Origin of the sequence: Streptomyces sp. CRCS-T-1, assembly GCF_024442335.1 — a bacterium.
Lineage (GTDB): Bacteria > Actinomycetota > Actinomycetes > Streptomycetales > Streptomycetaceae > Streptomyces > Streptomyces koelreuteriae.
This window is the reverse complement of record NZ_CP101651.1, coordinates 5,008,211-5,065,881: the sequence shown is the minus strand read 5'-3', so window position 1 is coordinate 5,065,881 and position 57,671 is coordinate 5,008,211. Positions and strand designations below refer to the sequence as shown.

Sequence of the window (57,671 nt, the reverse complement as noted above, 5' to 3'; positions counted from 1 at the left end):
TCCTTACAGGGGCCCCGTCATGAGCCGTATGTGTACAAAACCAGGCCTGGAAGTTTGACGTTCTGCACATTTAGCTGCGGGCATGCGTGCCGCTAAGGGCGGCACGGGTGGGCGCAGGGGCACCCCGCTCCGCCGGGCCGCGGACCCACCCGGCCCCAGCAGAAACGCCCCGGGCACCCCGAAGCCCACCAGTTCCGGTCAGGCCGCCGCGAGCCGCTCAGCCTCCGCGACGGCCTCCTCCAACGTGTCCACCACGGGCACACCCACCGCCTCAAGACTCACCCGGCTGTGCGACCCCCCGGTGTACAACACGGCCCGAGCCCCCACATGCAGCGCGGCCACCGCGTCATCCGCAGCGTCCCCGATCACCACGGTCCGTCCCGCCTCCACCCCCGCCAGCGACGCGAGATGCCGCACCATGTGCTCGGCCTTGCTGCCCCCGGACGGCCCGGTCCGCCCGTCCACCCGTATGAAGTGCGGCTCGATCCCGAACCCCCGCACCAACGGAACGAGCTCCTCGTGCCCGTACATGCTCAGAATCGACTGACTGCGCCCCGCCGACCGCCACCCCGACAGCAGCTCCACGGCCCCCACCGTCAGCCCGCACGTCACCCGATGCTCGGCGTAGTACCGATGGAAGATCTCATCCATGAGCTCCCACTCGGCCTCGGTCGGCAGCCGCCCCATCAGCCGCTCATAGAACTTCGGCACCGGCACGCAGTACAGCTCCCGGTACTTCTCCAGCGTCAGCGGCTCCAGCCCCAGCTCGGCGAAGGCCGCGTTCGTCGCCCCGATGATCGCGTCGATGTCATGGAACAGCGTCCCGTTCCAGTCCCAGACAATGTGCGCGCCCGTCTTCATCCCCATGCCTGAAAACGTACCCGCCCCCACTGACAATCAAGAGAACGGCGCCTCAACGCGCCCCCGAGCCCCCGGGCGCCCGGGCCGCTCAGTCCCCCTGCCCCACCAGGTTCGGGATCTCCTGCGTGGCGAACCACAGCAGCTCGTGATCCTCCGCCCCGTCCACGACGAACTGCGCGTCGTCGTCCCCGGCGTCCGCCGCCCCCAGCGCCGCGGCGGCCGCCGTCACATCGGCCTCCGCGTCATCCGCGTCGACGTGCACGGCCGCCGCCCTGGCCAGGGCCACGGCACCCGAGACCCGTACCTCCCCGAGCGCCGCCTGATCGAGCCCCCGGTCGGGATCGGGGCTCGCGATCCGGTCGGGCACGTCCACGGCCACCACGACCCGGCGCCTCGGCACGCCCGGCTCGATCGCCAGCAGCCGCAGGGAGGCCAGCGCGGCCCGGTTCAGCGCCGCGTACTCCAGTTCCTCGATGTCGTCGGAGACGTACCACTCCCGCAGCGCGGGCGTCACGGCGTACGCCACGAACGGCCCGGATCCCAGCTCACCCGTCTTGTACGCCTCGGCGAGGCCGGGGAGGGTCAGGGGCACGTACACACGCATGGCTGGCCGCTTTCGTGGTCGGTTCATGGCCGGAGGGCGCAGAAGGCCCCGGAGGGCCTCCAGGATACGTGCGGGGGTCCCCTTTCGAGTTCCGCCCCGTGACGCCGGAGTCGTCAGCCCCGGGCCAGAAATTCACCCACCACACCCTCACCCCTGCCCGGCTCCCGAACCCCCGGACCACCCGGATAAGTGAACCTTCCGGCACCCGCAGCCCGAGGCGGTCTCCCTTGCCCCCACCCCCGCCCACCCCGTACAAGATCACCAACCCGAAGTTACTCACCGGTACCCACCGGCCCACGAAACGGGGACCCCCATGAACAAGGTCATGACCAGGGCACAACACCGCCCACCGACCCACCGCGCCCCTGGCAGCACCACCGCACGCACCCCTGACGGCACGGCTCCACGCACTCCGAGCGACACCACCCCACGCACCCCCGACGGCACCGCCCCACGCGCTCTCAGCAGCACGGCCTCTCACACCCCCGGCAGCACCGCTTCGCACACCCCGGGCCGCACCGCCCCACGGACCCCTGTCGGCGCAGCCCCTCCGCGCACCCCCAGCGGAGGCCCCGCCCGCACCACAGCCGCCGGTGACCGTCCCCCGGCCCCCGGCCGCACCAAGACCACCCGTACCCGCCCCGCGGACACCCGCCCACCGACCACCCCCTCCCGCACCCGCACCCGCACCCGCACTCGCCCCAGCCCCGGCACCGCGCCCCAGCCGACACCCGGCACCCCCACAACCCCCCGCCCGACACATGGGGGTCCCGGCACCCCCACCGACACCACACCCCGCGTCCCGGCCCAAAGCCCCCACCGACCGCTCCCCCGGCCGATCCCCCAGCCAGTCCTCCCCACCGACCTCTTCGCCGAGCTCCTGCTCGGCGTCCTCAGCGGCCGCCGCCCCGTCCACTCGATGCTCCGCCACACCCGGGGCCGCGCCTACGACGAACTGGCCTGGCTCGCCGAACGCGGCCCCCTGCGCACCCGCGGCGCCCGCCCCGTCGTCCGGGACATCGGCTGGTACGAGCCCCGCGCCGGCGCCATCGAGGCGTTCGCCCGCATCGGCGCCGGCGACCGGCTCCGCGCCATGGCCTTCCGCCTGGAACTCGGCCAGGACCTCCGCTGGCGCTGCACGGCGGTGGAACTGGGCGGCCCCCGCCCACCCCGCCCAGAAGCCTGCTGAAGGGCCGACGGGCTAACCGGCTACCGGCTACCGGCTGAGCCACGAACAGCCACAGGCAAGCCGAAGGGCCGGACACCCTCAGGTGCCCGGCCCTTCAAGCCGCTACGGTGCCGCAGCCGGCGTCACTTCTTACGACGCCCCCGGCCCTTCGCCTGCTTGCGGCGCTCCGCGCGCGTGAGGCCGTCGGACTCGGAACGCGCCGGCTCGCCGTCCTCGGTGAAGTCACCCTCGATGGTGCCGCCCTCACCGTCGACCGTCGGCGCGGAGAAGTGCAGGTTGCGCCGCTGCGGAACGTCGAGCCCCTTGGCACGGATCTCCGGCCGGGAACCCGCCTGCGCCGGCACCGCGTCCTGCTTCTCCAGGTCGGCCACCGGCTTGGTGTCCTCGACCGGGACCTCCTCGACCTGCTGCTCGACCTGGACCTCCAGGTTGAACAGGTAGCCGACGGACTCCTCCTTGATGCCCTCCATCATCGCGGTGAACATGTCGAAGCCCTCGCGCTGGTACTCGACCAGCGGGTCCTTCTGCGCCATGGCGCGCAGGCCGATGCCCTCCTGGAGGTAGTCCATCTCGTAGAGGTGCTCGCGCCACTTGCGGTCCAGGACCGACAGCACGACCCGGCGCTCCAGCTCACGCATGATCTCGGAGCCGAGCTGCGCCTCACGCGCCTCGTACTGCTCGTGGATGTCGTCCTTGATGGAGTCGCCGATGAACTCGGCGGTCAGGCCCGCCCGGTCACCGGCGGCCTCCTCCAGCTCCTCGATCGTGATCTTGGAGGGGTAGAGCTGCTTGAAGGCACCCCACAGCCGGTCGAGGTCCCAGTCCTCCGGGAAGCCCTCGGCCGTCTCCGCCCCGACGTAGGCGTCGATGGTGTCGTCCATGAAGTGCTGCACCTGCTCGTGCAGGTCCTCGCCCTCCAGGACGCGGCGGCGCTCGCCGTAGATGACCTCACGCTGGCGGTTGAGGACCTCGTCGTACTTCAGGACGTTCTTACGGGTCTCGAAGTTCTGCTGCTCGACCTGCGACTGGGCGGAGGCGATCGCGCGCGTGACCATCTTGTTCTCGATCGGCACGTCGTCCGGGACGTTCGCCATCGACATCACGCGCTCGACCATCTGGGCCTTGAACAGCCGCATCAGGTCGTCGCCGAGCGAGAGGTAGAAGCGGGACTCGCCCGGGTCGCCCTGACGGCCGGAACGACCGCGCAGCTGGTTGTCGATCCGCCGCGACTCGTGCCGCTCGGTGCCCAGCACATAGAGCCCGCCGAGCCGCTCGACCTCGTCCTTCTCGGCCTGGACGGCCTTCTCGGCCCGCTGGAGCGCCTCGGGCAGGGCGTGCGCCCACTCCTCGATGTGCTCCTCGGGGTCGAGACCGCGCTGGCGCAGCTCCGCCTCGGCGAGGTCCTCGGGGTTGCCGCCGAGCTTGATGTCCGTACCACGGCCGGCCATGTTCGTGGCGACCGTGACGGAGCCCTTGCGGCCGGCCTGGGCGACGATCGTCGCCTCACGGTCGTGCTGCTTGGCGTTCAGCACCTCGTGCTGGATGCCGCGCTTGCTGAGCTGCTGCGAGAGGTACTCGGACTTCTCGACCGAGGTGGTACCGACGAGGATCGGCTGACCCTTGCGGTGCTTCTCCTCGATGTCGTCGACGACCGCCTCGAACTTGGCGACCTCGGTCCGGTAGATCAGGTCCGACTGGTCCTTGCGGACCATCGGCCGGTTGGTCGGGATCGGCACCACGCCGAGCTTGTAGATCTGGTGGAACTCGGCGGCCTCGGTCATGGCCGTACCGGTCATGCCGCACAGGCCGGGCTGTTCCTTCTCGTTGTGGTCGTGGCGCTTGTAGAGGCGGAAGAAGTTCTGGAGGGTGATCGTGGCGAGCGTCTGGTTCTCGTCCTTGATCGGCACCCCTTCCTTCGCCTCGATCGCCTGGTGCATGCCCTCGTTGTAGCGGCGGCCGGCGAGGATACGTCCGGTGTGCTCGTCGACGATCATGACCTCGTCGTCGATGATGACGTAGTCCTTGTCCTTCTTGAAGAGCTCCTTCGCCTTGATGGCGTTGTTCAGGTAGCCCACCAGCGGCGTGTTCACCGACTCGTAGAGGTTGTCGATGCCCAGCCAGTCCTCGACCTTGCTGACACCGGACTCGTGGATCGCGACCGTGCGCTTCTTCTCGTCGACGTCGTAGTCGCCGGTCTCCTCGATGCCCTTGAGCGGCTGACCGGCCTCGCCGCGCTTGAGTCGCTTCACCAGCTTGGCGAAGTCCCCGTACCACTTGGTGGCCTGGTCGGCCGGGCCGGAGATGATCAGCGGCGTACGGGCCTCGTCGATGAGGATGGAGTCGACCTCGTCGACGATGGCGAAGTTGTGGCCGCGCTGGACGAGCTCGTCCTGGGACCACGCCATGTTGTCGCGCAGGTAGTCGAAGCCGAACTCGTTGTTCGTGCCGTACGTGATGTCGCAAGCGTACTGCTCGCGGCGCTGAGCCGGCGTCATGTTGGCGAGGATGCAGCCGACCTCGAGGCCCAGGAACCGGTGGACGCGGCCCATCATCTCGGAGTCGCGCTCGGCCAGGTAGTCGTTGACCGTGATGATGTGGACGCCCTTGGCGGACAGCGCGTTCAGATACGCCGGCAGCGTGCCGACGAGGGTCTTGCCCTCACCGGTCTTCATCTCGGCCACGTAGCCCATGTGCAGGGCGGCGCCGCCCATCATCTGCACGTCGTAGTGACGCTGGCCGAGGACGCGCTTGGCGGCCTCGCGGACGGTGGCGAACGCCTCGGGAAGCAGGTCGTCCAGGGTCTCGCCGTCGGCATAGCGCTGCTTGTACTCATCGGTGAGGGCGCGCAGCTCGGCGTCGGAGAGGTCGACGAAGTCCTCTTCGATGGAGTTGACCTGGTCCGCGATGCGGTGCAGCTTGCGCAGGATCTTGCCTTCGCCTGCACGCATGATCTTCGAGAGGACGGACACGGGGGTTGGTCTCCTTGCCGGTCGGGCCTGGGACGGTCGGTTACCACTTGACTTACTGAGCAACGGCCATCGTATGCGAGGACCCCACCGCGCCGGGAGGGCCTGCCGTGACGGCGACCGTGCGCTGCTTCAATTCTGATTCGTCTTCTTCTAAGGGGACAACGTCCGGGCGCAGCGGATAGTGCCGCATCCCCCGACCGAATTAAGCGAAGCGTGATATGACGCTCACCCACCGCAAACAGATGACACCTTCGACGACCTCCGAGAGGATCGGCCGATGGACCCCGTCACGCTCACCACGGACCGCCTCCTGCTGCGCACGGTCGACCCCCAGGACACCGACGCGGTGTACGACGCCTGCCAGGATCCCGACATCCAGCGCTGGACCACGATCCCCTCGCCCTACCTCCGCGAGCACGCCGAGGGCTTCACGGAACAGATGGTCCCGGACGGCTGGGCGGACGGCTCCATGTTCACTCTCGGCGTCTTCCTCCACTCCGGAGAACTGGCCGGCATGCTCGGCATCACGATGCGCGCCCTGGGCGTCGGCGAGATCGGCTTCTGGGCCGTGAAGCGGCACCGCTCCAATGGCTACATCACGGAGGCCGTGCTCACCGCCTGCCGCTGGGCCTTCGTCCACGCCGCGCTCGACCGCGTCGAATGGCGCGCCGAGGTCGGCAACCGCGCCTCCCGCGCCGTGGCGGAACGCTCCGGCTTCACGATCGAGGGCACCCTGCGCGCCGCCGTCAACAACAAGGGAACCCGCCGAGACTCCTGGGTAGGCTCCCTCCTCCCCTCAGACCTGAGCCTCCCGTCAACGGCCCCATACCTCCCGGCACCGTCCTAGCTGCTGAGCCGCCCCCGCTGCGGGCATGCGTGCCGCTAGGGGCGGCACGGGCGGGCGGTGGGGGTCCCCCCGCTCGAGCGAAGCCGAGAGTGGGGGAGGCACCCCGCTCCGCCGGGCTGCGGACCCACCCGCCCCCAGCCCCAACGCCGAGCACCGGACACCCAACCCCGCAGGTCACGCCCCTTTGTCAGTCCCACCCCCTATCGTGCGGACCCATGACCACCCCGCGCCCCACCGCAGAACTCTCCGCAGACGAAGCCCGGAGACTGGCGCTCCGCGCCCAGGGCTTCCTCGGCGCCCCGGACCGCCGCTCCGGCGTCCGCGGCATCCTCCGCCACCTGGGCGCGATACAGCTCGACACGATCTCGGTCCTGGCCCGCTCCCACGAGCTCGTCCCGTACGCCCGCCTGGGCGCGGTAGGCAGAAAGACCGTCGAGAACGCCTACTGGAAGGACACGCACGCCTTCGAGTACTGGTCCCACGCGGCCTGCATCCTGCCCATCGAGGAGTGGCCGCACTTCGCCTTCCGCCGCCGCGCCTACCGCAACCGCCCGCACTGGAATCACGACCTCCCGGACGGCGTCTACGACCAGGTCATCAAGCAGCTCCGCTCCGAAGGCCCCCTCACCGCGACGGAGTTGGGCGGCGCGAAGAAGACGAACGACTGGTGGGACTGGTCCGGCACGAAGGTCGCCGTCGAACGCGCCCTGATGTACGGCGAGGTGGTCTGCGTCGAGCGCCGCGGCTGGAAGCGCCTCTACGACCTCGCCGAGCGCGCCGTCCCCCAGCCCCTGCTGCACGACGAACTCGACGACACCGAGTGCGTACGCCGCCTGGTCGGCCTGGCGGGCCGGTCCCTCGGTGTCGGCACCCGCGCGGACATCGCCGACTACCACCGGCTCAAGGGCGAACAGGTCGACGCGGTGATCGCCGACTCGGGTCTGGTCCCGGTCACGGTCGAGGGCTGGGGAAAGCCGGCCTGGGCCGACCCCGCGGCCCTGGAGACACCTCCGCGCGGCCGCCACCGCACCACCCTCCTGTCGCCCTTCGACTCCCTGATCTGGGAGCGGGCGCGCACGGAGCGGATCTTCGGCTTCACCCACCGCCTGGAGGCCTACGTCCCCAAGCCGAAGCGGGTGTACGGCTACTTCGCGATGCCGGTCCTGGCCGGCGGCCGGCTCGTCGGCCGCGTGGACCCGGCCCGCGAGGGCAGCACACTGGTGGCCAAGCAGGTCACGCTCGACGGCCCCAAGGCGGTCCCGGCCGTCGCCCAGGCCCTGGCCGAGGCGGCGACCTGGGTGGACTGCACGGACGTGCGCGTGGAGCGGGTCGACTCACCGGACCTGCGCGAGCCTCTCGTGCGGGAGCTCGCCCGGACGATCGCCTGACCGTCAGCGAATCTCGAGGATCTTCTCCCGCATCGCGTACACCACCGCCTCCATCCTGGAGTGCAATTGCAGCTTCTCCAGGATGTTGCGCACGTGGTTCTTCACGGTGTTCTCGGAGATGAACAACTCCTTGGCGATGTCACGGTTGTTCATCCCCGTCGCGACGAGTTTGAGGACTTCGAGTTCGCGGTCCGTCAGTCGCGGCGCGGGCACCAGTCGGCGTTCGTCCGTGCGCTGGATCATCGACTTGAACTCGGTGAGCAGCTTCGACGCCATGGACGGGCTGATCTGCGACTGTCCGTCGGCCACCGCGCGAATGGCGGTGGCCACCTCGTCCGTCGAGATCTCCTTGAGGAGATAGCCGGTCGCACCCGCCTTGATGGCGTCGTAGAGATCGGCTTCCTCGTCGCTGATCGTCAGCATGATGATCTTGGCGCTGGGTGCGACCTCCTTGATGGAGGTGCATGCCTCGATCCCGCCCCGCTTGGGCATCCGCACGTCCATCAGAACGATGTCGGGCAGCAGGTCGGCGGCCTTCTCCACGGCCTCGGCGCCGTCTCCGGCCTCCCCGATGACCTGGATGTCCTCCTCGGCGGCCAGCACGATCTCCAGGCCACGGCGGAACAGGGCGTGGTCGTCCACCACAAGGACTCTGATCGGTTCCTTGCGTGGAGAGTCCGTGTCCGGGCCCATGCCGACGACGCCGTCGTGGGCATCCTCGTCACGCATCGGTCCGAAGCTGTCCGCCATCGTTCCTCCCCCTGAAGGCTGTGGCCTGAGGTCCTGAGCCATCGCCAACCCAGAGCAACGACCCACCGGTTGGGTCGTGGCCTCCATGATTTCATGCCCGGACGGCGCCGGGGCGACCGAGCGGGGCGCGCAGTGGTCGCACAGGGGTGCCCCTGGGGGCGCACACGCGCTCCAGGGGCACCGCTGCTCCGCTGTCACCCGGCACGGTCAGCCGCCGAGCGCACCGCCCGCGTCGGGGGCGTGCACCTGGGTGACCATCGTGTCCGTGCTGAGGTGGATCACGCCGTAGTCGTAGGCGTGCCGTCGGTAGACGACACTCGGTTCCTTGGTCTCGGAGTCGACGAACAGGTAGAAGTCGTGCCCGACCAGCTCCATCTCGTAGAGAGCCTGGTCGAGGGTCATGGGCGCTGCGACGTGGGTCTTCTCGCGGACGACGATGGGGCCGTCACCCTGTACCTCCAGCGAGCCGATCTTCTTCGTGGGCACGGCTGCCGGCTCTTCCTCCGGAGTCGGCACCAGGCCGTTGCCGTTGAGCGTCGCCACGCCCGGGACGTGATCGGCGACCTCGGCGGCCGGGATCCGGCGCGAGCCACGACGCGAGAACCGCTTGTCGTGTTGCCTGCGCAGCCGGGCTTCCAGCTTCTCCGCCGCCAGGTCGAGCGCCGCGTACGGATCGCTCGCCGCTGCCTCCGCCCGGATCACCGGACCGCGGGAGCGGAGCGTGATCTCCACTCGGTCACAGCGGTCGGCCTGCCGGGGGTTGGGCTCCTTGGACACCTCGACGTCGAGGCTGATCACCTTGCCATCGAGCTTCTGGATCTTCTCCAGCTTCAGCTTCTCGGCCACGTGCTTCCGGAACCGCTCGGGCACCTCGGTCTTGCGGCCCTTGACGACGATGTCCACGCAGAACTCCGTTCCCGGATCACTCCGCTTCGGTGCGGAGCATCTCCCTTTTGCACCAGGTTCCGGTGAGGCCCGGAACCTCGGACACTCGGTGACTTCCACCTCCTCCCCCGTGAGCGAGACCTCCACTCCACCGTCGCGAGTGATGAAGAAAAACCCGCTGCACGGCATTCGGTTTTGAGAGGTGTGGCCTGCGGCTTTCCCTCTCAACCGAACATATCTCGCCCGGACGGATGTCGTCACCCTCTACTGCGGCGTACCTCCGTTCAGGTGAATAGCCCCTCTCGTTACCTGCAACGACGCAAGTTCTCAGTCAGTTCCGGTTTATTTCGAAAGAGTCCGGCGATGCCGCGACCACCGCCGCGCACACCACGTCAACGACTCCGCCGACTCCGCCCGCGCCCGTGATTCCCTGCCGCGCGGGCCATCGGCCCGTCCTCTCTCGCGTTGATCCGACGTTCTGTTCTTCTCTGCTTTCCCTCGTCTCTCCCCTGTACACGGCCCCAGTCCTCGTAGCGTTCGAAACCAGCCCCGCCGCCGCCCGCACGGCACGCGCGGCTTCGGCGAGGGACGCCCCTGTCGTCATCACGTCGTCGACGAGGACGACCGGGCCCTCGGAGAGCAGCCGGGCACCACCGGGCGCCACCGCCAGCGCGCCCGCGAGATTGTCCAGCCGCTGCCGGGAGTTGAGCCCCGACTGATCGGCCACGGCCCGCCGCTGCCGCAGCACACCGAGCGCCCTGGCCGGCACCCCGCTCCGCCGCAGCTCACCCGCCGCCGCGAGCGCGATCCGCCGCGCCGGATCATGCCCCCGGGCCCGCACGGCCCGCCGCCCGGACGGAACGGGCACGAGCAGCACAGGCGCCCCGACGCCCCGCGACCACGCGCCTCCAGCCCCGGGCCAGGACCCCCTGAGCGCACCTGGAAGCCCCGCCCGTACCGCTCCCGCCAGAGCGGCCCCGAGCGGCCCTGCGAGCGCCAGAGCACCCCGTTCCTTGTGGGCCAGCAGCGTCGCCCGGACCTCGTCGGCGTACCGCGCCGCCGCGTGCACCACCGGCAGCCCCGGTGGCTCCGGCACGGGCCGCACCCGATGCGCCACGGCCCCGCCCAGCACCGCACGGCACTTCGCGCACAGCACCGTACGAGGCGCCCCACAGCCCCCGCACTCGCCCGGCAGCACCAGGTCGGTGAGGTCCTGCCACCACCCCCGCATGGCCACCACTGTGCCAACAGCGAGGCCCCCCGGCCACCCCTGTGGATAACTCCCTGTGGACAACGCGTCGCCCCGGCCCGACGACCGGCTTCCACCGGCCCTCAACCAGGACCCACCGGACCCCGGCCAGGCCCATCGGATCCCCGCCAGGCCCGCCAGGGCCCCCACGGATCCCCGCCTGGCCCCGCCTGGCCCCCGGCATCCCCACCGAGACGCCTCACCCCGAACAACCCGGCGCTGGAAACCCAAGACCCGGCGCTCACCCCGGATAAACCGGCGCCGTCCCCTCCGTCACCTTCTGCCACTGCGCACCCGACGGCAGCCGGACGATCCCGTCCACCGAGTACGCCACCAGCGGCAGCCGGTCGTCCTCGGCGGCGGTGACCTCCTTGACGCCGGTCAGGGCCGCGGGCGCCGGCACGTCCGGCGTGGAGCCGTCGACCTGGACGTACCGCATCTGCTCCACGCCCCCGTGCTCGCGCCCGACCACCACGAGCCGGCTGTCCCCGGCCCACGACATGGCCGTGACCTCCTCCAACTCCGGCGTCGCGGAGCGAAGTTCGACCACTCGGACGGCCGGCTTCTCGCCGGGCTTCTCCTCCCGCTCGATCAGCCCGATGAGCAGGGTCTTCTTGCCGCCCTTCTCCACGACGAGCGCGATCCGCACCCCGTCGGCGGCCACCCGCACGGACTGGATCCGCCCGTCCAGATGCGGCGTGCGCACCTCGAGCGGATCGCCCTTGCCCTCCTCGAGCAGCATCAGCCGGGGGTTCTCCGGGTCACGGTCGGCCACCCAGAGGCCGTCGTCCGCGTCCCAGCTGGGCGTGGTCAGCCGGTCCTTCTCGGTCCGGCCCTGGCTGCGCAGCACCGGCTCGCCCAGCGAACCGCCCGAGACCAGCGACCCCACGTACAGCGACCTGCCGTCGAGGCCGACCCCGGCCGCGGTGTGCTCGTCGCGCGACACCGCCACCGACCGCAGCGCCGTGTCGCCCTCGCCCAGCGCCCCCGGCGCCGTGTCCGGCTCGGTGTCGTTGCTGCCGGCCGGCATCCGTACGAGCCGGTCCTTGTCGTCGACGAAGTACAGGTAGTCGGGGTGGCGCGCCGAGGGCCGGAAGGCCGCCGCGTCGGCCGCTTCCTGCGTGAGCGAGCACAGCTCGGCCCCGCCGGCCCGCAGCTCGACCTCGTCCACCGCGGGGCTGAGGTTGCGCAGCGTGAAGAGCATCTGGGCCGCGATCTCCTGGCACCTGTTGGTGCCGATGCCCGCGGCCTTGTCGTTGAGCGGGACGGTCAGCTTGTTCCGCTCGTCGGGCGTCAGCGCCCCGGCGTCCTTCGCCAGCGCCGTACCGGTGGGAACGCTCGACCTGACCACGGGCCCGAGCCACCGCGTGGGCCCGTTGAGCACGGAGCGCACCATCTGCGTCATGGGGTCCACGCGGCGGCGGACGTAGACGGGGTCGGCGACCGCCGTGGGCTGCGTGTTCGCCCCGGCCGCCATGGTGTTGGAGGCGAAGTAGTACTTGTTGACGGACATGTAGTTGCGCTGGAAGTCCGACTGACCCATCAGGACGCCCTGGGGCAGCACGTCGATCCGCCACTGCCGGCTCTTCTTGTCCTGCGTCAGGTGCACGGTCCTGCCGTAGGCCCCGGTCGCCGGCGCGTACGACTGCTGCGCGTCCACGGTGGCCACCTTGGTGCCGGTCAGCGTGTAAGAGATCTCGCCGGTGTCCTCCCGGCCGCCCGCGCCCTCGGCCTTGGCGCCCGGCCCGTCCGTGAGCACCGTGGTGGACAGCTCCGGCCGCCAGGTCTTCGCGGCCTCACCGGTCAGGTACTGGCGCGCGGTCTTGTAGTGCGGATCGTCGCTGGTGAGCGCCTCCAGGAAGCCCTGCACGATCTCCGAGGGCGGCGCGTCCTCCCCCGGCGGCACGGCGAACACCCGCACCTGGCTGTCCTGGCGCGGCGTGGACTCCACGCCCCGCAGATCCCCGCTGTCCGGCATCGAGGCGCACCCCGCCAGCACCAGCACGCCACCGGCGGCGTACGCCATCACGCGCGCGGGCGTACGCCGACCGCGCCCCTCGCGGTCAGCGCCCACGAGATGCCTCCCCTTGCCTGTCCACGTCTCCCGGCTCGGCTTCCCTGCCCGAGCCCGCGGAGCCGTTGTCCTTGTCCCGCGGCCGCCCCACGACCGGCCCCCGCGACTTCCCCGCAGGGCCACTGCCGGCCCCGTCCCGAGCAGCTCCGGCCGAATCGCCCGCGCCCTGGTCCCGAGCCGCTTCGGCCGAATCACCAGCATCCTCGTCACGAGCCGTCCCGGCCGCCGAAGCACCAGCACCCTCGTCCCGGGCGCCCGCCCCCGCCGTACCACTCACACAGCCGCCACCGGCCGTGCCCGCAGGGCCCTGGCCCTCACCGCGGGCCGACTGCTCCCCTGCCACCGGATCGTCCGGCCGCCGCGTCCCCGAGGCGGGCCGCGGCACCACGCGCGCCCCGTTGCCGGGAAGCGCCGTCGGATCGGCCGTGGGGGCCACGGAGGCCGCCCTCGGCGGTATCGGGTTCCGCGCCGACCCCGGCGGCACCGGACCGCCCGCCGGCTGCGCCGGTACGGTCGCCCGCTTCTCGCCGTCCCCGCCGCCGCACGGCAGACCCGCGTCGTCGAGCCCCCGGTTGCGCCGTGAGTCCTTGGGCTCCAGCGGTATCGGTGAGCCCCGCAGCGGCTCGTCAGCGGTCCTGGGCAGCGTCAGCCGGAACTGCGACCCGCCGCCCGGCTCGCCCCACGCCTGCAGCCAGCCGCCGTGCAGCCGCGCGTCCTCCAGGGCGATGGACAGCCCCAGACCCGTACCACCCGTGGTACGCGCGCGTGCCGGGTCGGCCCGCCAGAAGCGGCTGAACACCCGGGTCGCCTCGCCCGGCTTCAGCCCGACCCCGTAGTCCCGCACCGCGACGGCGACCGCGCCGCCCGCCGCGGCGAGCTTGACGACGACGTCCCTGCCCTCACCGTGCTCGACGGCGTTCACGACGAGGTTGCGCAGCACGCGCTCCACGCGCCGGGCGTCGGCCTCAGCGACGACGGGCTGCTGGTCGCCGGAGACCCGGATCCGCGTGCCCTTGCGCTCCGCGAGCGGCTCGGCCCCGCTGACCACCCGCCGCACGACGTCCCTGAGGTCTATCGGCTCCGCCTCCAGCGCAGCGGCACCCGCGTCGAACCGGCTGATCTCCAGCAGGTCCGCGAGCAGCGACTCGAACCGGTCCAGCTGGTCGGCGAGCAACTCCGCCGACCGCGCGGTGATCGGGTCGAAGTCCTCCCGCGCCTCATGGATGACGTCCGCCGCCATCCGTACGGTCGTCAGCGGCGTACGCAGCTCGTGCGACACGTCCGACACGAACCGGCGCTGCATGCGCGACAGGTCCTCCAGCTGGCTGATCTTCAGCTGAAGGTTCTGGGCCATCTTGTTGAAGGCCTCGCCGAGCCGCGCGATGTCGTCCTCGCCGGTGACCTTCATACGTTCCTGAAGCCGGCCGGCCGACAGCCGCTCGGCGATCCCCGCCGCCATCCGCACCGGCGTGACGACCTGGCGCACCACCAGCCAGGCGATGGCCCCGAGCAGCACCACGACGAACAGCCCGGCCGTCGCCAGCGTCCCCTTGACCAGGCTCAGCGACTTCTCCTCCTGGGTGAGCGGGAAGAGGTAGTAGAGCTGGTACGGGTCGCCGTTGGGGTCGTTGACCTGCTTGCCGATGACCAGGGCGGGCTGGGAGTCCTTGGTGTCGTTGTTGTAGATGACGCGGCTGTAGCTCTGCGCGGCCGCCGTACTGCTGCCGATCCGCTCCCGCAGCGCCGCGGGCACACTCTTGCTCCAGTCCACCTCACCGGAGGCACGCGGACCGCGCCCACCGGCCCCGTCGGCGTCGGAAGCCGGAAGCGTGACCACGTCAAAGGCGCCCTGCCCGCCACTGGACAGCGAGGACACCAGATCACTCATCCACTGGATGACGTTCTGCGCGGGACGGCCGTCCGCCGTGGCGACATCGTCGCCGGTCCCGCTCGCCGCCTCGTCGGCCCGCTGCTTGGCCACGGCGAACCCGCCGGTGGCCTGGCTCTGGGACGCCTTCACCTTGGCGTCCAGCAGGCCGTTGCGCACCTGCCCGATGACGACGAAGCCCAGCAGCAGCACCACGCCCAGCGACATCAGCAGCGTCGTGACGACGACCTTGAGCTGGATGTTGCGCCGCCACAGCCGCATGACGGGCAGCAGCGGCCGGCGCACCCACCGCATGAACAGGCGGATGACCGGGCTGCCCTGAACCCCGCCCTGGAGCAGCAGCCCGCTCTCCAGGAACCGTCCCCAGCGGGAACCCGCTTTTTTCCGCCCGACAGGCCGCCCCGGGCGGGCCCCGGACCGTCCGGGCGCCGAAGCGGCACTGTCGCCGGACATGTCAGCTCGGTCCTGCCTTGTATCCGACGCCACGGACGGTCACCACGATCTCCGGCTTCTCCGGGTCCTTCTCGACCTTGGAGCGCAGCCGCTGCACATGCACATTGACCAGCCGCGTGTCCGCCGCGTGCCGGTAGCCCCACACCTGCTCCAGCAGCACCTCGCGCGTGAACACCTGCCACGGCTTGCGCGCGAGCGCGACCAGCAGGTCGAACTCCAGCGGCGTCAGCGCGATCGACTGCCCGTCCCGCTTCACGGAGTGCCCGGCCACGTCGATGACCAGGTCACCGATGGCGAGCTGCTCCGGAGCGGGCTCCTCCGACCTCCGCAGCCGCGCCCGGATCCGGGCGACGAGCTCCTTCGGCTTGAACGGCTTCACGATGTAGTCGTCGGCGCCCGACTCCAGGCCCACCACGACATCGACCGTGTCGCTCTTCGCCGTGAGCATCACGATCGGCACCCCGGACTCCGCCCTGATCAGACGGCACACCTCGATGCCGTCCCGACCGGGCAGCATCAGGTCCAGCAGCACCAGATCGGGCTTGGCCTCACGGAAAGCGGCCAGCGCCTTGTCACCGTCGGCAACGAAAGACGGCTCAAAACCCTCACCACGCAGCACGATGCCGAGCATCTCGGCCAGTGCGGTGTCGTCGTCGACGACAAGGACTCGTCCCTTCATAAACGACATCATCCCATTCTCATAACGGTGGCGAAGGCAGTGGTGAGGTAGGTCACCGGCCAGTGACCATAGTCGCAGCAAGCGCTACTGTCTGCCCTCGCCCACCCGTTATTGATCTCCACGACACCCGCTGACCGGGCGCTCGGCCCACGGGCAAGGGACAGGACCTCCGGAGCCCGCCCTCCCCGCACCCACCCCGAAAGCCGTCCGGCTCAGCCCGCCGTCACCCTGCGCGACCGCGCACACACCTCGGCGAGCGCCTCGGCCGTCACCGGCGACACCACACCCTCCTCCGTCACGATCGCCGTCACCAGCTCGGCCGGGGTCACGTCGAACGCCGGGTTGTACGCCTGCGTCCCCAGCGGCGCCACCGGAATGCCGCCCCCCGCCTCCGCCGCACCGGCCACCGGCACCTGCGGCGCCACCAGCTCGGTCACCTCGTGCCCGGGACGCTGCTCGACCTCGATGGACGCCCCTTCCGCGGTCTCCAGATCCACCGTCGTCACCGGCGCCACCACGATGAACGGCACATGGTGGTACCGCGCCAGCACCGCCAGCGGATAGCTCCCCACCTTGTTCGCCACCGACCCGTCCGCCGTGATGCGGTCCGCCCCGATCAGCACCGCGTCCACCTCGCCGGCGGCGAACAGCGACCCCGCCGCGTTGTCGGTGAGCAGCGTGTACGCCATCCCGGCACGCGCCGCCTCGTACGCCGTCAGGCGAGCGCCCTGCAGCAACGGACGCGTCTCGTCCACCCACAGCCGCCGCAGCCGGCCCGTCCGATGCGCCGCGAGCGCCACCGCGAACGCCGTCCCCTCCCCGCCCGACACCAGCGAACCGGTGTTGCAGTGGGTGAGGACCCGGTGCCCGCCACCGGGCAGCAGCTCGTCCAGCAGCGCCAGCCCCTGCTCGGCCATCCGCGCACTGGCCTCGGCGTCCTCCCGGTGCAACTGCCGCGCCGCGGCCAGCGCCGCCGAGGCCGCCTGCCGGACATCGCCGCCCTTGGCGAGCGCAGCCTCATGGGCCGAGTGCGCCCGGCGCACACCGAGCGCCAGATTCACCGCGGTCGGCCGGGCACTCGCCAGCGAGGCCGCCGCCTCGTCCACGTCGAAGCCCCGCACGGCCGCGAGCGCGACACCGTACGCCCCCGCGATACCGAGCAGCGGCGCCCCGCGCACGGCGAGCGAGCGGATCGCCTCCACCAGCGCGGACGCGTCCGTACAGACCAGTTCGACCTCCTCGGCCGGCAGCCTCGTCTGGTCGAGAAGGACCAGAACGGGTCCTTCCGGTGGCTCCTCCCAACGGATCGCGGGGATCTCGGTCGGCCGCTTGTCCTCGCCGCTGTGCGCGTACTGATCAGCCATGCGGTCAGTCTGCCCCGTATCGAGCGGACAATTGAAGGTACGCAGCCCATACCGCGGCCGGTCATTCCAAGACCACCCCATGGCACGATGGCTGCCAACCTGCCGCCGCGACCGCGGACGGGCACCGTGAAGGAGCGACGATGAACGACACTCCGGGCTGGGCCTCGCCCGGATCCGCCCCGTCCGACGGGCAGCAGCCGGACCCGTCCGGCGCTGCCGAGCCCACCGACCGCCCCGTCCCCGCGCAGCCCGCGGACCAGCCCGGCCAAGCGGGCCAGGCCCCGCAGGGCCCCGGCCCGCAGTGGTCCAAGGACCAGCCGCCACCCGCCCAGTGGTCCGCCCCCAGCGGCCCCACCGTCCCCGGCCAGGCTCCCCCGCCCCCGCCGGCCGGCCCGGGTTGGGGCACCCAGCCCCCCGGCGGCCACGGCCCGGCCGGACACGGCCCCGCAGGCCCCGGCGGCTACGGACCCCCCGGGCCCTACGGCGGCTGGGGAAGCGGCTGGGGCGGCCCCCCGCCCGCCGCCAAGCCCGGCATCATCCCGCTGCGCCCCCTCGGCGTGGGCGAGATCCTCGACGGCGCCGTCTCGACCATGCGCACCTACTGGCGCACCGTCCTCGGCATCTCCCTGACCGTCGCGGTCCTCACCGAGATCATCGTCGTCCTGTTCCAGGGCCTCGTCCTCGACGACTCCAGCACCCAGGCCCTCAACGACCCCAGCGCCACCCTCAGCGAGCTGAGCCGCGCCATGAGCGACGCCCTGCTCAACTCCACCGTCGTCTTCGTGATTTCCCTGGTCGGCACCGTCATCGCGACCGCACTGCTCACCACCGTCACCAGCCGCGCCGTACTCGGCAAGCCAGTGACCATCGGCGAGGCCTGGCGGGACGCCCGCCCTCAGATCCTCAAACTGTTCGGCCTCATCTGCCTGCTGCTGCTCATCACCGCCGGCATCGTCACCGCCGGCACCCTGCCCGGCATCCTCATCACCGCCTCCGGAAGCACCGGGCCGGGCGTCGCCCTCACCGTCCTGGGCGTCATCGGCGCCGGCGTCGTCGCCCTCTGGCTGATGATCCGCTTCTCCCTGGCCTCGCCCGCCCTGATGCTGGAGAAGCAGGGCATCAAGAAGGCCATGAGCCGCTCCACGAAGCTCGTCCAGGGCACCTGGTGGCGGATCTTCGGCATCCAGCTGCTCGCCACGATCATCGCGAACGTCGTCGCCTCGATCATCGTCATCCCGTTCACCTTCCTCGCCGCGGCCCTCAGCGGCGACGGCATCACCGGCTGGCTCAACAGCGGCAGCTCCGGTCTCGGCTGGACCTTCCTCATGGTCAGCGGCATCGGCGCGGTGATCGGCTCCATGATCACCTTCCCGATCACGGCCGGCGTCACCGTGCTGCTTTACATCGACCAGCGCATCCGCCGCGAGGCCCTCGACCTCGAACTGGCCCGCGCCGCAGGCGTCCAGGGCTACGGCCCCAACGCCCCCGGCACCACCCCGGGGAGCTGATGCGGTGAGCTGGGCGGGGGAACCTCTCACAACGGCACTACCACGCACCGCCATACGGATACTGCTGCACGCCGGCGACAGCTCCCTACTGTCGTCGGCGCGCTCCACCGACGAGCCGCCCCTCACCACCCCACGCGACCCCGCGCGCGAGGCGGCCCGACGCGAGCTGTCCAAGCGGATGTACCACGAGAACGACCCCAGCCTGTTCCAGCGCGCCCTCGACGCCTTCTGGGACTGGCTGGACGAACTGTTCAACGCCGCCTCGTCCGCGACACCCGGCGGCACACTCGGCCTGGTCGTCATCATCCTGGCCGTCCTCGCGGTCCTGGGCGCCCTGTGGTGGCGCCTGGGCACCCCGCGCCGCCAACCCACCTCCTCCGCCACCCTGTTCGACGACCGCCCCCGCAGCGCCGCCGACCACCGCGCGGCCGCCGAGGCACACGCCGCCCAGGGCCACTGGAACCAGGCCGTCCAGGAACGCATGCGGGCCCTCGTCCGCGCCCTGGAGGAACGCGCCCTCCTCGACGTCCGCCCCGGCCGCACCGCGGACGAGGCCGCCGCCGAAGCCGGCCGGGCCCTGCCCGCCCACACCGACCGACTGCGCGCCGCCGCCCGCGACTTCGACGACGTGACATACGGAGGCCGCTCGGCGACCGAGCAGTCGTACCACCGCATCGCCGAACTCGACCGCGACCTGGACCGCACCAAGCCCCAGCTCGCCACCAGCAGCGCCCAGAGCACGGCCCCCCACACTCGCCAGGGAGCCGCCGAATGACCACCGAGGCCACGCTCCCGTCCACCTCGGCCTCGCCCACCGCCCGCCAGGTGTGGACCCGCACACGCGGTATCGCGCTCGCCCTCGTGCTCCTCGTCGCGGGAGCCATCGCCATCGCCGTGATCCGCTCCGACGCCCGCCATGGTGAACTCGACCCGCGCTCCGCCGACCCGGGCGGCAGCCGCGCCGTCGCCGAACTCCTCGCCGACCGGGGCGTGGACACCCGCGTGGTGACCACCCTGGACGAGGCGACCGCCGCATCCGGCCCGGACACGACCCTCCTGGTCGCCGCCCCCGACCTCCTGACCCGAAGTCAGCAGTCCCGCCTGCACGACTCGTTCGCCGACTCCGGCGGCCGCACCGTCCTGGTCGCCTCCGGCAGCGCCTCCGTCGAACGGCTCGCCCCCGGCGTCACCGCCGACCCCGCCACCAGCCTCGACTCGACGCTCGCACCCGACTGCGACCTGCCCGCCGCCCGGCGCGCGGGCACCGCAGACACCGGCGGCGTCCGCTACACCACCACCCACCTCGACGCCGACCAGTGCTACCCCAGCGAGCGCCTGGCCACCCTGCTGCGCATCCCGGCCCCGACCGGAAACGGCGACACCGTCGCCCTCGGCGCACCCGACATCCTCCTCAACGACCGCCTCGACCATCAGGGCAACGCCTCGCTCGCCCTCCAGCTCCTCGGCTCCCGCCCCCATCTGGTCTGGTACCTCCCCTCGCTCTCCGACACCTCCGCCGCCGGCACCGACGACGAACGCGGCTTCTTCGACCTGCTCCCCTCGGGCTGGCTCTGGGGCACCCTGCAACTCTTCATCGCCGCAGCCCTGGCCGCCCTCTGGAGGGCACGCCGACTCGGCCCCCTCGTGCCCGAAAAACTCCCCGTCGCGATCCGCGCCTCCGAAACCGCCGAAGGCCGCGCCCGCCTCTACCGCAAGGCCGACGCCCGCGACCGCGCGGCAAACGCTCTTCGCTCCACGACCCGCACCCGCCTCGCCCCCCTCACCGGCGTCCCCGTCACCCAGGCGCACACGCCCGAGGCCCTGCTCCCCGCCCTGTCCGCCCACCTCCACGGCGACGGCCAGGACCTGCACACCCTTCTCTTCGGCCCAGCGCCCAGCACCGACGCAGCACTCATCGCACTCGCCGACCGACTCGACGCCCTCGAAAGAGAGGTACGCCGTCCATGATGGACCCGACCACTGACAACGCCGGGCAGACCGGGGACCCGGGCACCGCCCGAGCCGCCCTGGAGTCCCTGCGCGCCGAGATCGCCAAGGCCGTGGTCGGCCAGGACCCCGCCGTGACCGGCCTCGTCGTCGCCCTGCTCTGCCGCGGCCACGTCCTCCTCGAAGGAGTCCCCGGCGTCGCCAAGACCCTCCTGGTCCGCGCCCTCGCCGCGACCCTCGAACTCGACACCAAGCGCGTCCAGTTCACCCCCGACCTGATGCCGAGCGACGTGACCGGCTCCCTGGTCTACGACACCCGCAGCGCCGAGTTCTCCTTCCAGCCCGGCCCGGTCTTCACCAACCTCCTCCTCGCGGACGAGATCAACCGCACGCCTCCCAAGACCCAGTCGTCCCTCCTGGAAGCCATGGAGGAACGCCAGGTCACCGTCGACGGCACCCCCCGCCCCCTCCCCGACCCGTTCCTGGTCGCAGCGACCCAGAACCCGGTCGAGTACGAAGGCACCTACCCCCTCCCGGAAGCCCAGCTGGACCGCTTCCTCCTCAAACTCACCATCCCCCTCCCTTCCCGCCAGGACGAGATCGACGTCCTCACCCGCCACGCCGAGGGCTTCAACCCACGCGACCTCCACGCCGCCGGCCTACGTCCCGTAGCGGGCCCCGCCGACCTGGAGGCAGCCCGCGCGGCGGTCGCCAAGACGACCGTCTCCCCGGAGATCACCGGCTACGTCGTCGACATCTGCCGCGCCACCCGCGAGTCGCCGTCCCTCACCCTCGGCGTCTCCCCCCGAGGCGCCACGGCCCTCCTCGCCACCGCCCGCGCCTGGGCCTGGCTGACAGGCCGCGACTACGTCATCCCGGACGATGTGAAGGCCTTGGCCCTCCCCACCCTCCGCCACCGCGTACAACTCCGCCCGGAGGCCGAAATGGAAGGCGTGACGGCCGACTCCGTCATCAACGCCATCCTCAGCCACGTCCCCGTCCCCCGCTGATGGCACTCACCGGACGCACCGCCCTCCTCGCAGCCCTGGGCTCCCTCCCCGTAGGCATCTGGGAACCCGGCTGGACGGGCATCCTGGCGGTCAACGCCCCCTTGGCCCTGGCCTGCGCCTGCGACTTCGCACTCGCCGCCCCCGTACGACGCCTGGGCCTGACCCGCTCCGGCGACACCTCGGTACGCCTGGGCGACACCGCGGACGTGACCCTCACGATCACCAACCCGTCCCGCCGCCCCCTCCGCGCCCACCTGCGCGACGCCTGGCCCCCCAGCACCTGGCAGCCGGGCACGGAGACGACGGCCTCCCGCCACCGCCTCACCGTCCCGGCAGGCGAACGCCGGCGCGTGACGACCCGCCTGCGCCCCACCCGCCGAGGCGACCGCCAAGCCGACCGGGTCACCATCCGCTCCTACGGCCCCCTCGGCCTCTTCTCCCGCCAGGGCACCCACAAGGCCACTTGGACGGTTCGCGTCCTGCCCCCGTTCACCAGCCGCAAGCACCTGCCCTCAAAGCTGGCCCGCCTCCGCGAACTGGACGGCCGCACCAGCGTGCTCACCCGCGGCGAGGGCACCGAGTTCGACAGCCTCCGCGAGTACGTCCCCGGCGACGACACCCGCTCCATCGACTGGCGCGCCACAGCCCGCCAGTCCGCGGTCGCCGTACGCACCTGGCGCCCCGAACGCGACCGCCACATCCTCCTGGTCCTCGACACCGGCCGGACCTCGGCAGGCCGCGTGGGCGACGCACCCCGCCTCGACGCCTCCATGGACGCGGCCCTCCTGCTAGGTGCCCTCGCATCCCGAGCCGGCGACCGCGTCGACCTCCTCGCCTACGACCGCAGGGTCCGCGCCCTCGTCCAGGGCCGCACCGCAGGCGACGTCCTCCCCTCCCTGGTCAACGCGATGGCCACACTCGAGCCGGAGCTCGTCGAAACGGACGCCCGAGGCCTCACGGCCACAGCCCTCCGTACATCACCCCGCCGCTCCCTGATCGTGCTGCTCACCACCCTGGACAGGGCCCCCATCGAAGAAGGCCTGCTCCCGGTCCTCCCTCAGCTCACCCAGCGCCACACGGTCCTACTGGCATCGGTGGCCGACCCGCACATCACCGAAATGGCCAAAGCGCGCGGAAACACCGACGCCGTCTACGAGGCCGCCGCAGCAGCCCAGGCCCAGTCCGAACGCCACCGCACAGCAGAACAACTCCGCCGTCACGGCGTCACCGTCGTGGACGCGACCCCCGACGACCTGGCGCCGGCACTGGCGGATGCGTACTTGGCGTTGAAGGCGGCCGGCCGCCTATGACATTCACGGCCCCTCGCGGGCCCTGAAACGCAGAAAACCCCCGTATCCGAAGATACGGGGGTTTCCTTGAATGATTGTTCGGCGGCGTCCTACTCTCCCACAGGGTCCCCCCTGCAGTACCATCGGCGCTGAAAGGCTTAGCTTCCGGGTTCGGAATGTAACCGGGCGTTTCCCTAACGCTAAAACCACCGAAACACTATGAAACTGTAAACTGCCGCACCATACCGTGACCTGGCATGGGGCTGTTCGTGGTTTCAGAACCAACACAGTGGACGCGAGCAACTGAGGACAAGCCCTCGGCCTATTAGTACCGGTCAACTCCACACGTTACCGTGCTTCCATATCCGGCCTATCAACCCAGTCGTCTACTGGGAGCCTTACCCTCTCAAGGAGGTGGGAATACTCATCTCGAAGCAGGCTTCCCGCTTAGATGCTTTCAGCGGTTATCCCTCCCGAACGTAGCCAACCAGCCATGCCCTTGGCAGAACAACTGGCACACCAGAGGTTCGTCCGTCCCGGTCCTCTCGTACTAGGGACAGCCCTTCTCAATATTCCTACGCGCACAGCGGATAGGGACCGAACTGTCTCACGACGTTCTAAACCCAGCTCGCGTACCGCTTTAATGGGCGAACAGCCCAACCCTTGGGACCGACTCCAGCCCCAGGATGCGACGAGCCGACATCGAGGTGCCAAACCATCCCGTCGATATGGACTCTTGGGGAAGATCAGCCTGTTATCCCCGGGGTACCTTTTATCCGTTGAGCGACGGCGCTTCCACAAGCCACCGCCGGATCACTAGTCCCGACTTTCGTCCCTGCTCGACCCGTCGGTCTCACAGTCAAGCTCCCTTGTGCACTTACACTCAACACCTGATTGCCAACCAGGCTGAGGGAACCTTTGGGCGCCTCCGTTACTCTTTAGGAGGCAACCGCCCCAGTTAAACTACCCATCAGACACTGTCCCTGATCCGGATCACGGACCCAGGTTAGACATCCAGCACGACCAGACTGGTATTTCAACGACGACTCCATCCACACTGGCGTGCGAGTTTCAAAGTCTCCCAGCTATCCTACACAAGCCGAACCGAACACCAATATCAAACTGTAGTAAAGGTCCCGGGGTCTTTCCGTCCTGCTGCGCGAAACGAGCATCTTTACTCGTAGTGCAATTTCACCGGGCCTATGGTTGAGACAGTCGAGAAGTCGTTACGCCATTCGTGCAGGTCGGAACTTACCCGACAAGGAATTTCGCTACCTTAGGATGGTTATAGTTACCACCGCCGTTTACTGGCGCTTAAGTTCTCAGCTTCGCCACCCCGAAGAGTGACTAACCGGTCCCCTTAACGTTCCAGCACCGGGCAGGCGTCAGTCCGTATACATCGCCTTACGGCTTCGCACGGACCTGTGTTTTTAGTAAACAGTCGCTTCTCGCTGGTCTCTGCGGCCACCCCCAGCTCAGAGCGCAAAGCTCATCACCGGATGTGGCCCCCCTTCTCCCGAAGTTACGGGGGCATTTTGCCGAGTTCCTTAACCATAGTTCACCCGAACGCCTCGGTATTCTCTACCTGACCACCTGAGTCGGTTTAGGGTACGGGCCGCCATGAAACTCGCTAGAGGCTTTTCTCGACAGCATAGGATCATCCACTTCACCACAATCGGCTCGGCATCAGGTCTCAGCCACAAGTGCGACGGATTTACCTATCGCACGGCCTACACCCTTACCCCGGGACAACCACCGCCCGGGATGGACTACCTTCCTGCGTCACCCCATCACTCACCTACTACCAACTTGGGTCACCGGCTCCACCACTTTCCTTTCCCCGAAGGGTCCGGAACGGCTTCACGGGCTTAGCATCACTGGATTCGATGTTTGACGCTTCACAGCGGGTACCGGAATATCAACCGGTTATCCATCGACTACGCCTGTCGGCCTCGCCTTAGGTCCCGACTTACCCTGGGCAGATCAGCTTGACCCAGGAACCCTTAGTCAATCGGCGCACACGTTTCTCACGTGTGAATCGCTACTCATGCCTGCATTCTCACTCGTCAACCGTCCACAACTCGCTTACGCGGCTGCTTCACCCGGCAGACGACGCTCCCCTACCCATCACAGCACCCGTTGGGGCTTATTGCTGCAATGACACGACTTCGGCGGTACGCTTGAGCCCCGCTACATTGTCGGCGCGGAATCACTAGACCAGTGAGCTATTACGCACTCTTTCAAGGGTGGCTGCTTCTAAGCCAACCTCCTGGTTGTCTCTGCGACTCCACATCCTTTCCCACTTAGCGTACGCTTAGGGGCCTTAGTCGATGCTCTGGGCTGTTTCCCTCTCGACCATGGAGCTTATCCCCCACAGTCTCACTGCCGCGCTCTCACTTACCGGCATTCGGAGTTTGGCTAAGGTCAGTAACCCGGTAGGGCCCATCGCCTATCCAGTGCTCTACCTCCGGCAAGAAACACACGACGCTGCACCTAAATGCATTTCGGGGAGAACCAGCTATCACGGAGTTTGATTGGCCTTTCACCCCTAACCACAGGTCATCCCCCAGGTTTTCAACCCTGGTGGGTTCGGTCCTCCACGAAGTCTTACCTCCGCTTCAACCTGCCCATGGCTAGATCACTCCGCTTCGGGTCTTGAGCGTGCTACTGAATCGCCCTGTTCGGACTCGCTTTCGCTACGGCTTCCCCACCCGGGTTAACCTCGCAACACACCGCAAACTCGCAGGCTCATTCTTCAAAAGGCACGCAGTCACGAGATATGTGCAAGCACATATCCGACGCTCCCACGGCTTGTAGGCACACGGTTTCAGGTACTATTTCACTCCGCTCCCGCGGTACTTTTCACCATTCCCTCACGGTACTATCCGCTATCGGTCACCAGGGAATATTTAGGCTTAGCGGGTGGTCCCGCCAGATTCACACGGGATTTCTCGGGCCCCGTGCTACTTGGGTGTCTCTCAAACGAGCCGCTGACGTTTCGACTACGGGGGTCTTACCCTCTACGCCGGACCTTTCGCATGTCCTTCGCCTACATCAACGGTTTCTGACTCGTCTCACAGCCGGCAGACTGTGAAAGAGAGATCCCACAACCCCGTATACGCAACCCCTGCCGGGTCTCACACGCATACGGTTTGGCCTCATCCGGTTTCGCTCGCCACTACTCCCGGAATCACGGTTGTTTTCTCTTCCTGCGGGTACTGAGATGTTTCACTTCCCCGCGTTCCCTCCACACTGCCTATGTGTTCAGCAGCGGGTGACAGCCCATGACGACTGCCGGGTTTCCCCATTCGGAAACCCCCGGATCAAAGCCTGGTTGACGACTCCCCGGGGACTATCGTGGCCTCCCACGTCCTTCATCGGTTCCTGGTGCCAAGGCATCCACCGTGCGCCCTTAAAAACTTGGCCACAGATGCTCGCGTCCACTGTGCAGTTCTCAAACAACGACCAGCCACCCATCACCCCACCCTTACCAGGTGAGTTCACTGGGGCCGGCGACTGAGGAAATTTCGTTCCCTCAGACACCCAACAGCGTGCCCGGCCGGCTCCCGTCCGAAGATCAGCGTTCCACGCCCCCAAAGGGAGCAGTACTAGCAGCCTCCGACCCGAGAATCCGGCCGAATAGTCAACGTTCCACCCATGAGCAACCAGCATCAGACGTTCGCTGATGTACTGGCCTCTGACCTCACCCCCGGAGGGGGTCGGTAAGAAGTGCTCCTTAGAAAGGAGGTGATCCAGCCGCACCTTCCGGTACGGCTACCTTGTTACGACTTCGTCCCAATCGCCAGTCCCACCTTCGACAGCTCCCTCCCACAAGGGGTTGGGCCACCGGCTTCGGGTGTTACCGACTTTCGTGACGTGACGGGCGGTGTGTACAAGGCCCGGGAACGTATTCACCGCAGCAATGCTGATCTGCGATTACTAGCGACTCCGACTTCATGGGGTCGAGTTGCAGACCCCAATCCGAACTGAGACCGGCTTTTTGAGATTCGCTCCACCTCGCGGTATCGCAGCTCATTGTACCGGCCATTGTAGCACGTGTGCAGCCCAAGACATAAGGGGCATGATGACTTGACGTCGTCCCCACCTTCCTCCGAGTTGACCCCGGCGGTCTCCCGTGAGTCCCCAGCACCACAAGGGCCTGCTGGCAACACGGGACAAGGGTTGCGCTCGTTGCGGGACTTAACCCAACATCTCACGACACGAGCTGACGACAGCCATGCACCACCTGTACACCGACCACAAGGGGGCGCCTGTCTCCAGACGTTTCCGGTGTATGTCAAGCCTTGGTAAGGTTCTTCGCGTTGCGTCGAATTAAGCCACATGCTCCGCCGCTTGTGCGGGCCCCCGTCAATTCCTTTGAGTTTTAGCCTTGCGGCCGTACTCCCCAGGCGGGGCACTTAATGCGTTAGCTGCGGCACGGACAACGTGGAATGTTGCCCACACCTAGTGCCCACCGTTTACGGCGTGGACTACCAGGGTATCTAATCCTGTTCGCTCCCCACGCTTTCGCTCCTCAGCGTCAGTATCGGCCCAGAGATCCGCCTTCGCCACCGGTGTTCCTCCTGATATCTGCGCATTTCACCGCTACACCAGGAATTCCGATCTCCCCTACCGAACTCTAGCCTGCCCGTATCGACTGCAGACCCGGGGTTAAGCCCCGGGCTTTCACAACCGACGTGACAAGCCGCCTACGAGCTCTTTACGCCCAATAATTCCGGACAACGCTCGCGCCCTACGTATTACCGCGGCTGCTGGCACGTAGTTAGCCGGCGCTTCTTCTGCAGGTACCGTCACTTTCGCTTCTTCCCTGCTGAAAGAGGTTTACAACCCGAAGGCCGTCATCCCTCACGCGGCGTCGCTGCATCAGGCTTTCGCCCATTGTGCAATATTCCCCACTGCTGCCTCCCGTAGGAGTCTGGGCCGTGTCTCAGTCCCAGTGTGGCCGGTCGCCCTCTCAGGCCGGCTACCCGTCGTCGCCTTGGTGAGCCATTACCTCACCAACAAGCTGATAGGCCGCGGGCTCATCCTTCACCGCCGGAGCTTTTAACCTCCACTCAGGAGAGTGGAGGTGTTATCCGGTATTAGACCCCGTTTCCAGGGCTTGTCCCAGAGTGAAGGGCAGATTGCCCACGTGTTACTCACCCGTTCGCCACTAATCCACCCCGAAGGGCTTCATCGTTCGACTTGCATGTGTTAAGCACGCCGCCAGCGTTCGTCCTGAGCCAGGATCAAACTCTCCGTGAATGTGTACCGGTAATCCGGTCGACACCACGAGAGCGGAACAGTCAGGCGGAATAGGCCCGACCGTTCACAGCGTCCTCGCTGTGTTTTTTCAAAGGAACCTCGTCCCAGCGAATGCTGGAGACGGGGTATCAACATATCTGGCGTTGACTTTTGGCACGCTGTTGAGTTCTCAAGGAACGGTCGCTTCCTTTGTACTCACCCTCTCGGGCTTTCCTCCGGGCGCTTCCCTTCGGTCTTGCGTTTCCGACTCTATCAGATCTTTCCGATCCGATTTCCTCGGTGCTTTCCAGGTTCCCGCTTCCGCGTTTCCCTTTCCGGCGGTTCCGACTTTATCAGAAGTTTCGGGCCGTACTGACCGGCCGCTCATTTCCGATTCATCGGGAGTGGCTTCAATGAAATCAGCGTTTCAAGAAGCAGCTAGATGTTCACCGTTGCCCTCTGGGGTGGAACCCCTCTGTAGGCAACTGTTCGAATCTACCTCCCCGCGCTTGCCGTGTCAACGACTCCCGTGGGGCGAAGAGGAGACTAGCAGCTGAACGGACGTGGTCGCACATCCGGCGGCCGTGAGGACGTTCAGGCCGCTGTCGGAACGGTGGCGCTGCGCTCTGCTGCCTCGACGTCACCGGTGTCTCCGGCGCGGGCGGCGCGACCGCCCAGGACGTAGACGTAGGCGAGGAAGGCCAGTTCGGCGGCGACTCCGATGGTGATGCGTGCCCAGGTGGGGAGGCCGGACGGGGTGACGAAGCCTTCGATGGCGCCGGAGACGAAGAGGACCAGGGCGAGGCCGATGGCCATGCCGATGGCGGCTCGGCCCTCTTCCGCCAGAGCCGTGCGTCGTGTGCGGGGGCCCGGGTCGATGAGGGTCCAGCCGAGGCGCAGGCCGGTGCCCGCGGCCACGAAGACGGCGGTCAGTTCGAGAAGGCCGTGCGGGAGGACCAGGCCGAGGAAGGTGTCGAGGCGGCCGGCCGAGGACATCAGGCCGAAGCCGATGCCGAGGTTGAGCATGTTCTGGAAGAGGATCCAGATGACCGGGAGCCCCAGGAAGACCCCGAGGATCAGGCACAGGGCAGCGGCCCAGGCGTTGTTCGTCCAGACCTGGGCCGCGAAGCTGGCGGCCGGGTGGCTGGAGTAGTAGGTCTCGTACTGGCCGCCGGGGCGGGTGAGCTCGCGTAGTTCGCTGGGGGCCGCGATCGAGGCCTGTACTTCGGGGTGGGTGCCGATCCACCAGCCCAGGAGCGCCGCCACGGCCGTGGACAGGAGCGCCGTGGGTACCCACCAGTGGCGTGACTTGTAGACCGCGGCGGGGAAGCCGTGGGCGAGGAAGCGGGTGACGTCGCGCCAGGAGGCGCGTCGGGTGCCTGTGACGGCACTACGCGCGCGTGCCACCAGTTGACTGAGCCGGCCGGTGAGCTGGGGGTCGGGGGCGCTGGACTGAATCAGAGAGAGGTGCGTGGCGGTGCGCTGGTAGAGGGTGACGAGTTCGTCGGCTTCGGCGCCGTTGAGGCGGCGCTGGCGACGCAGCAGGGCTTCGAGGCGGTCCCACTCCGCTCGGTGGGCGGAGACGAAGACGTCGAGGTCCATCGGTATGCCTGCTCCTCGGCTGTTCGTCGGCGACTCGTCGTGGATCAGCTTGTCGTACTGCGACGCGATGCGCCCTCAGCTTGGCAGACTGGCCCTTACAGGGGCAGGGCAGGGGAAGGACGGCGGGCGTGAGTGAGCTGGTGACGGGCGAGGCTGTGGCGTTGGAGCTGCGCCCCGCGAGGCTGCCCAGCAGGGCGCTGGCCGTGCTGCTCGATCTTGTGGCGGCGATGGCCCTCTATGTCGCGGTGACCATCGTGCTGGTGACGTCCACGGCCTCACTGGACGAGGCGGCGCAGACGGCGCTGTCGATCGCGACGTTCGTTCTCGTGCTGGTGGGTGCGCCGATCGCGGTGGAGACGCTCAGTCACGGGCGGTCGCTCGGGAAGCTGGCGTGCGGGCTGCGTGTGGTGCGGGACGACGGAGGTCCGATCCGGTTCCGGCATGCCCTGGTGAGGGGCTTGATCGCGGTGATCGAGATCCTCATGACCTTCGGGATCGTCGCCTGTATCGCCTCGTTCGTGTCGGCGCGCGGGCGGCGGCTGGGAGATGTGTTCGCGGGGACCCTTGTCGTACGGGAGCGGATTCCGGTCACGCGGACCGGCTTTGTGCCGCCTCCCCCGCCCTGGCTGGCGGGACGGTTCTCGGGGCTCGATCTGTCCGCGGTGCCCGACGGGTTGTGGCTCGCGGTCCGTCAGTACCTGACGCGTATGCAGCAGCTGGATCCGCAGGTGGGTTCGTCGATGGCGGAGCGGCTGGCGGCGGATCTCGCGGAGCGTACGGGGGCGCCGGTGCCGCAGGGGGTTCCGGCGGCGGCGTATCTGGCGGCGGTCGTGCAGGAGCGGCAGGCGCGGGAGTCCCGGCGGGCCTTCGGGAGCGGTTCGGCTTCGGCTCCCGCTCCGGCGTCGGATGGGGCTCCGGCCGTGTACGGAGCTCCGGCCGCCGCGTACGGGCCTCCGGCTGCGGACCTGCCGCCCGTCGCGGCGCCTGGTGCGGCGGCCGAGTCGCATGGTGGGGGTCGGCCGGCGGGTGACCGGCCCGGTAGCGGGTTCGTGCCGCCGGCTTAGTGGGAGCGGGGCTGCCCGCTCCGCTGCGGCCGTCGGGTCAGGTGAAGGTCGACGGCGGTGATTCGAGGTCCTCGAGCTCGATGCCGGGGGCCGCGAGCACCACGTCGCCCGCGATGTGCACGGCGTGCTGTTCGCCCGTGTCCAGGGCTGTGACCTGGTATTCGTCCACCGTCAGGGGGCCGTTGTCAGTGGCGTGTGCTTCTCTCTTCAGCAAGGACCACGACTGATCCACGGTGCGCGGGGCGAGCACCGGGTCCGTGAAGGCGACGAGGCGTACGCGGGTGGCGGCTGCGGAGGGGGTGAGGCGCAGGAGACAGGCGGTGGCGACGAGGAATGCCGGGGAGGTGCCGGTGAAGGCGTGGGCGCGCACATTGCCTTCGGTGGCCTCGGTCCCGGTGGGGTCGGTGCGGACCCAGGTGACGCCGTCGAGGGCGGCGCCGCGGACTTGCCAGGCGGAGGCGTGGAGTTCGAGGCGGATGGGGCGGCCGAGTTCGTCGAGGGTGAGGTCGACGGAGCCGTGGTGATCGCCCGAGGGGGTGGTCAGCTGGGAGACGTAGCGCCAGCCGGAGGGGCCGGTGGCGCAGTGGAAGTGTTCTTCTGCGAGGGGGGTGTGATCGTGCGGATCATGGAGCGAATAGCGGCCGCGGGGCATGGGGGTCGTCCTGGGGCTTGACGGGCCGGCCGGTCCGGTCGCCGGTCCGGAAAAGGGGCAGGCCCCCGGCACGGGGGTGCGGGGGCCTGCCTCGAAGGACCTGCTGCCGGGCTGCGCGGCTCAGTAGCGGTAGTGGTCCGGCTTGAACGGGCCCTCGACCTGGACGCCGATGTACTCGGCCTGCTCGGGGCGGAGCGTGGTCAGCTTCACGCCGAGCGAGTCGAGGTGGAGGCGGGCGACCTTCTCGTCGAGGTGCTTGGGCAGCACGTAGACGCCGGTCGGGTACTCGTCGGGCTTGGTGAACAGCTCGATCTGGGCCAGGGTCTGGTCCGCGAAGGAGTTGGACATCACGAACGACGGGTGGCCGGTGGCGTTGCCCAGGTTCAGCAGGCGGCCCTCGGAGAGGACGATGAGCACCTTGCCGTCGGGGAACTGCCAGGTGTGGACCTGCGGCTTGACCTCGTCCTTGACGATGCCGGGGATCTTGGCGAGGCCGGCCATGTCGATCTCGTTGTCGAAGTGGCCGATGTTGCCGACGATCGCCTGGTGCTTCATCTTGGCCATGTCCGAGGCCATGATGATGTCCTTGTTGCCGGTCGTGGTGACGAAGATGTCGGCCTTGTCGACGACCTCGTCGAGGGTCGTGACCTGGTAGCCGTCCATCGCCGCCTGGAGCGCGCAGATCGGGTCGATCTCGGTGATGATCACGCGGGCGCCCTGGCCGCGCAGGGACTCCGCGCAGCCCTTGCCCACGTCGCCGTAGCCGAAGACGACCGCGGTCTTGCCGCCGATGAGGACGTCGGTGGCGCGGTTGATGCCGTCGACGAGCGAGTGGCGGCAGCCGTACTTGTTGTCGAACTTCGACTTGGTGACGGCGTCGTTGACGTTGATCGCCGGGAACAGGAGGTTGCCGTCGCGCTGCATCTCGTACAGGCGGTGGACGCCGGTCGTGGTCTCCTCGGTGACACCGCGGATCTCCGAGGCGAGCTGGGTCCACTTCTGGGAGCCGTCGGTGATGGTGCGGTTGAGGAGTTCGAGGATGACGCGGTGCTCGTCGTTCTCGGCGGTGTCGACGGCGGGGACCTTGCCGTCCTTCTCGTACTCGACGCCCTTGTGGACGAGGAGGGTGGCGTCACCGCCGTCGTCGAGGATCATGTTCGGGCCGCCGGTGGGGGTGTCCGGCCAGGTCAGCGCCTGCTCCGTGCACCACCAGTACTCCTCCAGGGTCTCGCCCTTCCAGGCGAAGACCGGGACGCCCTGCGGGTTGTCGGGCGTGCCGTTCGGGCCGACGGCGATGGCGGCCGCGGCGTGGTCCTGGGTGGAGAAGATGTTGCAGGAGGCCCAGCGGACCTGCGCGCCCAGGGCGACCAGGGTCTCGATGAGTACGGCGGTCTGCACGGTCATGTGCAGGGAGCCGGTGACGCGGGCGCCGGCGAGGGGCTGGGCCTCGGCGTATTCCTTTCGGATCGCCATCAGGCCCGGCATCTCGTGCTCGGCGAGGGTGATCTCCTTGCGGCCGAAGTCGGCCAGGGAGAGGTCGGCGACCTTGAAGTCCTGTCGGTTGTCGACAGTCGTCATTGCGAGCTGCTCCTCGGGGTTGGGTCGAGGTGTATACGGCTGGTCTGCGCGGCGGCGGACACAGGGGTGCCCGAGGAGGACACTGGCATGCCCGCGTACACGCAGCGCAGTCCGTCGGAGGCCCTCTCTCCCTCGGCCGGTCCGCGGTGGGACCGCCCGACCGCCATCAGCAGCGACGTCTGGCTCCGTCCCAAGCTACACCGCGAGGCCGGGCCGTCCCCAGTCCGCGTCCGAACAGATCGCGCCATCGAGAGGGTCGGGCCGGACGGTGGGTGCGCGGGCGAGGGGCGGGAGCGATAACAGGACACCAACGAAGGGTCGACAGGAGGCGACAAAGCGGAACTATCAGGGATCTTTTGGCCTTTGAGTCTGCGGCGGGGTGGTGCAGGATGCCCGGGAGATCTGAACAACTGATCGATCTTGCGGGGCGTCCGGGACGGCGATTCCGCATGACAAAGGCGTTAGGAGATCGATGTGACCAGTCCGGCCGGCCCTCCCCCCACGGGCGGCGGCGATGGTGAGCGGCAGCGGTTGAGGCTGCTCGCGGTGACCGCGTGCCCGACCGGCATCGCCCACACGTACATGGCGGCTGAGAAGCTCGCGCAGGCCGCCGAGAGTCGCGGCATCGAGATGAAGGTGGAGACGCAGGGATCCATCGGGGCTGAAAACGTCCTCGACGACAACGATGTCAAGCACGCCGACGGCATCATCGTCGCCGCGGACAAGGACGTGGACCTGAGCCGTTTCGCGGGGAAGCGGGTCCTGACTGTCGGGGTGGCGGAGGGCATTCGTCACCCGGAGCAGCTCATCGAGCGGGTGCTGTCGGCGCCCGTGCACGCGGAAGGGGGCTCCCCCACGGCTCCCGCGAGCGGTGGCGGCAAGGAGCGGAGCCTCGAGTACAAGGCGCTGATGAACGGGGTCAGTTACATGATCCCGTTCGTCGTGGTCGGCGGGCTGCTGATCGCGATCTCGCTGTCGCTCGGCGGGCACGCCGACCCGTCGGGCGGTCTGGTCATCCCGAAGGACTCCTTCTGGATGGACGTGAACAACATCGGTGTCATCGGCTTCACGCTGATGGTGCCGATCCTGTCCGGCTATATCGCGTATGCCATCGGGGACCGGCCCGCGCTGGTGCCCGGCATGATCGGCGGCTGGATAGCCAACACCGGTGAGCTGTACGACTCCAAGGCGGGCGCCGGGTTCATCGGGGCGATCGTGACCGGGTTCCTCGCCGGGTATCTGGTGGTGTGGATCAAGAAGGTCAAGGTCCCGAAGTTCGCCCAGCCGATCATGCCGATCATCGTGATCCCGATCGTGGCGACGACGGCTCTGGGGCTGTTCTTCATCTACGTCATCGGCAAGCCGATCTCCTGGGTGTTCGAGCACCTGACCGACTGGCTCGGCGGGATGACCGGGACCAGCGCGATCCTGCTCGGCGCGATTCTGGGGCTCATGATCGCGTTCGACATGGGCGGGCCGGTCAACAAGACGGCGTTCCTGTTCGGGGCCGGGCTCATCGCGACCGGCAACCAGACGGTCATGGGCATGTGCGCGGCCGCGATCCCGGTCATGCCGCTGGGGCAGGGTCTGGCCACGCTGATACGGAAGCGGCTGTACACCGAGCAGGAGCGGGAGACGGGGCTCGCCTCGCTGTTCATGGGCTGCTTCGGCATCTCGGAGGGCGCGATCCCGTTCGCGGCGGCGCGGCCCGCGCAGGTCATCCCCGCCAACATGCTGGGCGGCGCGGTCGCCGGTGCGATCGCCGGGGTCGCCGGGGTCGAGGACGCGGTGCCGCACGGTGGGCCGATCGTGGCCGTGCTGGGTGCGGTGAGCGGGGTGCCGATGTTCTTCGTGGCCGTGGTGATCGGCTCGGTCGTCACCGCGCTGACGACGGTGGTCCTCGTCGACCTGGGTGAGCGCAAGCGGCGCGGGGAGGCGGGCTTTGGTGCGGGGGCAACCGGGCTTGAGCCCGTGCCGGCCGGAGTGCCCGGTGGCAGTGGCGGTGCTGTCGTGGAGCAGGCGACCGTACGTGCGCCGGTGACGGCCGCCGTTGCCGTGGCGGATGGAGCGGCGGTGGCCGAGCCGTCCGGCGCGGGTGACACCTCCGTCGAGGTTCTCTCCGGTTACCTCACCGACCGGACCGTCAAGGTCAGCCTCGACGCCGGTGACAAGGAGGCCGCCGTCCGGGAGATGGCGGAGCTGCTGGCGCGTACCGGCAAGGTCGCGGACCTGGACGAGCTGGTGGCGTGTGCGCTGCGGCGGGAGGAGCAGGGCACGACCGGGCTCGGTGAGGAGATCGCGATTCCGCATGCCAAGACGGATGCGGTGACGGAGCCGGTCGTCGGTTTCGCGCGGTCCGCGCAGGGCGTCGAGTGGGGCTCGCTGGACGGTACGAAGGCGAGGCTGGTGTTCATGATCGCCGTACCGGAGGCGGCGGCGGGTGACGAGCATCTGCGGATTCTGGCGCTGCTGTCGCGGAAGTTGATGGACGCCGGGTTCCGGGAGCGGTTGCTGGCCGCGTCGGACGAAGCGGCTCTCCTCGGGGTGCTGAGCGAGGTCGGCTAGGAGGAAAGCGCGGAGGGCCCGCCGATCGGTTCGGCGGGCCCTCCGCGTATTTCGGGCGGTGCTACTGCGGGACGTCAGTGCCCGGCTTCGCTCGGCGTCGGTCCCCCGGGCGATGCCTCGGGGTCCGGGCCCTTGGCGGCTTCGGTCTCGCTGTAGATGTCCGGCTCGAGGTAGATCACGCGGGCGATCGGGACGGCCTCGCGGATGCGGGACTCGGCGGCGTTGATCGCGGCGGCGATCTCGGTGGCCGTGTCGTCGTGCTGGACGGTGATCTTGGCGGCGACGAGCAGCTCCTCGGGGCCGAGGTGGAGCGTGCGCATGTGGATGATGCCGGTGACGGTGTCGCCGTCGACGAGCGCCTTCTCGATCTTCTGCGTCTCCTCGGCGCCGGCGGCCTCGCCGAGCAGCAGGGACTTGGTCTCGGCGGCGAGGACCAGGGCGATCAGGATGAGCAGGATGCCGATGCAGAGGGTGCCGATGCCGTCCCAGACGCTCTCGCCGGTGAGCAGGGCGAGGCCGACGCCGCCGAGGGCGAGGATCAGGCCGACGAGGGCGCCGAGGTCCTCCAGGAGGACGACCGGGAGCTCGGGGGCCTTGGCGTGGCGGACGAACTCCTTCCAGGACTTGCGCCCGCGCAGGACGTTGGACTCCTTGATGGCGGTCCGGAAGGAGAAGGTCTCGGCGATGATTGCGAAGACCAGGACGCCGACCGGCCAGTACCAGTTCGTCAGCTCGTGCGGGTGCTTGATCTTCTCGTAGCCCTCGTAGAGGGCGAACATGCCGCCGACCGAGAAGAGGACGATCGAGACGAGGAAGGCGTAGATGTAGCGCTCGCGGCCGTAGCCGAAGGGGTGTTGCGGGGTGGCCTCGCGCTTCGCCTTCTTGCCGCCGAGGAGGAGGAGTGCCTGGTTGCCGGAGTCGGCGAGCGAGTGCACGGACTCGGCGAGCATCGAGGACGAGCCGCTGAAGAGGAACGCCACGAACTTCGCTACCGCGATCGCGAGGTTCGCGGCCAGTGCCGCCACGATCGCCTTGGTGCCGCCTGACGCGCTCATATGTTCGCGTTGTCCCTTCGTACGCCGTTCCAGGGCCCGGGCGCTCGCCTTGGTGCGTCGCCCTCGGCATTGCCCGTGCTTGACGGTGGGCCATTGTTGCAGCCCGCTCCGGCAGCGGTGCGCCAGGTCACCGTCGTAGGGAGATCAGGCGATGACCGTGGCCCGGAAGAATGTGCCGGTTCCGGACACTTCGGCCTTTTCGCCGGCGGCGACGAAGACGGACCGGCCCGGGGTGAGGTCGTGTTCGCCCGCCCGGAGGGAGCCGGCCGTGCAGAGCAGGATCTGCGGGGTCGGGCGGGTGAGGTCGTGGGTGGCACCGGCCTCGGGCAGGACGTAGCGGGAGAGGCGGAACTCGTCGATCGGGGTCTCGTAGACCTCCTCGCCGTCCGGGGAGGCCTCGGGGCGCAGGACGCCGGGGTCGCCGGCGCGGAAGTGGACGATGCGCAGCAGTTCGGGGACGTCGACGTGCTTGGGGGTGAGGCCGCAGCGCAGGACGTTGTCGGAGTTGGCCATGATCTCCACGCCGAGGCCCTGGAGGTAGGCGTGCGGGACGCCGGCGCCGAGGTAGAGGGCCTCGCCGGGCTGGAGCCGGACGTGGTTGAGCAGCATCGCGGCGATCACGCCGGGGTCGCCCGGGTAGTGGTGGGCGATGTCGGCGTAGGGGGCGTAGGCGCCGCCGAGGCGGTCGCAGGCGGCGGCCGCTTCCTCGACCGTGCGGGACATCTCGTCGGGGTCGGCGGTGAGGATCGCCGTGAGGACCTCGCGCAGGGCCGCGTCCTCGGGGTGGGCGTGCAGCAGGTCGACGTACGGCTTGAGGGAGTCGACGCCGAGGTCGTCGAGCAGGCCGGCGGCCTCGAGCGGGTCGCGGAAGCCACACAGGCCGTCGAACTCGGTGAGCGCGCAGATCAGTTCGGGCTTGTGGTTGGCGTCCTTGTAGTTGCGGTGCGGGGCGTCCACGGGGATGCCTCGGCGCTCCTCGTCCGCGTAGCCCTCCTTCGCCTGCGCCAGGTCGGGGTGGACCTGGAGGGAGAGCGGGGCTCCGGCGGCGAGGATCTTGAGGAGGAAGGGCAGACGGGGGCCGAACTTGGCGACGGCGTCCGGTCCCAGTTCCTTCTCGGGGGCGGCGTCGACGACCTCGACGAGTGTGCCCCGGCCGGTGCGGGAGGGGGCGCCCGGGTGGGCCCCCATCCACATCTCCGCCTGCGGCTCGCCGGTCGGTTCGACGCCGAGCAGATTCGGGATGGCGGTCGGGGAACCCCAGGCGTAGGGGCGGATGGTGTTGTCGAGGCGGTCCATGGGGATCTCTCTGGTCCTGTGAGTGCGTACGTACGCCTGCTGCTCCCGGGCTGCTGCCGCGTGGGCGTCAGGGTGTCCCGGGCATGATCAGGCCCTCGAAGCGAGCGCCAGGTAAACGGCGGCGAAATCCGTGATGGCGATCAGTTCGGCGAGGGTCTCCAGCTCGTCGCCCGCCTCCGGTTCCAGTTCGCTGATCGGGGTGTCGTGGCTGAGGGCCAGGTCGCGGGCGCCGGGGGCGGCGGTGAGGCCGCCGATGGGGCGGTCGCGGAGCAGCACCACGCGCGCGTGGAGGGCGGGGGCTTCCTCGACGCGGTCGCGGAAGAAGTCGTCGGGGTCGGCGCTGGCGGCCAGCGGGCCCGCGAGCAGGGCGCTGTGCGCGGCGAGGGCCTCGGGGAGTTCGGCGACGACCGCGGGGGTGCCGGACAGTTCGGCGAGGGCGGCGGCGAAACGGCGGCCCGCCGGTCCGGCGGAGACGCCCTCGGTCCAGACGATGGGGAGGGCGTCGGCGAGTTCGGCGGCCAGGGTCTTGGCGGCGTTGCTGTAGGTCGCGATGGCGGGGCCGCAGCGTTCGGCGATGCGGTCGAGGCGGTCGGCGACCTTGCCTAGGGCGTCCGGCGGGGCGGTGAGCACGCCCGCGCGGTCCAGGAGCGCGAGGAGCGGGGTGAGCAGGGCCCACAGGACGCCGGGGGCGGACGCGGCGAAGGGCTCGTCCTGGTCGTAGGGGGCGGTCGCCATGGGGACGAACAGGCCGTGCGAGCCGTTCACGGCGTCGGCGAGCGGGGACCTGCTGGGGGCTACGGCGACGACGGTGCAACCGCGGCGGTAGGCCTGCTCGGCGAGGAGGGACAGGCCCGGTTCGGTGCCGTCCGGGGTGGTGATCAGCAGGAGGTCCACGGAGCCGACCCAGCCGGGCAGTTCCCAGCGCAGGGCGCCCGCGGCGGGGGCGACGCCGGTGGGGGCGAGGCGGGTGACCGGGCTGCCGGCGCCGGCGAGTGTGCCGAGGAGGTCGGCCGCGTGGGTGGCGGCGGCGCCCGGGCCGGCGATGAGGACGCCGCGGGGGCGGCCGTCGGGCTTGAGGTCGTTGATGCCTGCCTCGGCGGCGTGGCGGGCGGCCGTGCGGACTCGGGCGCCGGCTTCCGCGGCGCCGCGGAGCAGGCCTCGGTGGTCGGCCTCCGCGAGGCCCTCTGGGGAGTCGAGCAGCGATTCGTCGAGCATGGGGCGGCAGCCTCCGATCGCCGGGGTCCGTTATTGGGGGTGTCGTCCTGCCTCGGTGCCCGTTGTGCCGTGGGTCATGCGCACCGGGGGCTCACATGGGCGTATGCGCCCAGGTGTCCTACGCGGGGCGGCGGGCCTCGTCGACCAGGAGGACGGGGATGCCGTCGCGGACGGGGTAGGCCAGGGCGCAGCTCTGGTCGGTGCAGATCAGTTCGGTGTCCTGCTCCTTGAGCGGGGCGTGGCAGGCCGGGCAGGCGAGGATGTCCAGGAGACCGGATTCGAGGGGCATATGGCTTCTCTTCCAGGGGTCGGGGCGGTGCGGATGTGCCTGGTCAGGGTACCGCCGGTGAGGGTGGGGCGGAGGGGATCGAGCCGGGCTCGCGGTCCGGTCAGCCTCTGATGATCGCCAGCGCCTCGTCCCGCACCCGGGCCATCGTCTCCGGGTCCCTCGCCTCCGCGTTCAGGCGCAGCAGCGGCTCCGTGTTGGAGGGGCGGACGTTGAACCACCAGTCGGCGGCGGAGACCGTGAGGCCGTCGAGTTCGTCCAGTTCGACGCCGTCGCGGTTCTCGTACGCGGAGCGGATCGCGGCGAGGCGGGCCGTCTGGTCGGTGACCGTGGAGTTGATCTCGCCGGAGCCCGCGTAGCGGTCGTACTGGGCGACGAGGGCGGAGAGGGGGCCTGCCTGGCCGCCGAGGGCCGCGAGGACGTGGAGGGCGGCCAGCATGCCCGTGTCGGCGTTCCAGAAGTCGCGGAAGTAGTAGTGCGCGGAGTGCTCGCCGCCGAAGATCGCGCCGGACCGGGCCATCTCCGCCTTGATGAAGGAGTGGCCGACGCGGGTGCGGACGGGGTCGCCGCCGTTCTCCTTGACGACCTCGGGGACGGACCAGGACGTGATCAGGTTGTGGATGATCACGCCCTTGCCGCCGTGCTTGGCGAGCTCGCGGGAGGCGACCAGCGCGGTGATCGCGGACGGGGAGACCGGCTCGCCGCGCTCGTCGATCACGAAGCAGCGGTCGGCGTCGCCGTCGAAGGCGAGGCCGAGGTCGGCGCCCTCCTCGCGGACGCGCTTGCGCAGATCGACGAGGTTGGCCGGGTCGAGGGGGTTGGCCTCGTGGTTGGGGAAGGTGCCGTCGAGCTCGAAGTACATCGGCACCAGGGTCACCGGCAGGCCGGCGAAGACCTCGGGGACCGTGTGGCCGCCCATGCCGTTGCCCGCGTCGACGACGGCCTTCAGGGGGCGGACGGAGGCCAGGTCGACCAGCGAGAGCAGGTGCGCCGCGTAGTCCGGCAACGTGTCGCGGCCGGTGATCGTGCCCGTCGTCGCGGCCGGCTCCGGGGCGCCCGACTCGCTCCAGCCCTCGACGAGTTCGCGGATCTCCGCGAGGCCGGTGTCCTGGCCGACCGGGGCGGCGCCCGCGCGGCACAGCTTGATGCCGTTGTACCGCGCCGGGTTGTGGGAGGCGGTGAACATGGCGCCGGGCAGGTTCAGCGCGCCCGAGGCGTAGTACAGCTGGTCCGTCGAGCAGAGGCCGATCTCCGTGACGTCGGCGCCCTGTGCGGCGGCCCCGCGCGCGAAGGCACGCGACAGGCCCGGCGAGGAGGGCCGCATGTCGTGCCCGGTCGCGATGGCGCTCGCACCGGTGACCCGGACGAAGGCCGCCCCGAAGAGCTCGGCCAGGGACTCGTCCCACTGGTCCGGGACGACCCCGCGTACGTCGTACGCCTTCACGACCTGCGACAGATCAGCAGCCACGGCCAACCTTCCCTGAAAAAGTACTGTCGGTCGGCCCAAACTACCCGGCCCCGCTGACAGCGCGCTGTGCGGCCGCCGTGCGGGGCCCGGACGTCGCCCCGGGCGTCAGGGCAGCATCCAGCCCAGGACCGGTGTGCTCTGGCCTACGACGATCAGGCACATGACCAGCAGCAGGCCCAGGCTCCAGGGCAGTACCTTGCGCAGCAGGTCGCCCTCCCGGCCCGCGAGGCCGACGGCCGCGCAGGCGATGGTGAGGTTCTGCGGGGAGATCATCTTGCCGAGGACGCCGCCGGAGCTGTTGGCGGCGGCCAGCAGGTCGGGGGAGAGTCCCGACTCGCGGGCGGCGGTCACCTGGAGGGCGCCGAAGAGGGCGTTGGCGGAGGTGTCGGAGCCGGTGACGGCGACGCCGAACCAGCCGAGGACGGGTGAGAGGAACGCCAGTCCGGCTCCGGCCGCCGCGACGAAGTGGCCGATGGTCGCCGCCTGGCCGGAGAGGTTCATGACGTAGGCGAGCGCCAGTACGGAGGTCACGGTCAGGATCGCGAAGCGCAGTTCGTGGACCGTCGCGAGCCACTCCCTGACCGCCACGCGCGCGTGGACGCCGATGACGGCGGCGGTGCAGATGCCGGCGAGGAGCACCAGCGTGCCGCCGGTCGACACGATCGGCCAGGTGAAGACGTTGCCGCTGACCGGGTCGCCGTCCGGCCCGGCCACGTTCAGGAAGGGCCAGTCGTAGGTCTGGGTGGTCTTGGCCAGCCAGTCCTTGACGGCCGGTATCTGCGCGACGGAGAAGATCACGACGATCAGCGCGTAGGGGGCGTAGGCGCGCAGGATCTCGCGGGGCGGGTCCTCCTCGTCGAGTTCCTCGCTGCGGGCGCCGGTCAGCACGGAGGCGCGTACGGACTCGGCGGCGGGCACGCGCGCGTGCGGTACGGCGGCCAGGGCGCCCGCGCCGGCCAGGGCGGCGCCGATGTCGGCGAGTTGGGCGGAGACGTAGTTGGAGGCGGCGAACTGGGCGACGGCGAAGGCGACTCCGCACGCCAGGGCGGGCACCCAGGTCTCGCGCAGCCCGCGGCGGCCGTCCACGAGCCAGACCAGGACCAGCGGCACCACGAGGGCCAGCAGCGGCGTCTGACGGCCCACCACGGACGCCACGGAGTCCAGGGGCAGTCCGGTGACCTGGGCGAGGGTGACGACCGGGGTGCCCATAGCGCCGAAGGCCACGGGCGCGGTGTTGGCGACCAGGGCGACGACGGCGGCGCGCACCGGGTCGAAGCCGAGGGCGACCAGCATGACCGCGCTGATCGCTACGGGCGCCCCGAAACCGGCGAGTGCCTCCAGCAACGCCCCGAAGCAGAAGGCGATGACGAGTGCCTGGATGCGCGGGTCGTCGGAGAGCCGCCCGAAGGACCGGCGCAGGATGTCGAAGTGCCGGGTGCGGACGGTCATCCGGTACACCCACAGGGCGTTGACGACGATCCACAGGATGGGGAAGAGGCCGAAGACGGCGCCCTGGGCGGCGCTGGAGAGGGTCTGGCCGAGGGGCATGCCGTACGCGAGCCAGGCGACGAGCACGGCGGCGAGGAGGCCGATCAGGCCTGCCAGATGTGCCTTGAGGCGGACGCCGCCGAGCAGGACCAGGACGATCACGAGGGGCAGGGCGGCCACGAGGGCGGACACGCCCAGCGAGCCGGCGACGGGTTCCAGTTCCTGGACGTACAACGGGCGCCTCCCCGGTTTCCGTCATGCGAAAGCGATTTCTCGAACCTTCAAACGGAATGGTCATGTCCGCGCCAAGCTCGCGTCAATGGGTGCGCGCGAGACGGCAGCCGAACGGAGGGCTCAGTTGTCGGGGGACCGCAGAACCCGCAGATGACCCCGCCGCGCGACCTCCATCGGGTCGGCCGCACGCCCCGCGCCACCGGCCCCGGCCGCCCGCTCCTGGGGGCGGGCCGCCTCCCGCACGGCGTTCGCAAGGGCTTCCAGGTCGTCCCCGCTGGGGCGGGCCGGGGCCGAGCCGTCGAGGAGCCGGACGACCTCCCAGCCGCGCGGGGCGGTGAGGCGCTCGGAGTGCTCGGCGCACAGGTCGTAACAGTGGGGTTCGGCGTAGGTGGCGAGCGGGCCGAGGACCGCGGTCGAGTCGGCGTAGACGTACGTCAGCGTCGCGACGGCGGGACGGCCGCAGGCGGTGCGCGAACAGCGACGTACAGGGCTCACGATGTTGGACGGTACCGCACTCTTGAGCGGGCCGCGACGACTCTCCACCAGGTCACTCCACCGTGTCGCGTTGTGAAACGCCCCACAGGCCCCTGTCGGCACACCCGGCTGACCTGCCAGGACGCGGTCGCCCGGAGGGTCGGACACGCCTGTGAGCGGTCAAGAGTCGTCACAAAATCCTCAATTGCCGTGACCTCGCCGGTCTCGTAGGGATACGGAATCAAGCCCAACCTTGGCCAGAATGGTCATGTAACGACATGCCGTGCGGGTCGGCCGGAAGCCGTCCGTACGGCCGCGCGGTGCCGGGCACACGCGCGTGGCGGGGACTACCCTTCAGCAGTGATGGAGAAGCCCGTAACGCCCCGTGCCGCCGCCCCCGGGCCCCGACGTCGTGATCGCCACGGCCGGGGCATGCGCGGCCCGATCGCACCGCCGCAGGTGCCGCTCGCCGCGAGCCGCGCGGAGGCGTTCGCCGATCTGGTGCAGGACTCCGTGGAGCGCCTGGAGCGGCGCTGGCCGCAGCTCGCCGACATCGACTTCCTGGTGCTGGAGGTGCCGCGGCTCGACGGGCCCGGCGAGGCGTGGAACGAGGAGGCGGTTCCGCTCGGCGGCACGATCAGCGCGCGCGAGGGGCACCCCGCGCGCGTGGTGGTCTACCGGCGGCCGGTGGAGATCCGCACCAAGGGGCGCGACGAGCGGGCGGCGCTGGTGCACGAGGTCGTCGTCGAGCAGGTCGCCGAGCTGCTGGGGCTGACGCCGGAGACGGTGGATCCGCGGTACGGCGAGGAGCAGGGCTGAGTCCTGTGAGGCCGGCCCCGCGTCCCCTCCCCCGCGCTTGCTACTTCTGCAGCACCGACAGGTCCTCGTCCGCCTCCGGTACCGCCACCGTGCCCCGGTCGTCGGGGAGGGTCTGGACCGTGAAGGCGGGGACGCCGCTCTCGTTCGCCGTCAGGGTGCGGGCGCCGTAGACCGGGCCGCCGGAGACCGGCTCGACCGTGAGGGCGTAGGTGCCCTTGAGGCCGCCGGGGGCCGGGGGCTCGATGTCCTGGGTGGTGCCGGCCTTGATCGTGTACGTCTTCGATGCCGGGGTGCCGCCCTCGCTGCCCGCCGAGGCGGTGACCTTGACCGTGGCGGAGCGGCCGGGTGCGGTCAGGGACAGGGTGCTGCCCTTGGCGTTGTTGTCCGCGGACGTCGCGCGCGTGCCGACCGGGCGGGCGGCCGGGATGAACGCCGTCTCCTGCTTGTCGCCCTTGCCCCGTACGACCCGCAGGGCCGCCACGACCGGTACGGACCGGTCCGTCGGCGTCAGCACCAGGGAGCCCGCCTCGCCGCGTGTGACGTCGCCCAGGTCGACGGCGGTCGTCATGCCGCCCTTGACGTGCACCGTCTCGTGCCCGGCCGGGGTGATCAGCCCGGAGGGGGAGGCGAGGCGCACCTTCAGGTCCGCGTCCTCGTCGCCGGGGGTGAAGGCGACCAGGCGCACGGAGGTGGCGTCCTTGGGGATGCCGGGCAGCACCAGGCTGCCCGACGGGTCCGTGGACGCGGCCAGCCAGTCGCCGCCGAGCTTGTCGTCCAGGGCCTGCACGGAGGCGCCGACGCGTCCGCTGCGGACGTTGACGTGCACGGTGAGGTTGGTCTGCTCCTCCTCCGTGAGCGTGGAGAGCAGGACCGGCTCGCTGGAGTGCGGCTGGACGGTGATGCCCTCCCCCACCGGGGACTGCAGGGTGCCGTCCTTGCCGTAGAGCTCGAGGTCGACCACGGCGGCCGAGTCGTCGGGGTTCGTCAGGTGGACGTAGTCGGTGCGGTCGGCCGCCGTGCTGGCTCCGGGGAACCAGAAACTCGTGTCCGGTGCCGTGCAGTTGACGCCCTGGAGGCCGCGTCCGGTCCCGGCGGCGACCTCGGTGGTCTGCTGGACGGTCCAGCCGGGCGCGAACCTGCCGTCGGCGGTCCCGACGAGCGCGGGGGCCTCGGCACCCGAGCTGTCCCCGGTGACCGGCTTGCCGGGCTCCTTGGGGGTGAGCACGGGCTTCCCGGACTTGCCCTCGGCCGCCGCCCGGAGTTCGGCCTTGCCGCCGCTCTCCGTGCCCTTCGTGACGGGCGTGAAGGACGTGTACGACGTCTCGGCGAGGTCGGACGTACTGGGCGCCGGGCACAGCAGGCTCGTGCGCTCCACGGGCAGTTGGGCGGCCGCCTTGGCGGTGGCGTCCGCGCCCGGGGTGTCCGGGGCGGACAGCGCGGCGAAGCCGGTGACGGCGGCGAGCGCGGTCACACCGGCGATGAGGGACAGGGTGGTGCGGTTCACTGCTGGCTCCCGTCGGGACGCTCACTGCCCGTGCCGTGGGGGTGGTGCTGCTCCTGCGCCGGGTCGTACGGCGTGCCGTAGCCCTGGTGGTAGGCCTGGTCGTAGCCCGCCTGGTCGTACTGCGGAGCCTGGGGCGAGCCGCCGTACGCGTACGGGTCGTACTGGCCGCCCTGGTACGGATCCGCCTGGTACGGCCCGCCGTACGCGTCCGCCGGGTACGCGGCACCCTGGTACTGGTCGCCGTACCCCGCGTATTCGCCGCCGCCGGGGTGGCCGGCCCCGTCCCACTGGCCGTAATTGTGCTGCTGCGGCACCGCGGCGGGCGGCTGCTCGGGCTGCGGGGGCGGGAACTCCCCGGGGCCGGGGGTCCCTTCGGCCGGGGGCTCGGTCTCGGCCTCGGCCTGGGCGCGCAGGCGGCGGGCGCGGCGGCCCTCGCCGGCGACGGCCTGGGCCGGGACGACCGGCTCCTCGGGCATGTCGTCGTCGACGTCGCGGCGCCGGCCGGGCAGGGCGAGCACCACGAGGACGACGGCGAGCAGGCCCTGCGTCCACAGCCACGCCGTGTGGCCGATCGGGTCGTCGTAGGTGACGTCCAGCGTGCCGCCGGTGGCGGGGAGTTCGAAGCCCTGAGCCCAGCCGTCGACCGTGGTGCGGGTCAGCGGCTTGCCGTCCAGCGTGGCGGTCCAGCCGTCGGCGGCGGTGTCGGCGAGGCGCAGTACGCGCCCCTCGGCGCCGGTCGGGATCCTGGTGTGGATGTCGACGGGCCCGGCGGCGACGGGCTGCGGGGTGCCGGATCCGGAGGCGGGGACGATGGCGGCGCGCGCCACCTCGCGGTCGATGCGCCACAGCGCGCCGTCGCTCTGCTGGCTGAGCCGGGTCAGGCCGGGCGTGGCGTCCAGGACACGGGTGACCTCGCGGGGCGCGCCCTGGTGGACGAGGACGTAGCGCACGGCGAAGCCGCCGAGCTGGTCGGCCTGGTCGGCGCCGGAGCCTGCGACGAGGTTGGCGACGACCTTGTCGAGCCTGCCGTTCTCGCCGTCGGCCGCGGCGACCTCGCCGTCGCCGAGGCGGGCGCCGGAGCCGCGCACGAGCATGTAGCCGACGTGGGCGCCGGAGTCGCTGTCGAGGACGAGGGTGCGGGCCTGGTCGCGGCTGCCGCTCTCCTCGGCGACGAACGCGGGGACCTGGGTCGGGTCGCGCCGCTCCAGGGGACCGTCGGCGCCGCGGATCATCCAGCCGGCGGCGACGAGCAGCGGGCCCGCGGCCGAGGCGAAGGCGATCAGCACGGCGACCGGCTGGCGCCAGCCGAAGCTCTGCTCGGCCACGCGCGCGCGTGCCCCGTCGGCTCCGAGCGCGGCTGCCGCCAGGAGGGCGATGCCGTAGACGAGGGTCGCGGGGCCGGCCCAGGTGGAGCCGTTGGACAGGGCCGCGAAGACGAAGCCCACCAGGGCGACCGCCCAGGCCGTGCGGATGCCCGACTGGCGTTCCGAGCGCAGCAGGGCGGCGAGCGCGGCCAGCACGATGCCGATGAGCATCAGGCCGCTGACGGTGCCGGGGCCGCCGGGGCTCGCGCCGAGCAGGTCGAGGGCGGAGGCGGAACCCGCTCCGTACTCCAGGCCGGCCTGCTGGAAGAAGCCGAACGGCAGCAGCGACAGCGACCAGGGCGCGAGGACCAGCAGGGGGGTGCCGAGCTGGGCGAGGAACCGCGGCCCGTACGCCGTGATCTCCGTCCGGCGGACGGCCAGCAGCCCCACTCCGAGGATCAGCGCGACGGGCCACACGATCGGGGTGAACGCGGTGGTGATGGTCAGCAGCAGGGCGTACGCCCAGGTGGCACGCCAACTGCCCCGCGCGCCGCTCGGGTTCGACAGGCCACTGGCCGCGATGCCCGCGCGCGCGATGAGCGGCAGCAGCACGGCCAGGACGGCGGTGCCGAGGCGGCCGCCGGCGAGGGCGCCGGTGGCGGCGGGCAGGAAGGCGTAGACGACGGCCGCCCACGCGCGCAGCAGCCGGGACTCGACCAGCGGGCGGGAGGCGAAGTAGGCGGCGACACCGGCCAGCGGCACCGAGCAGACGAGCAGCACGGTGACGGCGAGGCCGGTCGAGCCGAACAGCAGGGACGCCAGCATCGCCACGAGCGCGACGTACGGCGGCGCGGAGGAGGTGCCGCCGGCACCGACCGGGTGCCAGGCGTCCAGGTAGCGCGCCCACAGCGCCGAGGAGTCGGCCGGGGCGGGCAGCAGGGAGCCGCCCGCGAGCGCGCCACCGCCGAGGAGTTCACGGCAGGCGAGCAGGGAGACGAGCAGCAGGACGAGGAAGAGCACCGGGCCGGGCTTGCGCGCGATGCGCTTGAGCCGGGCGAACTGCTCGACCTGCAGGAAGTCCGCGTCGTCGCCGCCGGGGCCCGACTCGACGGCACCGCCGTGCCGTCCGGCACCGGCGACGGCCTCGGGGTCGGAGCTGCCGACGAGATTGCCCGCGACCTGCTCGACGGTCATCCGGACGGTCGCGCCGGGCGGCGGGAACAGCGGCCGCAGCTCGCCCTTGTCGACCTGGGGGGTGCCTCTGCGGCGCCGCCCGGCGAGGATCCGCTCGGGGCGCAGCAGGGTGCTCATGAGGCCGCGGATCTCGTCGACGGCCTGTCCGGGGACCTTGCCGACGAGGTAGGCGACGGTGCGCAGCAGGGTGCCGAGCACGACGCGCAGCAGCACCCAGGGGAGCACGGCCGTACGCGTGTTGACGAGCAGGCTGTAGACGGCGCCGGCCTTGTCGACCTTGTGCGGGGAGGCGGAGGTGCGGCCCACGCAGTCGACGGCGCGGCGCTCCCGGGAGGCCGCCTCGGCGTGCCGGACGACGGCTTCCGGGGCGATCAGCACGCGGTGGCCAGCGGCGTGCGCGCGCCAGCACAGGTCGAGGTCGTCGCGCATGAGGGGCAGGTGCCGGTCGAAGCCGCCGAGCTGTTCGAAGACGTCGCGGCGGACGAGCATGCCGGCGGTGGACACCGACAGCACGGTCCGGACGTGGTCGTGCTGGCCCTGGTCCTGCTCCCGGCGGTCCAGGCCGGTCCAGCGGCGGCCGGAGTTGGCGATGGAGACGCCGACCTCCAGGAGCTGGCGCCGGTCGTACCAGCCGCGGAGCTTGGGGCCCACGACGGCCACGTCCTCGCGGCCCAGCTCGTACTCGTTGTCCACGACGCGCAGCAGCTGGGCCAGGGCGTCGGGCTCCGGGGCGCAGTCGTCGTGCAGCAGCCACAGCCACTGCACCGGCTCGCCGTGCGGGAGCTCGGGCATGTCGTAGGCGTCGTCGCGCCAGGAGCGCGTGACCGGGTCCCAGCCGCTGGGGCGCTTGAGGTACGGCAGCTGCTCCGGGGTGAGGACCGGGGCGCTGCGGTCGCACTCCTCGACGGCCTGGCCGAAGCCGGTACGGCGGGCGAGGTGCAGCACCCGGTCGGCGCCGAGCGCGTCGGTGACCAGCTGGGCGGAGGCGTCCGCGCTGCCGGTGTCGGCGCCCATCGCGTACTGGACGGGGCGCTCCTGGCCGAGCAGCCCGGCGAGCGCGTCGGGCAGCCAGCGGGCACCGTCGTGGGAGACGAGGACCGCGGTCACCACATGACGCGGGAACTCGGGCGGGTGGGCCGGGTCGAACGCAGACGGGTGGGCCGGGTCAAACACGGCTGTGGCAGCGGGGTCGTGATGAGCTGCCGGGTGGCTGTGCACGGACATCGAGGTACGGGCCCCGGTTCGGTGGACTGCGGTGGACGCCTGCGACCGGCGGGGGCCGCGGGGCGTCTCGGACGAGCGCCCACACTATCGGCTGGCAGCAAGACGGCCCGCCGCCTGTGGATAACCCACTGGCGACGGGCCGTTCACGAACCAGGATCCGGTCAGACCGCGGCCTTCTTCAGCCGGCGGCGCTCCCGCTCGGACAGGCCGCCCCAGATGCCGAAGCGCTCGTCGTTGGCGAGGGCGTACTCGAGGCACTCGGAGCGGACCTCGCAGGAGAGACAGACCTTCTTGGCCTCCCGGGTCGAGCCGCCCTTCTCGGGGAAGAAGGACTCGGGGTCGGTCTGGGCGCACAGCGCGCGCTCCTGCCAGCCGAGTTCCTCGTCCGCGTCGTCGACCAGCAGTTGCTGCACCAGCTCGGTCATGTGCGCCCCTCGTCTGTTCTTATCCGCGTCCCCGTGATGTAGCCGTTACCGATTGCGGCTGAACGACACGAGTGAAATTACAAGTGTGCTGCTCCGGGCGAGTCAAGCCGAGATCTGCTATTGAGCCCCTTATTCACTCTGCGGAACCAAGGCCGTGCGGAAAGTGTTCAAATCGGCATAAACCTTGACACGCAGACGGAGCCCGCGAGAGGCCCCGCTGCCACCGGACCCCGTACGGACCTCTACAGGGGAGGACGCCCAGGAGTTCGATCTCGTTCCGGCACGCACGTCAAAGCGAATCTGATCACAGTCTGATCACGAGTACGCAACGAGGTTTGTGCGCCCGGATGGACGCCATGTGTCCCTGCCAGGCCATGAACAAACCTTTCATCTGAGTGAACGACCGGATGAGGTGAACCTCGTCCCACATACCGGGTGCCGAGTTGACACCGGAGGTGTGACCCGGTGTCCTAGTGGGCATGCTCGCGAACTCGGCACTCACCTCGACCCGCACCGCCGGGTCCCTCGGTGCTGCCCGCGCTCGCTGTAGCTGTCGCTGTTCCAGCTGTTGAGCCACACCCGCTCCAGCTGAAGGCCGGGCCACCAGTCCCCCGGCTTCCGTTCCCTCTGACCCACTTTCACTGAGGAACCACCCCACCCCATGAACAGCGACAGCGACCTCCAGATCGCCGGCGACATCCTCGAAGTCCCGCACCTGCTCCAGCGGGAGCGCGAGCACCCGGCCACCGTCGCCGAGTTCGTCGGCCTCGCCCGCTCCATCGCCGCCGACCGCTCCCAGTGGGAGCACCTCGTCCGCTACGACGCGACCAGCCGCTGGTACCACCGGCTGCGCACCGGGCCGGGCTACGAGGTGTGGCTGCTGTCCTGGGTGCCCGGGCAGGGCAGCGGCCTGCACGACCACGGCCGTTCCTCCGGGGTGCTGACCGTGCTGGACGGCACGCTGACGGAGCGCACGGAGCGGGGCACACGCGCGTTGCGGGCGGGCGCGCAGCGCGTGTTCGCGCCGGGGTATGTACACGAGGTCGTGAATGACGCACTCGAGTCGGCGGTGAGTCTGCACGTCTACTACCCGGGGCTGACGGCGATGCCGATGCACACGGCTCAGCACTGCGAGGCCCGGAGCGTGCCGGAAGCCCTGACTGTCTGACCCACTGTCGTAGGGGCCTGCAAGACTGCTCCCATGCGCATTGTGGTTCTGGCAGGCGGCATCGGTGGTGCCCGGTTCCTGCGTGGTCTGAAGCGGGCCGTGCCGGACGCGGACATCACGGTCATCGGCAACACCGGAGACGACATCCACCTCTTCGGTCTGAAGGTCTGCCCGGACCTCGACACGGTGATGTACACGCTCGGCGGCGGCATCAACGAGGAGCAGGGCTGGGGTCGCAGCGACGAGACCTTCCATCTCAAGGAGGAGCTCGCGGCGTACGGCGTCGGGCCCGAGTGGTTCGGTCTGGGCGACCGGGACTTCGCCACGCACATCGTGCGGACGCAGATGCTCGGCGCCGGATATCCGCTGAGCGCGGTGACGGAGGCGCTGTGCGAGCGCTGGAAGCCGGGCGTGCGGCTGATCCCGATGTCCGACGACCGCGTCGAGACCCATGTCGCCGTCGAGGTCGACGGGGAGCGCAAGGCGGTCCACTTCCAGGAGTACTGGGTGCGGCTGCGCGCCTCGGTGCCCGCCGAGGCGATCGTGCCGGTGGGCGCCGACCAGGCGAAGCCCGCTCCGGGTGTCCTGGAGGCCATCGCCGAGGCGGACGTGATCCTCTTCCCGCCGTCCAACCCGGTCGTGTCGATCGGCACGATCCTCGCCGTGCCCGGCGTCCGGGAGGCGATCGCCGACGCCGGGGTGCCGGTGATCGGCCTGTCCCCCATCGTCGGCGACGCGCCCGTGCGGGGCATGGCCGACAAGGTGCTGGCCGCCGTGGGCGTCGAGTCGACCGCGGCGGCGGTCGCCGAGCACTACGGCTCGGGCCTGCTGGACGGCTGGCTCGTGGACACGGTGGACGCGGGCGTGGTGGAGCAGGTCGAGGCGGCCGGGGTGCGCTGCCGGGCCGTGCCGCTGATGATGACCGACACCGACGCGACCGCGCGGATGGCCCAGGAGGCGCTGGCGCTCGCGGAGGAGGTGCGGGGCGCATGAGCGGCGAGGGTGCCGAGGGGTACCGGGTCTGGGCCGTGGCCGGGCTGCCCGAGGTCGCGGCCGGGGACGATCTGGCCAAGCTGATCGCGGCCGCCGAGCCCGGACTGGCCGACGGGGACGTGCTGCTCGTCACCTCGAAGATCGTGTCCAAGGCGGAGGGCCGCGTCGTCCGGGCCGCCGACCGGGAGGCGGCCATCGACGCGGAGACGGTACGGGTGGTGGCCCGGCGCGGCGCCCTCCGGATCGTCGAGAACCGGCAGGGCCTGATCATGGCCGCGGCCGGGGTCGACGCGTCCAACACCCCTTCCGGGACCGTGCTGTTGCTGCCCGAGGACCCGGACGCGTCCGCCCGCGTGATCCGTGACGGACTGCGGGACATCCTCGGTGTCGAGGTCGGTGTCGTCGTCACCGACACGTTCGGGCGGCCCTGGCGCGCGGGGCTCACGGATGTCGCGATCGGCGCGGCCGGAGTGCGCGTACTCGACGATCTGCGCGGGGGCACGGACGCGTACGGCAATCCGCTCAGCGCCACCGTCGTCGCCACCGCCGACGAACTCGCCTCCGCGGGCGACCTGGTCAAGGGCAAGGCAGCGGGTCTGCCGGTGGCCGTCGTCCGGGGGCTCCCGGATCTGGTCGCGGGGGACGGTGACGAAGAAGACGAACAAGGGGCGCGGGCCATGGTGCGCGGCGCCCGTGACGACATGTTCCGGCTCGGTACGTCGGAGGCGGTGCGGCTGGCGGTGACCCAGCGGCGTACGGTCCGGGCCTTCACGGACGAGCCCGTCGACCCCGGTGCCGTACGGCGGGCGGTCGCCGCCGCCGTGACGGCGCCCGCGCCGCACCACACCACGCCGTGGCGGTTCGTGCTGCTGGAGTCGGAGGAGTCGCGGACGCGGCTGCTCGACGCCATGCGCGACGCCTGGATCGCCGATCTGCGGCGGGACGGCAAGACGGAGGAGTCCGTCGCCAAGCGGGTACGGCGCGGGGACGTTCTGCGGAACGCGCCGTATCTGGTCGTGCCCTGTCTGGTCATGGACGGCTCGCACACGTACGGCGATGCGCGGCGCGACGGGGCCGAGCGGGAGATGTTCGTAGTCGCCGCCGGTGCCGGTGTGCAGAACCTCCTGGTCGCGCTGGCCGGGGAGCGGCTGGGGTCGGCGTGGGTGTCGTCGACGATGTTCTGCCGGGACGTGGTGCGCGAGGTGCTGGGGCTGCCGGCGGACTGGGATCCCATGGGCGCGGTGGCGGTCGGGCATCCGGCGGAGGAGCCGCGGCCCCGGCCGGAGCGGGACGCGGGGGCGTTCATCGAGGTGCGGTGAGCGGGGCGGGGTGGCGTCTACGCTCGTAGGGCTGCTCCTTTCGTCATCCCAGCGGCTCATACCGGCGACTTCGTTCAGGGGCCTTGTTCATGGCAGGACGGTTCACTCCCCGGCCCACGCGTACGACCGTGCGCGGCGGGCATGTCGCCGTGGGCGCGGGCGTGCCCCGGCAGGCGGCGGGGCCGGGGCGGGTTCGGGACCATGTGCCGGACGGGCCGCTGGATCTCGGGCTGGTGCTCGGGCCGCTGCGGCGCGGGCCGGGTGATCCGACGTTCCGGACGACACCGGACGGGTCGGTGTGGCGGACCGCTCTCACTCCCGCCGGGCCCGGGACGCTGCGGGTGCGCGCGGCGGGTGGCGGGGTGCGCGGGGAGGCCTGGGGGGCCGGGGCCGAGTGGCTGCTGGAGCGGTTGCCCGAGCTGCTCGGGGCGGCCGATGATCCGTCGGCGTTCGTGCCGCGGCACCGGCTGGTGGCGTTGGCACGGCATCGGCGGCCGGGGCTGCGGCTGACTCGGACGGGGCTGGTGCTGGAGTCGCTGATTCCGTCGATTCTCGAGCAGAAGGTCACGACCGATGAGGCGTATCGGGCGTGGCGGTTGCTGGTGCGGAAGTTCGGGGAGCCGGCGCCGGGGCCCGTGCCGGGGCCGATGCATGTGATGCCGGGGCCTCGGACGTGGGCGTTGATTCCGTCGTGGGAGTGGCATCGGGCCGGGGTCGACGACAAGCGGGCGTCGACGATTCTGCGTGCGGTGCGGGTGGCCGGGCGGTTGGAGGAGACGGCGGGGATGGAGCCGGGGGCGGCTCGGGAGCGGTTGGAGGTTGTGCCGGGGGTGGGGCCGTGGACGTCCACGGAGACGGTGCAGCGGAGTCATGGGGCGGCGGATGAGGTGACCGTGGGGGATCTGCATCTGCCGGGGATCGTGGGGTGGGCGTTGGGTGGGGATCGGGATGCGGACGACTCCGTGATGTTGTCGTTGTTGGAGCCGTATGCGGGGCAGCGGCATCGGGCGGCTCGGTTGGTGTTGCTGAGTGGGAGGGTGCCGGGGCGTCGGGCGCCGAAGATGCCGCGGTGGGATATCGGGGGGTTGTGACGTTCTGCCGGTTGTGGGGTGCCCGGGGCGTTGGTGCTTGGGGCGGGTGGGGCCGCAACCCGGCGGAGCGGGGTGCCGCTGCGCCCACCCGTGCCGCCCTTAGCGGCACGCATGCCCGCAGCGGGGGCGGCTGAGGCGGGCCGCGCGCAGCCCGGCGGGCCCGCAGACCGGCGGGAGGCGGCTGGCCGCAGATCCGCAGGAGCCGGGTGGGAACCGACAGTCCGCAGATCGGCGGCACGCGACTGCCTCAGCTGGGGCAGCTACGGCGGGCCGGCGGGTCGGGGCGGCACGCAGCGCAGCCTGCCGCGTAGGCGCTACTGGTCCGAGGAGAAGCGGACCGCGCCCGCTGGGATTTTGGTGTCGCACCAGATTCGGGTGCCTTGCAGGAGTTCGTTGTCGGGGCCGATGGTCGCGTTGTCGCCTATGACCGTGCCCGTGAGGACGGTGCGTTCGCCGACTCGGGCGCGGGCGCCTATGAGGGAGTCGGTGATGACCGCGCCGGGTTCGATGACGGCGCCCGGCATGATCGTGCTGCCGAAGACCCGCGCTCCCCCGGCGACGAAGGCGCCCTCCCCCACCACCGTGCCGCCCGACAGCTTGGCGTCGGCCGCGACCGTCGCCGTCGGGAGCACGAGCTGGTCGCCGCAGCGGCCGGGGACGGCGGGCGACGGGGCCCGGCCGAGGACCAGGTCCGCCGAGCCCCGGACGAACGCCGCCGGGGTGCCGAGGTCCAGCCAGTACGTCGAGTCGACCATGCCCTGGAGGTGGGCTCCGGCGGAGAGGAGGTCGGGGAAGGTCTCCCGTTCCACCGACACCGGCCGGCCCAGCGGGATCGTGTCGATGACCGAGCGGCGGAAGACGTACGCCCCCGCGTTGATCTGGTCGGTGACGATCTCCTCGGGGGTCTGCGGCTTCTCCAGGAACGCCAGGACCCTGCCCGTGTCGTCCGTGGGGACCAGCCCGTAGGCGCGCGGGTCGGTGACCTTGGTGAGGTGCAGGGAGACGTCCGCGCCCGTCGACTCGTGGGTGTCCACCAGGGCCCGGATGTCCAGGCCCGTCAGGATGTCGCCGTTGAAGATCAGGACCGGGTCGTCGGGGCCGGAGCGCAGCCGGGAGGCGACATTGCGGATGGCGCCGCCGGTGCCGAGGGGCTCCTCCTCCGTCACGTACTCCAGATGCAGGCCCAGCGCGGACCCGTCGCCGAAGTACGGCTCGAAGACCTCGGCCAGATAGGACGTGGCGAGGACGATGTGCTCGACACCCGCCGCTCTCGCTCTCGCGAGCTGGTGCGTGAGGAAGGGCACCCCGGCCGCCGGGACCATGGGCTTGGGCGTGTGCACCGTGAGCGGGCGCAGCCGGGTGCCCTTGCCGCCGACCAGGAGGATCGCTTCAGTCACGTGTCGTCTCTGCTTCCTGCCGGGACCGTCCGAACTGTCTTTCGGCCGGTCAGTGTATGCAGACCGTTCCGTGGCGCCTTCGCTGGCCGTGCGGCTTTCCGCCCCCTGTTCTCAGCGGCCCTGGTAGCGGGCCGCCTTGGAGCGGGCCGAGCCGAGCTTGCCGTAGAGCTTCCGGCCCGGGCAGGCGGTCTTGAAGCCGTCCCGGTGACCGGAGATCACGTTCAGTCGTACCTTCTTGCCCTTGCGGTGGAGATTGCTGCCGGCCGACTTCAGGTAGGTCTTGCCCCGCGGGTTCATCCGGTACAGGCCCAGCTTCCACGCCGTGACCCGGGCGATGGCCTTGACGGCGGCGGACGACGGCTTCTTGGCTCCGTACGATCCGATGACGGCGATGCCCATGCTGTTGCTGTTGAAACCAAGGGTGTGCGCGCCGAGGACCGGCCTCGCCACGCCGCCCGCGCGGCCCTCGTAGATCTTTCCGCACTTGTCGATGAGGAAGTTGTAGCCGACGTCCCGCCAGCCCATGCTCTTGACGTGGTAGCGGTAGATACTGCGGATGAGTGACGGGGACTGCGAGCAGCTGTACTTGTTGCCGCTCGCGGTGTGGTGCACGAAGGCGGCCTTGACCTTCTTCGTGTAGACGAACTTCCGCTCCCGCAGCCCCTCGTTCGCGCCCCAGCCGCGGCGCGTGACGATACTCGGGCGGGGGCCGACGTACGGCTTCGCCCGCTGCCGGTCCGCCGGACCGCCGGCCCGGAGGGTGTAGAACTCGCGCTCGGTCGCCGCGCGGCTCAGTGCCGGGATCTCGGTGGCGCCGAGGGGCGCGAGGTCCGCGTTGGCGGCGGAGGCGTCGGTTGCGGCGGAGGACTCGGTGTTCAGGCCGCCGGTGCGGGGGCTGTCCACGGGGCCGCCGGGGAGCGCCGCGTCGCCCTCGCCGGGGTCGACGAGTTCGAGCCGGAGACCGGAGGGGAGCGAGGGCGCGGCGGCCGCCATGCCGCGACCGCCGGTGCCCGGGAGTTCCGAACGGACCCGGAGTTCCACGCCGTCGGAGTCGCCGACCCACAGCGGTGCCGTGGCACCGCGTACGCGGCCCGAGGTGCTCTCGGGGGTGTCCAGGTCGGCCGCGTGGTCGGCGTTGTGCGTCTCCACGACCTGCCAGCCCGACCAGGTGCCGGTGCCGGCGGCGCGCGTGCGGACATGGACGCGGCCGTGCAGTTCGGCATGGGGGTCGTCCCAGATGACGCCGACGAGGGAGAAGCGGCGTACGGCACGGCGGGACAGGCCCTGTTCGGCGGCGGCCGAGGCGGACGCGGAGGGGGTGGCTCGGTTGCGGGTGAGGGGTTCGAGGGGGAGGGACTGGGTGCTGCCGGCGGCGGACGGTTCGGCCGCGCGCCGGTCGGTCCGGGTCGTGTCCGGCGCCCCCGCGTGGGGCGCGGGTCTCGCGGCCGTGGCGACCTCGGTGGTCGGCACCGGTCTCGCCGTCGCCGCGAGGGCGGGCGGAGTGAGGGGAAGGGCCAGAGCGGCCGCACAGGTGACACCGATCGAGGAAGCAAGGAATCCACGCATGCCCCTGATCTTGGACATAGTCGTATAAGTCTGTCCATTTGGGAGTTGACGGACTGTCGGCGGGGATTCGGCCGAACCGGTGGTGAACGCGGGGCGGGCGGTGGCCGGGCCGTTGGGCGGCGGGCGGTGCGCCGCGTACGCTTGCGCGGGTGAACGCCACCGATCGCACCCCCGCCGACCTGCTGGGTTCCGCGCTCGCCGCGGATCCGGGACGCCCCCTGGTGACCTTCTACGACGACGCCACGGGCGAACGCGTCGAACTCTCCGTGGCCACCTTCGCCAATTGGGTGGCCAAGACCGCGAACCTGCTCCAGGACGAGCTGTCCGTCGAGCCCGGCGACCGGGTCGCGCTGCTGCTGCCGGCGCACTGGCAGACGGCGGTGTGGTTGCTCGCGTGTTCGTCGGTGGGGGTGGTCGCGGATGTGTCCGGGGACGCTCGGGCCGCCGATGTCGTGGTGAGCGGGCCGGACGGGCTGGAGGCGGCCCGGGCGT

41 protein-coding genes and 3 rRNA genes (1 of these 44 cut by a window edge) are annotated in these 57,671 nt (G+C 70.4%); 16 read left to right on the top strand and 28 right to left on the bottom strand.

The window, feature by feature from the left end; translation table 11 throughout:
* Window positions 1–198: 198 nt before the first annotated feature.
* Together NNW99_RS23055 and NNW99_RS23050 are read right to left on the bottom strand one after the other, a co-directional pair.
* Window positions 199–867: an HAD family hydrolase gene (locus NNW99_RS23055; protein WP_215121034.1), complete on the bottom strand. Its 669-nt coding sequence runs from the start codon at window positions 865–867 to the stop codon at window positions 199–201.
* Between the two features lie 82 nt (window positions 868–949).
* A complete protein-coding gene (locus tag NNW99_RS23050; protein ID WP_215121033.1) occupies window positions 950–1,465 on the bottom strand; it encodes a hypothetical protein in 516 nt (171 codons plus the stop codon).
* 919 nt (window positions 1,466–2,384) lie between these two features.
* On the opposite strand from NNW99_RS23050, the gene NNW99_RS39170 reads away from it, so the two are divergent.
* The gene (locus NNW99_RS39170; RefSeq protein ID WP_370869155.1) at window positions 2,385–2,654 is read left to right on the top strand and encodes an Rv3235 family protein; all 270 of its coding nucleotides are present in this window, start codon (window positions 2,385–2,387) and stop codon (window positions 2,652–2,654) included.
* A gap of 122 nt (window positions 2,655–2,776) precedes the next feature.
* On the opposite strand, the gene secA is transcribed toward NNW99_RS39170, so the two are convergent.
* The gene (secA, locus tag NNW99_RS23040; protein ID WP_215121031.1) at window positions 2,777–5,623 is read right to left on the bottom strand and encodes a preprotein translocase subunit SecA; all 2,847 of its coding nucleotides are present in this window, start codon (window positions 5,621–5,623) and stop codon (window positions 2,777–2,779) included.
* Window positions 5,624–5,900: 277 nt separating this feature from the next.
* On the opposite strand from secA, the gene NNW99_RS23035 reads away from it, so the two are divergent.
* Together NNW99_RS23035 and NNW99_RS23030 are read left to right on the top strand one after the other, a co-directional pair.
* A complete protein-coding gene (locus NNW99_RS23035; protein ID WP_215121030.1) occupies window positions 5,901–6,470 on the top strand; it encodes a GNAT family N-acetyltransferase in 570 nt (189 codons plus the stop codon).
* Between the two features lie 215 nt (window positions 6,471–6,685).
* Complete coding sequence (locus NNW99_RS23030) at window positions 6,686–7,858, top strand: winged helix-turn-helix domain-containing protein (protein ID WP_215121029.1); 1,173 nt, start codon at window positions 6,686–6,688, stop codon at window positions 7,856–7,858.
* A 3-nt stretch (window positions 7,859–7,861) separates the two neighbouring features.
* On the opposite strand, the gene NNW99_RS23025 is transcribed toward NNW99_RS23030, so the two are convergent.
* From NNW99_RS23025 to mtnA, 7 genes are all read right to left on the bottom strand, one after another.
* On the bottom strand, window positions 7,862–8,608 hold the full coding sequence (locus NNW99_RS23025) for a response regulator transcription factor (RefSeq protein ID WP_215121028.1): 747 nt from the start codon (window positions 8,606–8,608) through the stop codon (window positions 7,862–7,864).
* Between the two features lie 207 nt (window positions 8,609–8,815).
* On the bottom strand, window positions 8,816–9,511 hold the full coding sequence (gene hpf, locus NNW99_RS23020) for a ribosome hibernation-promoting factor, HPF/YfiA family (protein ID WP_189724019.1): 696 nt from the start codon (window positions 9,509–9,511) through the stop codon (window positions 8,816–8,818).
* A gap of 313 nt (window positions 9,512–9,824) precedes the next feature.
* Window positions 9,825–10,724 (bottom strand): ComF family protein, encoded by a 900-nt coding sequence (locus NNW99_RS23015; protein ID WP_215121027.1) that lies wholly within the window; start codon window positions 10,722–10,724, stop codon window positions 9,825–9,827.
* Between the two features lie 259 nt (window positions 10,725–10,983).
* Window positions 10,984–12,816 carry an LpqB family beta-propeller domain-containing protein gene (locus NNW99_RS23010; protein ID WP_215121026.1) on the bottom strand — a complete coding sequence of 611 codons (1,833 nt, stop codon included), beginning with the start codon at window positions 12,814–12,816 and terminating at the stop codon, window positions 10,984–10,986.
* Window positions 12,806–15,157 (bottom strand): MtrAB system histidine kinase MtrB, encoded by a 2,352-nt coding sequence (mtrB, locus tag NNW99_RS23005; RefSeq protein WP_251057908.1) that lies wholly within the window; start codon window positions 15,155–15,157, stop codon window positions 12,806–12,808. Before mtrB ends, NNW99_RS23010 begins: the two co-directional genes overlap by 11 nt.
* Window position 15,158: 1 nt before the next feature.
* Entirely contained in the window at window positions 15,159–15,848 is a 690-nt protein-coding gene (mtrA, locus tag NNW99_RS23000; protein ID WP_009188938.1) for a two-component system response regulator MtrA, read from the bottom strand.
* A 200-nt stretch (window positions 15,849–16,048) separates the two neighbouring features.
* Window positions 16,049–17,200 carry an S-methyl-5-thioribose-1-phosphate isomerase gene (mtnA, locus tag NNW99_RS22995; RefSeq protein ID WP_215121025.1) on the bottom strand — a complete coding sequence of 384 codons (1,152 nt, stop codon included), beginning with the start codon at window positions 17,198–17,200 and terminating at the stop codon, window positions 16,049–16,051.
* Between the two features lie 140 nt (window positions 17,201–17,340).
* Between mtnA and NNW99_RS22990 the strand changes: the two genes are divergently transcribed.
* The 5 genes from NNW99_RS22990 to NNW99_RS22970 are packed head-to-tail and all read left to right on the top strand — an operon-like array spanning window position 17,341 to window position 22,975.
* Window positions 17,341–18,708 (top strand): proline-rich domain-containing protein, encoded by a 1,368-nt coding sequence (locus tag NNW99_RS22990; RefSeq protein WP_215121024.1) that lies wholly within the window; start codon window positions 17,341–17,343, stop codon window positions 18,706–18,708.
* A 4-nt stretch (window positions 18,709–18,712) separates the two neighbouring features.
* On the top strand, window positions 18,713–19,483 hold the full coding sequence (locus NNW99_RS22985; RefSeq protein WP_370869154.1) for a DUF4129 domain-containing protein: 771 nt from the start codon (window positions 18,713–18,715) through the stop codon (window positions 19,481–19,483).
* On the top strand, window positions 19,480–20,676 hold the full coding sequence (locus NNW99_RS22980) for a DUF4350 domain-containing protein (protein WP_215121023.1): 1,197 nt from the start codon (window positions 19,480–19,482) through the stop codon (window positions 20,674–20,676). The genes NNW99_RS22985 and NNW99_RS22980 overlap by 4 nt, the downstream gene beginning before the upstream one ends.
* Complete coding sequence (locus tag NNW99_RS22975; RefSeq protein WP_215124414.1) at window positions 20,676–21,665, top strand: MoxR family ATPase; 990 nt, start codon at window positions 20,676–20,678, stop codon at window positions 21,663–21,665. The genes NNW99_RS22980 and NNW99_RS22975 overlap by 1 nt, the downstream gene beginning before the upstream one ends.
* Window positions 21,665–22,975, top strand: a complete 1,311-nt coding sequence (locus NNW99_RS22970; protein WP_215121022.1) for a DUF58 domain-containing protein — start codon at window positions 21,665–21,667, stop codon at window positions 22,973–22,975. Before NNW99_RS22975 ends, NNW99_RS22970 begins: the two co-directional genes overlap by 1 nt.
* 76 nt (window positions 22,976–23,051) lie before the next feature.
* On the opposite strand, the gene rrf is transcribed toward NNW99_RS22970, so the two are convergent.
* From rrf to NNW99_RS22950, 4 genes are all read right to left on the bottom strand, one after another.
* Window positions 23,052–23,168: ribosomal RNA gene (gene rrf / locus NNW99_RS22965) — 5S ribosomal RNA — on the bottom strand.
* Between the two features lie 91 nt (window positions 23,169–23,259).
* Window positions 23,260–26,380, bottom strand: a 23S ribosomal RNA gene (locus NNW99_RS22960).
* Between the two features lie 314 nt (window positions 26,381–26,694).
* Window positions 26,695–28,219: ribosomal RNA gene (locus tag NNW99_RS22955) — 16S ribosomal RNA — on the bottom strand.
* The 16S, 23S and 5S rRNA genes sit together here, the layout of an rRNA operon.
* Window positions 28,220–28,792: 573 nt before the next feature.
* Window positions 28,793–29,800 (bottom strand): stage II sporulation protein M, encoded by a 1,008-nt coding sequence (locus NNW99_RS22950; RefSeq protein ID WP_215121021.1) that lies wholly within the window; start codon window positions 29,798–29,800, stop codon window positions 28,793–28,795.
* Between the two features lie 128 nt (window positions 29,801–29,928).
* Here NNW99_RS22950 and NNW99_RS22945 point away from each other — a divergent pair, with 128 nt between their 5' ends.
* On the top strand, window positions 29,929–30,864 hold the full coding sequence (locus NNW99_RS22945; protein ID WP_215121020.1) for an RDD family protein: 936 nt from the start codon (window positions 29,929–29,931) through the stop codon (window positions 30,862–30,864).
* Between the two features lie 37 nt (window positions 30,865–30,901).
* On the opposite strand, the gene NNW99_RS22940 is transcribed toward NNW99_RS22945, so the two are convergent.
* Together NNW99_RS22940 and ahcY are read right to left on the bottom strand one after the other, a co-directional pair.
* Window positions 30,902–31,516, bottom strand: coding sequence for a hypothetical protein (locus NNW99_RS22940; protein ID WP_215121019.1), 615 nt, complete (start codon window positions 31,514–31,516; stop codon window positions 30,902–30,904).
* A gap of 120 nt (window positions 31,517–31,636) precedes the next feature.
* Window positions 31,637–33,094: an adenosylhomocysteinase gene (ahcY, locus tag NNW99_RS22935; RefSeq protein WP_215121018.1), complete on the bottom strand. Its 1,458-nt coding sequence runs from the start codon at window positions 33,092–33,094 to the stop codon at window positions 31,637–31,639.
* Between the two features lie 474 nt (window positions 33,095–33,568).
* On the opposite strand from ahcY, the gene NNW99_RS22930 reads away from it, so the two are divergent.
* The gene (locus NNW99_RS22930) at window positions 33,569–35,659 is read left to right on the top strand and encodes a fructose-specific PTS transporter subunit EIIC (protein ID WP_285439954.1); all 2,091 of its coding nucleotides are present in this window, start codon (window positions 33,569–33,571) and stop codon (window positions 35,657–35,659) included.
* Window positions 35,660–35,733: 74 nt separating this feature from the next.
* Here NNW99_RS22930 and NNW99_RS22925 read toward each other — a convergent pair whose 3' ends face one another.
* The 7 genes from NNW99_RS22925 to NNW99_RS22895 all read right to left on the bottom strand — a co-directional run bounded on the left by NNW99_RS22925 (window position 35,734) and on the right by NNW99_RS22895 (window position 43,244).
* Entirely contained in the window at window positions 35,734–36,714 is a 981-nt protein-coding gene (locus NNW99_RS22925; RefSeq protein ID WP_215121017.1) for a cation diffusion facilitator family transporter, read from the bottom strand.
* Between the two features lie 144 nt (window positions 36,715–36,858).
* Window positions 36,859–38,010, bottom strand: a complete 1,152-nt coding sequence (manA, locus tag NNW99_RS22920; protein ID WP_215121016.1) for a mannose-6-phosphate isomerase, class I — start codon at window positions 38,008–38,010, stop codon at window positions 36,859–36,861.
* Between the two features lie 87 nt (window positions 38,011–38,097).
* Window positions 38,098–39,225, bottom strand: a complete 1,128-nt coding sequence (locus NNW99_RS22915) for an SIS domain-containing protein (RefSeq protein ID WP_215121015.1) — start codon at window positions 39,223–39,225, stop codon at window positions 38,098–38,100.
* Between the two features lie 118 nt (window positions 39,226–39,343).
* Entirely contained in the window at window positions 39,344–39,514 is a 171-nt protein-coding gene (locus NNW99_RS22910) for a Trm112 family protein (protein ID WP_184598287.1), read from the bottom strand.
* Between the two features lie 100 nt (window positions 39,515–39,614).
* Window positions 39,615–40,979: a phosphomannomutase/phosphoglucomutase gene (locus NNW99_RS22905; protein ID WP_215121014.1), complete on the bottom strand. Its 1,365-nt coding sequence runs from the start codon at window positions 40,977–40,979 to the stop codon at window positions 39,615–39,617.
* Between the two features lie 105 nt (window positions 40,980–41,084).
* Complete coding sequence (locus tag NNW99_RS22900; RefSeq protein ID WP_215121013.1) at window positions 41,085–42,701, bottom strand: L-lactate permease; 1,617 nt, start codon at window positions 42,699–42,701, stop codon at window positions 41,085–41,087.
* 120 nt (window positions 42,702–42,821) lie between these two features.
* Entirely contained in the window at window positions 42,822–43,244 is a 423-nt protein-coding gene (locus tag NNW99_RS22895) for a DUF3499 domain-containing protein (RefSeq protein WP_215121012.1), read from the bottom strand.
* Window positions 43,245–43,538: 294 nt separating this feature from the next.
* Here NNW99_RS22895 and NNW99_RS22890 point away from each other — a divergent pair, with 294 nt between their 5' ends.
* Complete coding sequence (locus tag NNW99_RS22890) at window positions 43,539–43,994, top strand: metallopeptidase family protein (protein WP_215121011.1); 456 nt, start codon at window positions 43,539–43,541, stop codon at window positions 43,992–43,994.
* Between the two features lie 40 nt (window positions 43,995–44,034).
* Here the strand turns inward: NNW99_RS22890 and NNW99_RS22885 are convergent, their stop codons facing one another.
* The 3 genes from NNW99_RS22885 to NNW99_RS22875 form a co-directional block, all read right to left on the bottom strand.
* The gene (locus NNW99_RS22885) at window positions 44,035–45,498 is read right to left on the bottom strand and encodes a DUF5719 family protein (RefSeq protein ID WP_215121010.1); all 1,464 of its coding nucleotides are present in this window, start codon (window positions 45,496–45,498) and stop codon (window positions 44,035–44,037) included.
* Window positions 45,495–49,220: a glycosyltransferase gene (locus NNW99_RS22880; RefSeq protein WP_215121009.1), complete on the bottom strand. Its 3,726-nt coding sequence runs from the start codon at window positions 49,218–49,220 to the stop codon at window positions 45,495–45,497. The genes NNW99_RS22885 and NNW99_RS22880 overlap by 4 nt, the downstream gene beginning before the upstream one ends.
* Before the next feature lie 161 nt (window positions 49,221–49,381).
* Window positions 49,382–49,645, bottom strand: a complete 264-nt coding sequence (locus NNW99_RS22875; RefSeq protein WP_003990679.1) for a WhiB family transcriptional regulator — start codon at window positions 49,643–49,645, stop codon at window positions 49,382–49,384.
* 661 nt (window positions 49,646–50,306) lie between these two features.
* On the opposite strand from NNW99_RS22875, the gene NNW99_RS22870 reads away from it, so the two are divergent.
* The 4 genes from NNW99_RS22870 (at window position 50,307) to NNW99_RS22855 (ending at window position 54,216) form a co-directional block, all read left to right on the top strand.
* Window positions 50,307–50,813, top strand: a complete 507-nt coding sequence (locus NNW99_RS22870; RefSeq protein ID WP_215121008.1) for a cysteine dioxygenase family protein — start codon at window positions 50,307–50,309, stop codon at window positions 50,811–50,813.
* Window positions 50,814–50,846: 33 nt separating this feature from the next.
* Complete coding sequence (gene cofD, locus NNW99_RS22865; protein ID WP_215121007.1) at window positions 50,847–51,806, top strand: 2-phospho-L-lactate transferase; 960 nt, start codon at window positions 50,847–50,849, stop codon at window positions 51,804–51,806.
* Window positions 51,803–53,125: a coenzyme F420-0:L-glutamate ligase gene (locus NNW99_RS22860; protein ID WP_215121006.1), complete on the top strand. Its 1,323-nt coding sequence runs from the start codon at window positions 51,803–51,805 to the stop codon at window positions 53,123–53,125. Before cofD ends, NNW99_RS22860 begins: the two co-directional genes overlap by 4 nt.
* Window positions 53,126–53,214: 89 nt before the next feature.
* The gene (locus NNW99_RS22855) at window positions 53,215–54,216 is read left to right on the top strand and encodes a DNA-3-methyladenine glycosylase (RefSeq protein WP_215121005.1); all 1,002 of its coding nucleotides are present in this window, start codon (window positions 53,215–53,217) and stop codon (window positions 54,214–54,216) included.
* A gap of 314 nt (window positions 54,217–54,530) precedes the next feature.
* Here NNW99_RS22855 and NNW99_RS22850 read toward each other — a convergent pair whose 3' ends face one another.
* Window positions 54,531–55,613 carry an NDP-sugar synthase gene (locus tag NNW99_RS22850; RefSeq protein WP_215121004.1) on the bottom strand — a complete coding sequence of 361 codons (1,083 nt, stop codon included), beginning with the start codon at window positions 55,611–55,613 and terminating at the stop codon, window positions 54,531–54,533.
* Window positions 55,614–55,724: 111 nt separating this feature from the next.
* The gene (locus NNW99_RS22845; protein WP_215121003.1) at window positions 55,725–57,179 is read right to left on the bottom strand and encodes a peptidoglycan recognition protein; all 1,455 of its coding nucleotides are present in this window, start codon (window positions 57,177–57,179) and stop codon (window positions 55,725–55,727) included.
* A gap of 149 nt (window positions 57,180–57,328) precedes the next feature.
* Between NNW99_RS22845 and NNW99_RS22840 the strand changes: the two genes are divergently transcribed.
* Window positions 57,329–57,671, top strand: the start of a protein-coding gene (locus tag NNW99_RS22840) for a TIGR03089 family protein (protein ID WP_215121002.1). The gene runs 413 nt beyond the window's last position; only the first 343 of its 756 coding nucleotides appear in the window; the start codon lies at window positions 57,329–57,331; its stop codon lies off the right edge, out of view.

What these genes read in the sequence shown, in the direction of transcription:
- NNW99_RS23055 (WP_215121034.1), bottom strand. Translation starts at nt 867, where the DNA reads ATGGGGATGAAGACGGGCGCGCACATTGTCTGGGACTGGAACGGGACG.
- NNW99_RS23050 (WP_215121033.1), bottom strand. Translation starts at nt 1,465, where the DNA reads ATGCGTGTGTACGTGCCCCTGACCCTCCCCGGCCTCGCCGAGGCGTAC.
- NNW99_RS39170 (WP_370869155.1), top strand. Translation starts at nt 2,385, where the DNA reads ATGCTCCGCCACACCCGGGGCCGCGCCTACGACGAACTGGCCTGGCTC.
- NNW99_RS23035 (WP_215121030.1), top strand. Translation starts at nt 5,901, where the DNA reads ATGGACCCCGTCACGCTCACCACGGACCGCCTCCTGCTGCGCACGGTC.
- NNW99_RS23030 (WP_215121029.1), top strand. Translation starts at nt 6,686, where the DNA reads ATGACCACCCCGCGCCCCACCGCAGAACTCTCCGCAGACGAAGCCCGG.
- NNW99_RS23025 (WP_215121028.1), bottom strand. Translation starts at nt 8,608, where the DNA reads ATGGCGGACAGCTTCGGACCGATGCGTGACGAGGATGCCCACGACGGC.
- NNW99_RS23015 (WP_215121027.1), bottom strand. Translation starts at nt 10,724, where the DNA reads ATGCGGGGGTGGTGGCAGGACCTCACCGACCTGGTGCTGCCGGGCGAG.
- mtrB (WP_251057908.1), bottom strand. Translation starts at nt 15,157, where the DNA reads ATGTCCGGCGACAGTGCCGCTTCGGCGCCCGGACGGTCCGGGGCCCGC.
- mtrA (WP_009188938.1), bottom strand. Translation starts at nt 15,848, where the DNA reads ATGATGTCGTTTATGAAGGGACGAGTCCTTGTCGTCGACGACGACACC.
- mtnA (WP_215121025.1), bottom strand. Translation starts at nt 17,200, where the DNA reads ATGGCTGATCAGTACGCGCACAGCGGCGAGGACAAGCGGCCGACCGAG.
- NNW99_RS22990 (WP_215121024.1), top strand. Translation starts at nt 17,341, where the DNA reads ATGAACGACACTCCGGGCTGGGCCTCGCCCGGATCCGCCCCGTCCGAC.
- NNW99_RS22980 (WP_215121023.1), top strand. Translation starts at nt 19,480, where the DNA reads ATGACCACCGAGGCCACGCTCCCGTCCACCTCGGCCTCGCCCACCGCC.
- NNW99_RS22975 (WP_215124414.1), top strand. Translation starts at nt 20,676, where the DNA reads ATGGACCCGACCACTGACAACGCCGGGCAGACCGGGGACCCGGGCACC.
- NNW99_RS22970 (WP_215121022.1), top strand. Translation starts at nt 21,665, where the DNA reads ATGGCACTCACCGGACGCACCGCCCTCCTCGCAGCCCTGGGCTCCCTC.
- NNW99_RS22950 (WP_215121021.1), bottom strand. Translation starts at nt 29,800, where the DNA reads ATGGACCTCGACGTCTTCGTCTCCGCCCACCGAGCGGAGTGGGACCGC.
- NNW99_RS22940 (WP_215121019.1), bottom strand. Translation starts at nt 31,516, where the DNA reads ATGCCCCGCGGCCGCTATTCGCTCCATGATCCGCACGATCACACCCCC.
- ahcY (WP_215121018.1), bottom strand. Translation starts at nt 33,094, where the DNA reads ATGACGACTGTCGACAACCGACAGGACTTCAAGGTCGCCGACCTCTCC.
- NNW99_RS22925 (WP_215121017.1), bottom strand. Translation starts at nt 36,714, where the DNA reads ATGAGCGCGTCAGGCGGCACCAAGGCGATCGTGGCGGCACTGGCCGCG.
- manA (WP_215121016.1), bottom strand. Translation starts at nt 38,010, where the DNA reads ATGGACCGCCTCGACAACACCATCCGCCCCTACGCCTGGGGTTCCCCG.
- NNW99_RS22915 (WP_215121015.1), bottom strand. Translation starts at nt 39,225, where the DNA reads ATGCTCGACGAATCGCTGCTCGACTCCCCAGAGGGCCTCGCGGAGGCC.
- NNW99_RS22910 (WP_184598287.1), bottom strand. Translation starts at nt 39,514, where the DNA reads ATGCCCCTCGAATCCGGTCTCCTGGACATCCTCGCCTGCCCGGCCTGC.
- NNW99_RS22890 (WP_215121011.1), top strand. Translation starts at nt 43,539, where the DNA reads ATGGAGAAGCCCGTAACGCCCCGTGCCGCCGCCCCCGGGCCCCGACGT.
- NNW99_RS22880 (WP_215121009.1), bottom strand. Translation starts at nt 49,220, where the DNA reads ATGTCCGTGCACAGCCACCCGGCAGCTCATCACGACCCCGCTGCCACA.
- NNW99_RS22875 (WP_003990679.1), bottom strand. Translation starts at nt 49,645, where the DNA reads ATGACCGAGCTGGTGCAGCAACTGCTGGTCGACGACGCGGACGAGGAA.
- NNW99_RS22870 (WP_215121008.1), top strand. Translation starts at nt 50,307, where the DNA reads ATGAACAGCGACAGCGACCTCCAGATCGCCGGCGACATCCTCGAAGTC.
- cofD (WP_215121007.1), top strand. Translation starts at nt 50,847, where the DNA reads ATGCGCATTGTGGTTCTGGCAGGCGGCATCGGTGGTGCCCGGTTCCTG.
- NNW99_RS22860 (WP_215121006.1), top strand. Translation starts at nt 51,803, where the DNA reads ATGAGCGGCGAGGGTGCCGAGGGGTACCGGGTCTGGGCCGTGGCCGGG.
- NNW99_RS22855 (WP_215121005.1), top strand. Translation starts at nt 53,215, where the DNA reads ATGGCAGGACGGTTCACTCCCCGGCCCACGCGTACGACCGTGCGCGGC.
- NNW99_RS22845 (WP_215121003.1), bottom strand. Translation starts at nt 57,179, where the DNA reads ATGCGTGGATTCCTTGCTTCCTCGATCGGTGTCACCTGTGCGGCCGCT.